General features: G+C 39.6%; 60 protein-coding genes. All 60 read right to left on the bottom strand.

Annotation, left to right across the window (positions count from 1 at the left end; all coding sequences use genetic code 11):
* Positions 1-9: 9 nt before the first annotated feature.
* The 60 genes from KKH91_07925 to rpsC all read right to left on the bottom strand — a co-directional run bounded on the left by KKH91_07925 (position 10) and on the right by rpsC (position 43,380).
* On the bottom strand, positions 10-432 hold the full coding sequence (locus KKH91_07925; GenBank protein MBU0952731.1) for a thiamine-phosphate pyrophosphorylase: 423 nt from the start codon (positions 430-432) through the stop codon (positions 10-12).
* The gene (locus KKH91_07920; GenBank protein ID MBU0952730.1) at positions 422-895 is read right to left on the bottom strand and encodes an adenylyltransferase/cytidyltransferase family protein; all 474 of its coding nucleotides are present in this window, start codon (positions 893-895) and stop codon (positions 422-424) included. The genes KKH91_07925 and KKH91_07920 overlap by 11 nt, the downstream gene beginning before the upstream one ends.
* Positions 892-1,464: a D-sedoheptulose 7-phosphate isomerase gene (locus tag KKH91_07915; protein ID MBU0952729.1), complete on the bottom strand. Its 573-nt coding sequence runs from the start codon at positions 1,462-1,464 to the stop codon at positions 892-894. The genes KKH91_07920 and KKH91_07915 overlap by 4 nt, the downstream gene beginning before the upstream one ends.
* A gap of 7 nt (positions 1,465-1,471) precedes the next feature.
* Entirely contained in the window at positions 1,472-2,824 is a 1,353-nt protein-coding gene (gene accC, locus KKH91_07910; GenBank protein MBU0952728.1) for an acetyl-CoA carboxylase biotin carboxylase subunit, read from the bottom strand.
* A 36-nt stretch (positions 2,825-2,860) separates the two neighbouring features.
* Entirely contained in the window at positions 2,861-3,313 is a 453-nt protein-coding gene (accB, locus tag KKH91_07905) for an acetyl-CoA carboxylase biotin carboxyl carrier protein (protein MBU0952727.1), read from the bottom strand.
* A gap of 21 nt (positions 3,314-3,334) precedes the next feature.
* Complete coding sequence (efp, locus tag KKH91_07900) at positions 3,335-3,895, bottom strand: elongation factor P (protein MBU0952726.1); 561 nt, start codon at positions 3,893-3,895, stop codon at positions 3,335-3,337.
* The gene (locus tag KKH91_07895) at positions 3,892-4,938 is read right to left on the bottom strand and encodes a Xaa-Pro peptidase family protein (protein MBU0952725.1); all 1,047 of its coding nucleotides are present in this window, start codon (positions 4,936-4,938) and stop codon (positions 3,892-3,894) included. The genes efp and KKH91_07895 overlap by 4 nt, the downstream gene beginning before the upstream one ends.
* The gene (locus KKH91_07890) at positions 4,904-5,425 is read right to left on the bottom strand and encodes a shikimate kinase (protein ID MBU0952724.1); all 522 of its coding nucleotides are present in this window, start codon (positions 5,423-5,425) and stop codon (positions 4,904-4,906) included. The genes KKH91_07895 and KKH91_07890 overlap by 35 nt, the downstream gene beginning before the upstream one ends.
* A complete protein-coding gene (locus KKH91_07885; GenBank protein MBU0952723.1) occupies positions 5,422-5,562 on the bottom strand; it encodes a hypothetical protein in 141 nt (46 codons plus the stop codon). Before KKH91_07885 ends, KKH91_07890 begins: the two co-directional genes overlap by 4 nt.
* A 4-nt stretch (positions 5,563-5,566) precedes the next feature.
* Complete coding sequence (gene aroC / locus KKH91_07880) at positions 5,567-6,724, bottom strand: chorismate synthase (protein ID MBU0952722.1); 1,158 nt, start codon at positions 6,722-6,724, stop codon at positions 5,567-5,569.
* 6 nt (positions 6,725-6,730) lie between these two features.
* Positions 6,731-8,116 carry a DNA repair protein RadA gene (gene radA / locus KKH91_07875; GenBank protein ID MBU0952721.1) on the bottom strand — a complete coding sequence of 462 codons (1,386 nt, stop codon included), beginning with the start codon at positions 8,114-8,116 and terminating at the stop codon, positions 6,731-6,733.
* Positions 8,113-9,474: an MCE family protein gene (locus KKH91_07870; GenBank protein ID MBU0952720.1), complete on the bottom strand. Its 1,362-nt coding sequence runs from the start codon at positions 9,472-9,474 to the stop codon at positions 8,113-8,115. Before KKH91_07870 ends, radA begins: the two co-directional genes overlap by 4 nt.
* 22 nt (positions 9,475-9,496) lie before the next feature.
* Positions 9,497-10,252: an ABC transporter ATP-binding protein gene (locus KKH91_07865; protein ID MBU0952719.1), complete on the bottom strand. Its 756-nt coding sequence runs from the start codon at positions 10,250-10,252 to the stop codon at positions 9,497-9,499.
* Positions 10,253-10,255: 3 nt separating this feature from the next.
* Positions 10,256-11,035, bottom strand: coding sequence for an ABC transporter permease (locus KKH91_07860; GenBank protein MBU0952718.1), 780 nt, complete (start codon positions 11,033-11,035; stop codon positions 10,256-10,258).
* Positions 11,025-12,179, bottom strand: a complete 1,155-nt coding sequence (gene alr / locus KKH91_07855) for an alanine racemase (protein ID MBU0952717.1) — start codon at positions 12,177-12,179, stop codon at positions 11,025-11,027. The genes KKH91_07860 and alr overlap by 11 nt, the downstream gene beginning before the upstream one ends.
* Positions 12,163-13,512: a replicative DNA helicase gene (dnaB, locus tag KKH91_07850; protein MBU0952716.1), complete on the bottom strand. Its 1,350-nt coding sequence runs from the start codon at positions 13,510-13,512 to the stop codon at positions 12,163-12,165. Before dnaB ends, alr begins: the two co-directional genes overlap by 17 nt.
* A 3-nt stretch (positions 13,513-13,515) precedes the next feature.
* Positions 13,516-13,995, bottom strand: a complete 480-nt coding sequence (gene rplI, locus KKH91_07845; protein ID MBU0952715.1) for a 50S ribosomal protein L9 — start codon at positions 13,993-13,995, stop codon at positions 13,516-13,518.
* Positions 13,996-14,041: 46 nt separating this feature from the next.
* Positions 14,042-14,317, bottom strand: coding sequence for a 30S ribosomal protein S18 (rpsR, locus tag KKH91_07840; protein ID MBU0952714.1), 276 nt, complete (start codon positions 14,315-14,317; stop codon positions 14,042-14,044).
* A gap of 15 nt (positions 14,318-14,332) precedes the next feature.
* Positions 14,333-14,791: a single-stranded DNA-binding protein gene (locus KKH91_07835; protein MBU0952713.1), complete on the bottom strand. Its 459-nt coding sequence runs from the start codon at positions 14,789-14,791 to the stop codon at positions 14,333-14,335.
* Positions 14,757-15,146, bottom strand: coding sequence for a 30S ribosomal protein S6 (rpsF, locus tag KKH91_07830; GenBank protein ID MBU0952712.1), 390 nt, complete (start codon positions 15,144-15,146; stop codon positions 14,757-14,759). Before rpsF ends, KKH91_07835 begins: the two co-directional genes overlap by 35 nt.
* A 141-nt stretch (positions 15,147-15,287) precedes the next feature.
* Positions 15,288-16,094 carry a molybdate ABC transporter substrate-binding protein gene (gene modA / locus KKH91_07825; protein MBU0952711.1) on the bottom strand — a complete coding sequence of 269 codons (807 nt, stop codon included), beginning with the start codon at positions 16,092-16,094 and terminating at the stop codon, positions 15,288-15,290.
* Positions 16,091-16,867: a molybdate ABC transporter substrate-binding protein gene (gene modA / locus KKH91_07820; protein MBU0952710.1), complete on the bottom strand. Its 777-nt coding sequence runs from the start codon at positions 16,865-16,867 to the stop codon at positions 16,091-16,093. Before modA (KKH91_07820) ends, modA (KKH91_07825) begins: the two co-directional genes overlap by 4 nt.
* A 50-nt stretch (positions 16,868-16,917) precedes the next feature.
* A complete protein-coding gene (locus KKH91_07815) occupies positions 16,918-17,646 on the bottom strand; it encodes an ATP-binding cassette domain-containing protein (GenBank protein MBU0952709.1) in 729 nt (242 codons plus the stop codon).
* A complete protein-coding gene (locus KKH91_07810; protein MBU0952708.1) occupies positions 17,643-18,428 on the bottom strand; it encodes an ABC transporter permease in 786 nt (261 codons plus the stop codon). Before KKH91_07810 ends, KKH91_07815 begins: the two co-directional genes overlap by 4 nt.
* Before the next feature lie 9 nt (positions 18,429-18,437).
* On the bottom strand, positions 18,438-19,136 hold the full coding sequence (locus KKH91_07805) for a zf-HC2 domain-containing protein (GenBank protein MBU0952707.1): 699 nt from the start codon (positions 19,134-19,136) through the stop codon (positions 18,438-18,440).
* An 11-nt stretch (positions 19,137-19,147) separates the two neighbouring features.
* Positions 19,148-19,678: an RNA polymerase sigma factor gene (locus KKH91_07800; GenBank protein MBU0952706.1), complete on the bottom strand. Its 531-nt coding sequence runs from the start codon at positions 19,676-19,678 to the stop codon at positions 19,148-19,150.
* Positions 19,679-19,715: 37 nt separating this feature from the next.
* Positions 19,716-20,792, bottom strand: a complete 1,077-nt coding sequence (gene ychF, locus KKH91_07795) for a redox-regulated ATPase YchF (GenBank protein ID MBU0952705.1) — start codon at positions 20,790-20,792, stop codon at positions 19,716-19,718.
* Entirely contained in the window at positions 20,792-21,898 is a 1,107-nt protein-coding gene (gene proB / locus KKH91_07790; protein MBU0952704.1) for a glutamate 5-kinase, read from the bottom strand. Before proB ends, ychF begins: the two co-directional genes overlap by 1 nt.
* Positions 21,899-21,907: 9 nt before the next feature.
* Entirely contained in the window at positions 21,908-23,233 is a 1,326-nt protein-coding gene (gene obgE, locus KKH91_07785) for a GTPase ObgE (protein ID MBU0952703.1), read from the bottom strand.
* Between the two features lie 23 nt (positions 23,234-23,256).
* Positions 23,257-23,520: a 50S ribosomal protein L27 gene (rpmA, locus tag KKH91_07780; protein ID MBU0952702.1), complete on the bottom strand. Its 264-nt coding sequence runs from the start codon at positions 23,518-23,520 to the stop codon at positions 23,257-23,259.
* 1 nt (position 23,521) lies between these two features.
* Positions 23,522-23,836, bottom strand: a complete 315-nt coding sequence (gene rplU / locus KKH91_07775) for a 50S ribosomal protein L21 (protein ID MBU0952701.1) — start codon at positions 23,834-23,836, stop codon at positions 23,522-23,524.
* Between the two features lie 65 nt (positions 23,837-23,901).
* A complete protein-coding gene (locus tag KKH91_07770; protein ID MBU0952700.1) occupies positions 23,902-26,358 on the bottom strand; it encodes a TIGR03960 family B12-binding radical SAM protein in 2,457 nt (818 codons plus the stop codon).
* Positions 26,359-26,372: 14 nt separating this feature from the next.
* Positions 26,373-27,695, bottom strand: coding sequence for a rod shape-determining protein RodA (rodA, locus tag KKH91_07765; protein ID MBU0952699.1), 1,323 nt, complete (start codon positions 27,693-27,695; stop codon positions 26,373-26,375).
* Between the two features lie 3 nt (positions 27,696-27,698).
* Positions 27,699-29,492, bottom strand: coding sequence for a penicillin-binding protein 2 (gene mrdA, locus KKH91_07760; GenBank protein ID MBU0952698.1), 1,794 nt, complete (start codon positions 29,490-29,492; stop codon positions 27,699-27,701).
* A complete protein-coding gene (mreD, locus tag KKH91_07755) occupies positions 29,465-29,971 on the bottom strand; it encodes a rod shape-determining protein MreD (GenBank protein MBU0952697.1) in 507 nt (168 codons plus the stop codon). Before mreD ends, mrdA begins: the two co-directional genes overlap by 28 nt.
* Positions 29,968-30,771 carry a rod shape-determining protein MreC gene (mreC, locus tag KKH91_07750; protein ID MBU0952696.1) on the bottom strand — a complete coding sequence of 268 codons (804 nt, stop codon included), beginning with the start codon at positions 30,769-30,771 and terminating at the stop codon, positions 29,968-29,970. The genes mreD and mreC overlap by 4 nt, the downstream gene beginning before the upstream one ends.
* Positions 30,768-31,799, bottom strand: coding sequence for a rod shape-determining protein (locus tag KKH91_07745; protein MBU0952695.1), 1,032 nt, complete (start codon positions 31,797-31,799; stop codon positions 30,768-30,770). Before KKH91_07745 ends, mreC begins: the two co-directional genes overlap by 4 nt.
* A gap of 12 nt (positions 31,800-31,811) precedes the next feature.
* Complete coding sequence (rplQ, locus tag KKH91_07740; protein ID MBU0952694.1) at positions 31,812-32,138, bottom strand: 50S ribosomal protein L17; 327 nt, start codon at positions 32,136-32,138, stop codon at positions 31,812-31,814.
* A 1-nt stretch (position 32,139) separates the two neighbouring features.
* Entirely contained in the window at positions 32,140-33,111 is a 972-nt protein-coding gene (locus tag KKH91_07735) for a DNA-directed RNA polymerase subunit alpha (protein MBU0952693.1), read from the bottom strand.
* A gap of 61 nt (positions 33,112-33,172) precedes the next feature.
* Positions 33,173-33,793, bottom strand: a complete 621-nt coding sequence (rpsD, locus tag KKH91_07730) for a 30S ribosomal protein S4 (GenBank protein ID MBU0952692.1) — start codon at positions 33,791-33,793, stop codon at positions 33,173-33,175.
* 83 nt (positions 33,794-33,876) lie between these two features.
* Positions 33,877-34,257: a 30S ribosomal protein S11 gene (gene rpsK / locus KKH91_07725; GenBank protein ID MBU0952691.1), complete on the bottom strand. Its 381-nt coding sequence runs from the start codon at positions 34,255-34,257 to the stop codon at positions 33,877-33,879.
* A 7-nt stretch (positions 34,258-34,264) separates the two neighbouring features.
* Entirely contained in the window at positions 34,265-34,669 is a 405-nt protein-coding gene (gene rpsM / locus KKH91_07720; GenBank protein ID MBU0952690.1) for a 30S ribosomal protein S13, read from the bottom strand.
* Positions 34,670-34,679: 10 nt separating this feature from the next.
* On the bottom strand, positions 34,680-34,793 hold the full coding sequence (gene rpmJ / locus KKH91_07715; protein MBU0952689.1) for a 50S ribosomal protein L36: 114 nt from the start codon (positions 34,791-34,793) through the stop codon (positions 34,680-34,682).
* On the bottom strand, positions 34,790-35,008 hold the full coding sequence (gene infA / locus KKH91_07710; GenBank protein ID MBU0952688.1) for a translation initiation factor IF-1: 219 nt from the start codon (positions 35,006-35,008) through the stop codon (positions 34,790-34,792). Before infA ends, rpmJ begins: the two co-directional genes overlap by 4 nt.
* Before the next feature lie 8 nt (positions 35,009-35,016).
* Complete coding sequence (gene map / locus KKH91_07705) at positions 35,017-35,781, bottom strand: type I methionyl aminopeptidase (GenBank protein MBU0952687.1); 765 nt, start codon at positions 35,779-35,781, stop codon at positions 35,017-35,019.
* On the bottom strand, positions 35,782-36,432 hold the full coding sequence (locus tag KKH91_07700; GenBank protein MBU0952686.1) for an adenylate kinase: 651 nt from the start codon (positions 36,430-36,432) through the stop codon (positions 35,782-35,784).
* Positions 36,432-37,760 (bottom strand): preprotein translocase subunit SecY, encoded by a 1,329-nt coding sequence (gene secY, locus KKH91_07695; GenBank protein ID MBU0952685.1) that lies wholly within the window; start codon positions 37,758-37,760, stop codon positions 36,432-36,434. The genes KKH91_07700 and secY overlap by 1 nt, the downstream gene beginning before the upstream one ends.
* Positions 37,761-38,231, bottom strand: a complete 471-nt coding sequence (gene rplO, locus KKH91_07690; GenBank protein MBU0952684.1) for a 50S ribosomal protein L15 — start codon at positions 38,229-38,231, stop codon at positions 37,761-37,763.
* The gene (rpsE, locus tag KKH91_07685) at positions 38,218-38,724 is read right to left on the bottom strand and encodes a 30S ribosomal protein S5 (protein MBU0952683.1); all 507 of its coding nucleotides are present in this window, start codon (positions 38,722-38,724) and stop codon (positions 38,218-38,220) included. Before rpsE ends, rplO begins: the two co-directional genes overlap by 14 nt.
* A 23-nt stretch (positions 38,725-38,747) precedes the next feature.
* Positions 38,748-39,110 carry a 50S ribosomal protein L18 gene (gene rplR / locus KKH91_07680; GenBank protein MBU0952682.1) on the bottom strand — a complete coding sequence of 121 codons (363 nt, stop codon included), beginning with the start codon at positions 39,108-39,110 and terminating at the stop codon, positions 38,748-38,750.
* Positions 39,111-39,129: 19 nt separating this feature from the next.
* Complete coding sequence (gene rplF / locus KKH91_07675) at positions 39,130-39,714, bottom strand: 50S ribosomal protein L6 (GenBank protein ID MBU0952681.1); 585 nt, start codon at positions 39,712-39,714, stop codon at positions 39,130-39,132.
* Between the two features lie 13 nt (positions 39,715-39,727).
* Entirely contained in the window at positions 39,728-40,123 is a 396-nt protein-coding gene (gene rpsH, locus KKH91_07670; protein MBU0952680.1) for a 30S ribosomal protein S8, read from the bottom strand.
* Positions 40,124-40,160: 37 nt separating this feature from the next.
* Entirely contained in the window at positions 40,161-40,346 is a 186-nt protein-coding gene (locus tag KKH91_07665; protein ID MBU0952679.1) for a type Z 30S ribosomal protein S14, read from the bottom strand.
* 27 nt (positions 40,347-40,373) lie between these two features.
* Positions 40,374-40,940 (bottom strand): 50S ribosomal protein L5, encoded by a 567-nt coding sequence (gene rplE, locus KKH91_07660; GenBank protein ID MBU0952678.1) that lies wholly within the window; start codon positions 40,938-40,940, stop codon positions 40,374-40,376.
* Positions 40,941-40,964: 24 nt separating this feature from the next.
* Complete coding sequence (gene rplX, locus KKH91_07655) at positions 40,965-41,276, bottom strand: 50S ribosomal protein L24 (protein ID MBU0952677.1); 312 nt, start codon at positions 41,274-41,276, stop codon at positions 40,965-40,967.
* A 10-nt stretch (positions 41,277-41,286) separates the two neighbouring features.
* Positions 41,287-41,655 carry a 50S ribosomal protein L14 gene (gene rplN, locus KKH91_07650; GenBank protein MBU0952676.1) on the bottom strand — a complete coding sequence of 123 codons (369 nt, stop codon included), beginning with the start codon at positions 41,653-41,655 and terminating at the stop codon, positions 41,287-41,289.
* Positions 41,652-41,924, bottom strand: a complete 273-nt coding sequence (rpsQ, locus tag KKH91_07645) for a 30S ribosomal protein S17 (protein ID MBU0952675.1) — start codon at positions 41,922-41,924, stop codon at positions 41,652-41,654. The genes rplN and rpsQ overlap by 4 nt, the downstream gene beginning before the upstream one ends.
* A gap of 11 nt (positions 41,925-41,935) precedes the next feature.
* Positions 41,936-42,139 carry a 50S ribosomal protein L29 gene (gene rpmC, locus KKH91_07640; GenBank protein MBU0952674.1) on the bottom strand — a complete coding sequence of 68 codons (204 nt, stop codon included), beginning with the start codon at positions 42,137-42,139 and terminating at the stop codon, positions 41,936-41,938.
* A gap of 60 nt (positions 42,140-42,199) precedes the next feature.
* Positions 42,200-42,610: a 50S ribosomal protein L16 gene (rplP, locus tag KKH91_07635; GenBank protein ID MBU0952673.1), complete on the bottom strand. Its 411-nt coding sequence runs from the start codon at positions 42,608-42,610 to the stop codon at positions 42,200-42,202.
* 17 nt (positions 42,611-42,627) lie between these two features.
* Positions 42,628-43,380 carry a 30S ribosomal protein S3 gene (rpsC, locus tag KKH91_07630; protein ID MBU0952672.1) on the bottom strand — a complete coding sequence of 251 codons (753 nt, stop codon included), beginning with the start codon at positions 43,378-43,380 and terminating at the stop codon, positions 42,628-42,630.
* Between the last annotated feature and the right edge of the window lie 51 nt (positions 43,381-43,431).

The following is a 43,431-nucleotide window of genomic DNA, read 5'->3' as shown; positions in this document are numbered from 1 at the left end:
ACTGCGGTATTACTTTTTGCCAGGTCGATTAAAGTCACAGCTTTTTTTCTCCAATGTGTATAATTTAAACCTGATTTTCTTAAATTCGGATCCTGCAGATGCTGAAAAAAGCTTCGAGTATTCTTCAAGCACCCGGAGAGCCTGCTCAATCCTTTTAAAGTTGGCCGCAAGCAGGGCTTTTAAATTATTCCTCCCCTGTTCAGCCATCTTTCTGCCGGAATCCTGCTGGCTATCGCGTGATAAAATTAGATCAGGGTATGCTTTTTGCGTTATTTTGTTAAGTTTATGCCTTAAAACTCTTAAAACCGCGAATATTTTTTTATCGTTATAAATAAACCTGTAAGTGTCTTCAATTACTCTTATGCCTTCACTGGCACGGTTTAAATTCGCATCAAGGAGCCTGTATACGCCAGCCCTGCGATTATTTACCATAAACGTCTGTAATTTTATTAATAATATTCGTAGTCGAAGAATCTTTGACTACCGGAACTCTTGCTACTTTTTCTGCATACTGCCAACCAACGACTTCTTTTACCGTATAATGCCCGCCCTTGACTAAAACATCGGGATGAATTTCTTTAACGAGTTGAATTACGGATCTTTCATTAAAAATGGTTACATAATCAACATATTGAATGCTTGCTATAATCTCGGCACGATATTTATCGTGAACAATAGGCCTTTTGGGGCCCTTGAGCTCTTTTATCGATTTATCAGAATTGACACCGACTATGAGGACATCTCCCAAAGTTTTTGCTTTTTCAAATATTCTGATATGCCCGGCATGCAAAAGATCAAAACAACCGTTAGTGAAAACTACCTTTTTATTCCGTTTTTTTATTTTTTTTACAATAGCTAATATTTCTTTTCTGCTTTTTATTTTGTTGTTTTTCACGTTTTAAACAATTCTTCTTCCACGAGTTTTGAAATAATATGAATAATTAAAACATGCCCTTCCTGGATCCTTGCGGTATTTTCTGAAGGCACGCAGATACATAAATCCGCAATATTTTTTATTCTGCCCCCAAAACGGCCGGTCCAGCCGATTGTCAGGGCTTTTTGTTTTTTGGCCTGCTCAATAGCCGATAAAACGTTCTGGGAATTACCGCTTGTAGAAATACCGATTACTACATCCCCGGCTTTTACAATTGATTCAACCTGCTTGGCAAAAATCTGGTCAAACCCGTAATCATTTCCAATTGCAGTAATCGCGGATGAATTAGTGGTTAAAGCCACGCAATCAAGGCTTTTTCTGTTTTGTTCAAATCTTACTACCAATTCCGCAGCCAGGTGCTGTGAATCTGCCGCGCTGCCGCCGTTACCGAATACAATGACTTTTTTATTTTTTTTATATGCGCTAAGGACAGCTTCCGTTACCTTTACGATAACTTCAAGATTTTCCTTGAGCAGTTTTTCTTTAACTTCGAGGCTGTCCCGAACAATTTTTGCTACTCTGCTTTTCATTTTCTTATTATAAATTCCCGTAAATATGTTTTAAAATAAAATCAGTCTGAAAATCCCCTTTACGGAAGTAATCGTTTTTCATAATTTTTTTATGAAGAGGGGCCGTGGTTTTGATGCCTGTAACCTTGAACTCAGTGAGGGCTCTTTCCATCCTGCTGATGGCTTCCTTGCGGTTATATCCGTAAGTAATAAGTTTTGCAATAAGGCTGTCATAGAACGACGGAATCAGGTATCCTTCATAAATATGCGTATCCAGGCGCACCCCGGGCCCGCCCGGAAGTATTAATCCGCTTACTCTGCCTGGTGACGGCATAAAATCTTTGTCCGGGTCTTCGGCATTTATGCGGCATTCAATGGCATGGCCGCAAACCTTTATTTTATCCGAATCAAGTTTCAGTTCTTCGCCTGCTGCAAGTTTAATCTGCAGCTTTACCAGGTCAACTCCTGAAACTATTTCAGTTATTGGATGCTCAACCTGGATTCTGGTGTTCATTTCAAGGAAATAAAAATTACTCTTTTTGTCAACCAGGAACTCTATCGTGCCCACCGTGCAATATTTCACGGCTTTCGCCGCTTTAACCGCCTGCTTTCCCATTTTTTTTCTAAGGTCTTTATCAACAAAAGGCGAAGGGCTTTCTTCAACAAGTTTCTGGTGCCTGCGCTGAATTGAGCAGTCCCTTTCCGGAAAATAGCAGGTATTGCCTTTGTTATCAGCGGCTATCTGAAACTCTATATGCCTGGGCTGTTCAATTAATTTTTCAAGATATACTTTATCATCTCCGAAAGCCGCCTTTGCTTCTGTCTTGGCAGTAGAGATTGCGGTCTGCAAAGATTCCTTTGAAGGTACGGTGCGCATTCCTCTGCCTCCGCCTCCCATTGCGGCCTTGATTATAAGCGGATAACCAATTTTTTCGGCTATCTTATCCAGTCCCGGATCGTCCAAGCTTATGGGTTCGGTGGTTCCGGGAACTACATTTATGCCGTTTTTAATCATGATTTTACGGGCTTCGATTTTATCGCCCATCTTCTGAATTGATTCTTTTGAAGGGCCGATAAATTTCAATCCGCAGGATTCACAAACATCCGCAAAATAAGTGTTTTCGGACAAAAAACCGTAACCGGGGTGTATAGCGTCGCACCCGGAAATAGTTGCCGCAGAAATTATGTTAGGGATATTAAGATAACTTTCTATTGCCGGGCCCGGCCCGATACAAATAGACTGATCAGCCAATTTTACATGCATGGAATCTTTGTCAACTTCTGAATTAACCGCCACCGTAAGAATTCCAAGTTCCCTGCAAGCTCTTATAACTCTGACTGCTATTTCTCCGCGATTTGCAATTAATACTTTCTTAAACATGATTTGTTTCCTTTTGAATACCCATTTTTTTTAATTTTATTTGTTTTCCGGGTCAATCTGGAAAAGTTCCTGGCCATATTCAACGGGCTGGCCGTTTTCCACGAAAATCTTTACTATTTTGCCTTTTACCGACGAAACCACATCCTTCATTATTTTCATTGCTTCAATTAAAGCAATCTTTTGCCCGGGTATAATGTGATTTCCCTCCATAACAAGCGGAGGGTAATCAGGGGATTGGGCCCTTAAAAAAGTCCCCACCATCGGTGATTTTATCGTTAACAATTTATTTTCTTTCACTTCCTGTGTTTTTGCAGCATTGCCTGAGCGGGATACTGCCTCGGCTTTTGACTCTTCTGCCTGAGCCGTCGGAAACGATTCCCCTTCATGCCTTTTCAGGGAAATTCTCATATCGTCAGATTCCCACTGAAGTTCTTCAATGTCAGTGTCTTTAAGAATTTCTATGAATTTTTTTATTTCCTGAGTACTCATTTATAACTCCTCCGTGCTGCTTTAACTGACTCTTTCCAAATATTCGCCTGTGCGCGTATCAACCCTGATTGTGTCACCCTCGTTAATAAAAAGAGGCACAAAAATTTCAGCGCCGGTTTCTACGGTTGCAGGCTTAGTCACATTTGATACAGTGTCGCCTTTTACACCGGGAACTGTTGATGTAACCCTGAGTTCTATATTCATCGGCAAATCAATCCCCAGGAAACCTCCGTCTATATACAAACCTTCGACTTCCATGTTTTCTTTTAAAAATTTTGCCGTATCGCCTATTTGTTCTTTAGAAATTGCAATGTCCTCAAAAGTATCGGAATCCATAAAATGAAAATTCTTTCCGTCGTTATACTGATATTGCTTTTTCTTGTGTTCTATTTCAACTTCACGGAATTTCACGCCTGATTTGAATGTGTGTTCAATAATTGAACCTGAACGGATATTGCGCATTTTGGTACGCATTACGGCCCCGCCCTTGCCCGGTTTATGATGCTGAAACCAGATGATGGTGTAAATTTGCCCATCCCACTCGAATGTTACCCCATTTTTAAAATCCGAAGTATCGATCACTTTGCACCTCTTGTTAGTATTTCGCGCCCATTTTCAGTCACAAGAACAGTATCTTCCATTCTCGCGCCGAAATTATTTTTAATGTAAATACCCGGCTCAACTGTTATTACCATTCCGGGTTTGAGAATTGCATTGCCTGTAGAATTTACCGAGGGTAACTCATGCACTTCCAGCCCCACTCCATGGCCGGTACCATGAGTAAATTCTTTGCCAAACCCTTCTTTGTTTATTAAAAACCTGGCTTTTTTGTCAACAAAACTTGCCTTTATTCCGGGTTTTACTGCCGCTATTGCTTCATTATGCGCAAGCTTTACTAAATTGTAAACCTTGTCGCATAATTCCGGTATTTTACCTAAAATAACTGTTCTTGTCAAATCTGAACAGTACCCTTTTAACCTGGCACCCAGGTCTATAATTAACAAATCATTATTTTTAATGGCGTATTCAGAGTTTATATGGTGAGGATACCCCGAATTGATGCCTCCAGCTACTATCGGTGTAAAAGCTGCGCCCGTTCCGTTTTTATACAGCAATTCCATAATCCTGTCAGCTATATAAATCTCTGTCATTCCTGGCTTAATTTCTTTCCTAATTTCGTTAAAAACATTAACAGCGCTATTGCAGGATTTCTTTATTAGTAAAATCTCATTTTCAGTTTTTATTTCTCGCAATGATTCAAAAAAAACGGAAACATATTTAACTTTTTTTATAGCTTTTTGCAGTTTATCCCCTAATCCTAAGGACATTTTTTTGGGATCAATGGTCAATACCTTAATTTTCTCTGTTTTTAATATTGTTTTCAGTGTTTCAATGAACTTTCTGCTTTTAACCGCTTCGAATCCGGGCAATAAATCAGAAACTTGTTGATAGAGCATTTCAGAAGTTATAATGGTAGCTTTTTTTGCTGTTACAACAATCCAATACCCGCCCTGCAGGTCAATACCGGTCAGGTAAAATAAATCCATCGGATCACAAACCAGGAAACATTCAATTTTCCGGGCCTTGAGCTTATTTTGTATACTTTTTAGTTTTATTTCTGGCATATTCTGAGATTTTTTCTACGATTTCATCGACGGTAAGTTTATCGGTGTTGACTGAAATGTTGCAGCGCGCGTAAAACGGCCTGCGGAATTCGAGCAAACTGGTTATTTCTGCCATGGGGTCCGGCTTATTAAGCAAAGGGCGGTCAGTGTTGCCTTTGATTCTTTCAAAAATAACTTCCGGGCTAGCTGTAAGATTGACAACTATTGAGTTTTTTTCAAATATTTTCATATTTTCAGCTTTTTGCACAATTCCACCGCCGGTAGCAATTACGCAATTATTTTTTTTTGAAGCAAATCTTGCGGCCCGGGTTTCCACGTCCCTGAAAAACGGCTCGCCTCGTTTATCAAAAATCTCGGCAATTTTCATTCCGATTTCGTGTTCAATAATTTCGTCGGTGTCCACATACTGCCAGCCCAGCTTCTCTGCCAGCTTTTTCCCAACCGTAGACTTTCCCGTGGCCATGAAGCCGGTAAGGACTATGTTCATTTGTTCCCCAAAATAATTGCATCTGTCGGCTTCATGTCCAGCCTGTGTGTTTTCGCTCTGCTCAACCACCCGTTCATAGTTTGTTGTTCCTGTTCGTCGCAACACGAACCCATAAATCCAGTTAAAACGATATTCATTTTGCTAGAAATTCCTTAATTGCTTTTTATAGTTTTCGAAGTTGGTTTTGGTTTCGGGGATGGAATCGCCGCCGAATTTTTCTAAGAGCGTGTTAGCTATTTCAAAAGCCGCCATGGATTCTGCCACCACCGCGCATGCAGGAACCGCGCAGACATCTGAACGCACAATTTCCGCCTTTACTATTTTTTTGCTGGCAATATCTATAGACTTTAAAGGTTTCATAAGCGTAGGAATCGGCTTCATTACAGCGGTTAAAACGATATCTTCGCCATTAGTCATCCCGCCGTCAATACCGCCAGAATTATTTGTCTTATGAAAGAAATTTTTATTACTGTAGCCTATTTCATCATGCGCCTGGGACCCAAGCAATTTGGAGAAACCAAACCCGCTGCCAAGCTCAACACCTTTCACTGCCTGGATAGACATCAGCGCAAGCGCTAACCTGCCATCCAAACGTTTGTCCCACTGAATATAATTGCCCAGCCCGGGAATTAAATTTTTTACAACAACTTTAAACTTCCCGCCAAGGGTATCACCTTTGGATTTTGCGTTATCAATAAGCTTTATCATCTTCTTTTCTGCATTTATATCCGCGCACCTTAAAGGGGATCCTTCGATTGCCGAATATCTTTTTTCAATTTCAGAAAGTTTTCCCATTGAAACGATCCCTCCGATTTCTTCAACTACCGAGAAGAATTTAATTCCAAACTCTAAAAGAAACTTTTTACAAACTGAACCGACAGCAACCCTGGAAGCAGTTTCCCTGGCGCTAGCGCGCTCTTTTATATCCCTGACATCTTCAAGGTTAAATTTCAACACGCCCGGTAAATCCGAATGGCCGGGCCTGGGTTTTGTGATAAAAACATTTTTACTTCTATCTTCCTGGTTCAGCGACATTACTTTTTCCCAATTTTTCCAATCCCGATTTTCTATCTGAAGAGAAATTGGGGTTCCTGTGGTTTTACCCCAGCGGACACCGCTCAATATTTGGGCTTCATCGCTTTCAATTTTCATGCGATCGCCCCTGCCATAACCTTTTTGCCTGCGTTCAAGTTCAGAATTGATATATTCCTGCGTGATTTTCAGCCCTGCCGGAAGCCCTTCAAGAATTGATGTAAGACATTTCCCGTGCGATTCACCTGCAGTCATAAACCTTAACATGTTTTTTTACCTCAACTTTTCAATTACTTGCGCTAATTTATCAACCGCCAATATTTCAATATTTTTCTTTTTTTCTATCCCGCGGTCATTTGATTTTGGAATATATATTTTTTTAAACCCTAATTTTTCTGCCTCGTTAATTCTTTCCTGAACAAAACTTACTCCTCTGACTTCGCCTGAAAGCCCAACTTCTCCCACAAAAACAGAATCCGACGGTACCTGAACGTTTGTGAGTGCGCTGTAAATAGCGCAGCAGACCGCCAAATCGACTGACGGCTCCTTGATTTTTACACCGCCTGCCACGTTTGCATAAACATCGGTATTTCCAAGGCTTAGCCCGATCCTATTTTCCAAAATTGCAATAAGTACAATCATCCGGTTAAAATCAATACCCGTAGCCATCCTGCGCGGCAATCCAAAATCCGTCCTGGTAACAAGCGCCTGGATTTCCAGTAAAATCGGCCTGGTACCTTCTATAACCGCAGTTATAATGGAACCGGAACTATCCTTTGACCTTTCGCTTAAAAAAATTGCCGAAGGATTCGAAACTTCCTGAAGGCCGTCAGGCCTCATTTCAAAAACACCTATTTCAGATGTAGGGCCAAACCTGTTTTTATATGACCTTAAAATCCGGTAAGTATGATGCTTTTCGGCTTCAAAATACAGCACCGTATCTACAATGTGCTCTAGCACCCTGGGCCCTGCAATGTCGCCTTCTTTTGTCACATGCCCCAGCAAAAAAACAGTAATGTTTTTTCCTTTTGCCAAATGCAGTAATTCCGCAGTGCATTCCCTGATCTGGCCTACGGAGCCCGAAGCTCCGGATAAATCCTGCCTGTAAGTTGTTTGAATAGAGTCTATTACCAGAACGTCAGGAGAAATTTTATTTACCTGCTCAATTATACTTTCAAGATTTGTTTCCGACATAAAAAAAAGCGAAGAATCCTTGCTTTTCTTTATCCCTAATCTTTCAGCGCGGTTTTTTATCTGTTCCAGCGATTCTTCACCTGAAACATAAAAAACTTTGACAGCTTTATCATTAGAGCTTACCAATTTATTGGCGGCTTGAAGCATCAAGGTGGATTTACCGATACCGGGCGCTCCGCCCAATAGAATAAGCGAAGATGGCATAATACCGCCGCCAAGAATTCTGTCAAACTCTTTTATTCCTGTTGAGATTCTGTCGGTTTGCGAAACTGAAATTTTATCCAGTTCCAATACATCCGATGAAAAGTTTGTTAACCTGCGGGCGGTTTGATCCGCGTTTTTGAAAGAGGTTTCTTCAACTAAAGAATTCCATTGATTGCATTCAGGGCATTTGCCAAGCCATTTCTGAGAACTATAACCGCAGCTTTGACAAACAAAGGCTGTCTGTGCTTTTTGTTTTTTCATTTACCAACCAAGCCGATAAGACCGAGCAGATAGGACAAGTCTTCGTCTTCAAGGACTAAATTGACCGAAGTATGCACATCGCTTTTCTCGTTTATATCTTCAATTGCACTGCCTAAAGCAAGCCACTTGGCTGGCTTTACCTTTGCACCGGCGTTTATTCTGGGTTTTTTAACACCACTTGCCGTTACCCTGGCAAAATCATAGGATTCTATAAAAACATCCAACCTGTTCCACGGGTTCCACATCCACATAGGTTTTATCGAAAGCCCGAGTCCGCCGCTGGACCTTAAAATACCCGCATAGACAGTCGCAAATTTCTGATCACCCAGCTTTAAATCTTTACCGATATTTAAATCCAGCGTATTGACTTTTTCTCCAGATATGGCAGCTGGGTCGCCTGCATTTGATACCCCAAGGAAATAATATTTATCCGGATTGGGCCTTATCTGTATGCCGATATCGCTTTTATATTCTTTGTCAATTGCGCTATACCTTAGCTCGTAATCCCAGTACGACCGAAACAGTGTAAACCTGGAAATTGTTTTTTTGGCCTCATTGCTGGCAACCTTGAGAGATTCTACGGTACTCTTTAAATCATTGCCCATTTGTTCGTCAGCCAATAGCCTTCCGATGGTGGTTTCTCCGTTTGTTACCTTAGTAAGTATATTATCCAGCTTTTCAGTTGATGATTTGACATTTTTTACAATAAGCTTGATATCCGTTTTTTCATCGCCGGTTATTTCAGCGAGGTCCTGAGACAGCTTTTTCGCCTGCCGGGAAAATTCTTCAAGGTTGTCTACAATATTCGCCAGTTTTTTTTCATCAAGCTGGCGGTTTAATTTTTCGCTGATTTCTTTTGCATTTTTCAATAGCTCATTAAGGTTTTTCCCCAGGCTCCCGTCACTTACGATCTCGCCCAGCGATTTCGTAAGTTTTCCCACGCCTCCCAGCCCGTCTGAAAGCATCTTGTCCAGAGACATGAGGTCTTTTCCTTCAATGAAATCTCCGTTTTTAAATAACGGCGCGTCATCCGAACCCAGCGTAAGTTCAATATATTTCACGCCTAAAATACCGGTTGACTGGATACTTGCGGCGGCATCGTTATGGATTTTCACATTATCCTTTATCCATACGGTAACTTTTACCTTTTTATCATAAAGCGTAATTGATTCGACTTTACCTGCTTTGACCCCGGAAATACGAACCCAGGCTTTGTCCATAAGATTTGAAACATCGTTGAAAGTTATATTAAGCCTATAGCCTTTTGCAAGAGTAACGCTCTGAATAGTCATTATTGTTACGGCAATCGCTATAATGCCCAAAAGAATGAATAAGCCTAATTGCGTTTCTTTTCTCATGTTATAAGCCTCCGAGTTTGTTCTAATATTCTTTTAGTTTCAATTTTATCGGCCCTTTGCTTGAACCGCTTATAAACTGCTGAACGTAAGGATCTGATGTATTTTTGATTTCATCGGGTGTTCCTGTTGCTATTATTCTGCCTTCAAACAGCATTGCAACCCGGGATGAAACCTTATACACTGATTTAAGGTCATGTGTGACAATGATAGATGTCATTTTAAGACTTTTTTGTAAATATAGCATGAGATCGTTAATTACGTCTGAAAATATCGGGTCCAGTCCTGTTGTAGGCTCGTCATAAAGCATGTATTTAGGATCTCTTGCGATAGCGCGGGCTAAGGCAACTCTTTTTTTCATACCGCCCGATAATTCAGAAGGCCGCACATCTTCAATACCGCTTAATCCTACGCGATCAAGGCACTCAGACACTTTTCTCCGTAATAAATTCTCCGACAGTCCCTGATGCCTTAATCCAAAGGCAACATTCTCGCCTGCTGAAAGAGAATCAAATAAAGCGCCGTCCTGGAACAAAAACCCGATCTTTTTTTGAACCTCATGAAGTTCATGCTCTTCTACGCCGCCAAGATTGACTCCGTCAACTTCCACAATTCCCTTTTCAGCGAGAAACAAACCGACAATATGCCTCAGCAGTACGGTTTTTCCGGAACCGGATCCGCCGATTATGGTCAATGTTTCGCCGGCGTGGACTTCAAGATTTACGCCGCGCAAAACATAATTACTATTAAAATGCTTGTGAACATCAACAATTTTTATCATGCTTTAACCTATTTTTAAAGCAACAAGCAGCGCGGAAAGGAAATAATCAATAACAATAATCAAAACCAGCGTAGTGACAACCGCCTGTGTTGTTGCTCTTCCCACTCCTTCAGCCCCGCCTTTTGTTCCGAATCCCTTATAAATTGAAACGAATGCAATGATTCCGGCAAAAAATATTGATTTAATGAATCCATGGAAAAAATCATCCAATTTAACATAATCCAGCGTGTCAGACCAATAAACTGTCGAGGAAATGTCCAGTTTATACCTAGCAACAACATATCCTCCTAATATGCTGAAAATATTTGATATTGCGGTAAGTATCGGAATCATTGTAATGCAGGCAAGAAACCTGGGAACTGCCAGGTATTTTACAGGATTTGTACCGAGCGTATAGAGAGCATCTATCTGCTCGGTAACCTTCATGGTTCCAAGCTCCGCCGTAATTGCCGCGCCGACTCTTCCGGTAATAACGGTAGCGGTTAATACAGGGCCCAATTCTTTTATGATAGAAAAACACACTATCGTACCGACATATAAAGGTTCGTTGAAAACATACATGCCGGAATACCCTGCCTGAAGGGCCAGTACCATGCCGACAGAAAAAGCTGTAAGCATTGCTACTGGCAAAGACCTGAACCCTATGCTGACCATCTGATAAATTACCAGCTTGGCTTCAAAAGGTTTAAGGAAACATGAATAAACTATCTTGTAAATAAGAACGAAACTTTTTGCCAACCCGTCTAAAATAGCTATAAATTTTCCTTCAATTTTATTTAACATAAATTCTCGGCACGCGCTGATTGATGTTGCATACTATTTCATAGTCTATAGTTCCGCATTTTTCAGCTATATTATCAGCGGTTATTTTCAATCCATTCTCTGATGAACCTATTAATATTACTTCGTCTCCTGCCTGGGCACCTGGCACATCTGTTACATCTGCCATCGTGAGATCCATTGTAACCCTTCCGACAACCGGGGCTTTGTGATTATTTATTATAACACTGCCGCAATTCGATAATTTTCTGTTATAGCCGTCGCCATAACCTGCCGGAAAGGTTGCTATGAGAGAATTACGCCTGGCGGTAAAAGTACAGCCGTAACTTATTGACTTTCCTATAGGGACTTTTTTTATAAAAACAATTTTAGTTTTCCAGGATAACGCGGGCTGCAGCTTTATAAATTTTTCAACCCCTTTAAAAGGCATTAAACCATATAATGCAATTCCGGGCCTTACAAGAGAAAAATGAGAAGAAGGATATTTTATCAGCGCAGCCGAATTTGCGGCATGAAAAAGAACATTTTTTATACCTGCATCATTAACCGATTTTATTGCCCTTTTAAATTCATTTATCTGCTCCAGGGTATAATCAACATTGCAGTCTGCGCTGGCGAAGTGCGTGAACACGCCTTCCATTTTCAAATTCTTGTATTCTTTCAGTTTATCTATAAAACGGGAAACATCTGACGGTAAAATACCGATCCTGCCCATGCCGGTGTCTATCTTTAAATGAAATTTCACCGGCTTTGCCGGTGAAGCTTTTAATGAAGAATTTGACAGGAATTCAAGGCTTTCAAAACTGACTATTGTTGGCGTGAGGTTAAACTGTATCGATTCTTTTAAATAATTACGGGGATAAAATTCTCCGAGCAGTAAAATCGGTTTGGTAATACCATTTTCCCTCAGTGTGATTCCTTCTTCATTAGAAGCAACTCCAAAACCCCATACAGAATTGTCTTTTAATAAAGATTTTGCTATCTCCGCAGCTCCGTGGCCGTACCCATTATCTTTTATGATAGCGATAATTTTTGTTTTACTGCCAATTAATTTTGATATCTCTTTTACGTTTCCTTTTATTTTGTTAATGTCAATTTCTACCCAATTGGGCCTGGAAAATTTCATATTTTTAAGAAGATTTATCAAGTCTTTCGAATCTCGTATATTCCTTAAAAAATCTCATTTCTACTTCACCCGTAGGGCCGTTACGCTGTTTCGCTATCATTATATTTGCTTTGCCTTCATCATCAGGAGATTTGCTATAAACCTCCTTTCTATATATGAACATGACTACATCCGCATCCTGTTCAAGCGCGCCGGATTCCCTCAAATCGGAAAGCTGCGGCACGCCTTCCCTGCCTCTCTCTTCCGGTTTTCTTGATAACTGGGAAAGCGCAATAACAGGGACGTTCAGCTCTCTTGCCAAACCTTTTAATGAACGTGAAATTTCGGATATTTCCTGCTGCCTGGAATCGGTCCTGCCTGAACCGCGCATCATTTGGATATAATCTATTACTATTAAAGATAATTTTTTATTTTCTGTCGCAAGTTCAGTGGCAAGCCTTCTGGCGCGGGTACGGATTTCCAGGGGAGAAATGCTTGTGGTATCGTCGATATAAATAGGCGCATTATAAACCTTCTCTGCTGCAGATGTAATAACTGCCCAGGATTTTTTCGGTAAAATACCCCTGCGGACTTCGTGCGAATTTACCCAGGCTTCGGAACAAATAAGCCTAAATATCAGCTCTTCTTTTGAAGTTTCAATTGAGAAAATACCCACAGGCAGATTATCTTTTATGGCGACATTTGCCGCTATGTTCATGGCAAAAGATGTTTTTCCCATTGAAGGGCGCGCAGCGACTATTACAAGGTTTGAGGGCTGCAGGCCGGCCGTTCTTTCATCAAGTTCAGCAAAACCGGTTTTTAGCCCCGGCTGGGCGGTTTTATCAGACATAAGCGTTTCAATTCTTGTAAGAATGGATTGAACAGTCGCTTTTACCTGAGTGAAACCCTGCCCTTCTTTTGTCTGGGCGATGGCAAAAATCATTTCTTCGGCCCGGTCAATTAAAGTCCGGGGCTCGTCAGAAGCTTTATACCCGGCTTCAGCTATTTGTGTGCCGGCCTGAATAAGCTGCCTTAATATTGCTTTGTTCAGCACAATATTTGCGTAGTGTTCAACATTTGCCGCAGTGGAAACAGTATTTATCAGGGTCGCTATGTAAGAAGCCCCGCCTATTTCTTCGAGCAGCCTTTCCCTTTTCAATTCTTCAATGATTGAAACGGTGTCTACCGGGAGATTTTCCATATAGAATCTTTTTATAATTTTGAAGATTTTTCTATGCGTATCCCGGTAAAAATGGATCTCATCCACTATTTCAAGCGCTTTTGCGATAGCTTCCTTTTCGATAATCATCGAACCCAGGATAGCCATTTCCGCTTCGACAGAATTTGGCGGCACCTTATCTAACATTTCCGGCATGGTTTATTTTCCTTCTTTTTTCTCGACAACCCAAACTTTAAGTTTAACAGTTTCTGATATTTCATCTGAGAATTTTTTTGATTTAAGTTTTATTTCAACAGAATAAAGGCCGGTTTCTTTTATCGGGTCCTCGAAAACGATATCTTTTTTGTTGATATCATGGCCCAGGTCTTTCTTAATCTGTTCAACTATGTCATCCTTGGTTACGCTTCCGAAAAGCTTGCCGCCTTCCCCAGTTTTTACGCCGATATTTATTGAAGCTTTGCTGAGTTTTTCAGCAAATTCCTTCAAGGTTCCTTTTTCCACGCCCTTTTGTTTCTCTATAACTTCTTTTGCGCGTTGGACCACTGCCAAATTTTTGTCATTGGCTAATAACGCTAAAGCGTTCGGCAGTAAATAATTTCTCGCATGCCCGGGGCTGACTTCTTTTATATCGCCTATTTTACCAACTCCGCTGATATTTTGTTTCAAAATGACTTTCATTTAACAAACACCTCCATAAAGTTTTAACTATCAGTTCAACCGCTGGTCAATATATGTTCGCGAATGGAAGGATAGCAATAACTCTTGCCCTTTTGATTGCATCCGTCAATATTCTCTGGTGTTTTGAGCATACACCCGTTATTCTGCCGGCAAGAATTTTTCCTCTTTCAGTGATGAAATTTCTTAACAAATTTGCGTCCTTGTAATCAATGTCTATATACTCAGCGCAAAATCTGCAGACCTTACGCCTTGAAATCATCATTTTTCTGGGCCTTTTGCCTTTAAAATCCTTGCTGTCTCTTTTTCCTTTTATAAAAGCCATTGTCCTCTCCTCTTTTTAAAATGGTATTTCTTCTTCTCCGGCAGTTTCTTCCGGTACTTCCGCAACAGGCTTGTTTAAGCCCGCAGATTTTTCTTCCGATGCGCCTTCTTCTGAAGCGTCATCTCCCATGACCTGTAAAAACTGAACTTTTTGGGCTTCAATTTCCAGTGATGAACGTTTTTGGCCTGATTTATCTTCCCAGGAACGGTTTTTTAAACGGCCGGTCACAAATACCGGGCTTCCTTTTTTCAAGCGTTCATTGCAGCGGACTGCAGCATCGCGCCACACAACAACAGGAATAAAGTTAACCTCTTTCTGCCATTCGCCGGTAGCATCTTTGTAGCTTCTGTTAACCGCTGCATCAAAACGGCAAACACCCTGCCCTTTCTGCGTATATCTTAAAACAGGGTCTGCCGCCAATCTTCCTACGATGGTAACACTATTCTGTTCTGGCAACCTTATTTTCTGGGGCATTTCTGGAGTCCTCCTTTTTAATTGCCCGGAGAGAGTCTTTTGGTTTGCGCAAGGGTTTCTTCTTCATCCTGGATTCTTTTCTTACCGAAATGAAACGGATGATTTCTTCCGTAATTTTGTAGAAGGTCTCCACTTTGTTTACGGCTTCGCTGGGCGCGGTAAAATCAAAGAATACATAAATCCCTTCCTGACAACCGGAAATGGGATATGCCAACCTTCTTTTTCCCCATTCGTTTACGGCATTGATAGTCCCTGTGGACTCTGTGATGATTGATTTGACTTTTTCAGTCAGGCTTGCAACTTTGTCGCTTGGCAGGTCGGGTTTGCAGATAAAAATAGTCTCATATTGACTCATTTGGTCCTCCTTTTTGGATTAAAGCCCTCATATTTCTTTGCTATGGAGCAAAGGGAGACTGTTACAGTTTTATAGGGTCTTATTTTGTTTGATAATTCTACTTGTTTAGGAGAGATTTGTCAAGAAAAAAACCAGAGATTTTTATTGTATAGAAAAACCTTTTTGTTTAAAAATTTCCTGGCCTTTAGGGGAGCAGACAAAATCAATAAACTGCTTGGCTTCGGGCTTTTTTTCGGAAAAACTCAATAATACAACAGTTACAGCTACTTTATCCATGCGAACTTTCTCAAAAGTTGCCGAAGTGATTGCATCTATTTCATATTTCTTTTCAATTTTTGCTATTTCTATTTCGTTGGAATAAATTGCCGCTACAGCATCCCACATTACAGCCGCATCAATAGTGCCTAATTTCAAAGCATTACCAAGATCTCCGCTGGACCTGGTATTTAAAACCACATTTTTTTGAACCGCTTCTTCTAAACCGGCCTTTTTCAGCATTGCGCTGACAATCTGCCCGCAGGTTGAATATTTTGAATCCGGTAAACCTAACCTGATTCCCTGTTTATCCAAATCAGAAAAAGAGTGTATTCCCTTGGGATTACCTTTCCTTACCGCAATTATCGGATACAAATAAGCTATAGTTTTTGTTTCATCAGCGGTTTTCTTTTTCATAGTTAAAGTTGAAAAAGGTTCGTGGCTGACGTATAAATCCCCCATCTTCGATTGTTCAGCCTGAATAAGGATAGTCCCTGAATCGCCAAACGTAAAAACAACCTTCTCTCCTTTTTCTTTTTCATAAAGCTTTGCAATTTCTTCCATCGGCGGCCTCATCGAACTCCCGCAATAAACAAACAGCGAAGCCTGGTTTTCTTTCTCTGAAACCTTTGTGCATGAAACCACAGCCAGCATTGCTGCAAAAGATGTCAATATAATTATTTTTGCTTTCATTTCGGTTCCTCCGTTACATATTTATTTTTCTTGAAAACTTTTTGGCCTTCAGGTGAAACCATAAAATCAATAAATTTCTGAGCCAATTCTTTATTCTGCGAAAAAGGCAGGATGCCTGCCGGAATAATAGAAATTACATTATTTTTTTTCTGAATTTTAACAATATAACCATCATCCGGATACATCGCCGCAACCGCGTCCCAAACAATGGCCGCATCTATGGTTTTTAATTTAACTGCATTTCCTAATTCGTTTACTGTAAGGCTAGTGTAGACGATATTCTTTTTAATCTTGCCTGATATTTTGTTTATATCGAATATTCTCTGTGTTACAGGTCCGATTTCACAGGCTTCAAAATTTCCAATACCGATTTTCATCCCGTCTTTCGTTAAATCTTTGAGTTTTGATATTTTCTTAGGATTGCCTTTCTGTGTTAAAATGACCGGAACAAAATATGCAACCCTTTTCATAGTGTCTTTAGAGACGTATCCTTTCTTTATTGCCTGCTCAAAAAAGAACATACCGCCCGGGAGATATATATCTCCCCTTTTTGTAGTGTCTATCTGGCCCAAAAGCAAGCCTGACCCGCTGTAAACAGTATTTATATTTATGTTTTCCTTTTTATTGAAAATTTCTACCAGTTCCGCAACAGGCGTCCTTATTCCCGCCCCGCAATAAAGAGTTATTCCTGTTTCCTGCCCGTATAGCCCTGCAACCCCGATCAAAACCGTAAAAATCGCTGCCACCGACAAAAACATTCTATTTTTTTTCATAATTATCCCCCTCACACCCAGCCAAATTCTATAAACTCTGCCGCTTTATTTTAACATTTTTCTTTTTTAAAAAAACCTGCAACTACTTCATTCGCGGGTTTTTTGATCAACTCATTTAGCGGTCCTGACTGGACTATCTTTCCGTTATCAAAAAAACAAACCCTTTGAGCTACCATTAAAACCTCGTCTATATTATGGCATACATGCAGGATTGTCACGCCAGTTTCTTTCTGAATTTTTAAAAATTCCTGACAGCACTTCATTTTGGTTGGCTCGTCCAATGCGCTGACCGGTTCATCAAGCAGAAGCATCCCTGGCTCGATAATCAGAGCGCGCCCTAAAGCAACTTTCTGTTTTTCCCCGCCGCTTAAACCTTTGGGATAATTTTCAAGCAGTTTGGAAATTCCCAGTAAATCCGCCATTCTGCCGACTTTCTCCCTTATCACCTCTTTGTTTATTTTTCTGATTTCAAGCCCGAAGGAAATATTTTGTTTTACTTTCATTTTTGGAAAAAGGGCGTAGTCCTGCGGCACATAACCGATATTTCTTTCCCTGGGCGGAAGGCCGGCCACATCCCTGTCACCAATAAATATTTCACCGCTTTTTAATTTTCTTAAACCGCACAGACAATCAAGAAACAGTGTTTTTCCCGCGCCATTTTTGCCGAGGAGAACCATGTAATCCCCGGAATTCACGGAAAGGTTTATATCTTTTAAACTAAAAGAGCCTATTTCAAAATTCAGCCCTTGTACTTTAAGAAGAATTCTTTTATCATTCATTTAGATTTCTCGTTCCCGAATTTTTTAAATAATACCAAACTCGCCAATGCGATTGTGATCATTAGCAAACTTACTGTCAAAGCCACTTCCAGTCTACCGACTGACACTTCAAGGAAAATCGTTGAAGGAAGAACCTCGGTTTTAAAACGGGTTATCCCGCAGAATACAACAACCGGCCCGAATAATCCGAAAGATACTGCCCAGCCCAGCACTCCTCCCGCTATTATGCCATTTCTCGCATTGGGAATTGTTATTTTAAAAAACGCTCCTGCATCTGAGCATCCCAGGGTTTTCGCTACATCTTCAGCCCTGTAGTCAATGGTATCAAAAGTACTTCTGACTGTTCTTATGACATAAGCGCAGGCAACTATTGTCTGGCATAAAACTATACCTTTTGAAGTATAAACAAAAGCCAGGCCGCTCTTTTCAATAAACCTGCCTACCGGCGTCTGGAAAAATATCAGCAAACTTAAACCTATAACAACATAAGGCAGAAAAACCGGTATATCAACGATTGTATCAACAATTGCTTTCCCGGAAAACTTATACCTTGACAGCGCATAAGCGCATGGAACCCCGAAAACTAAAGCAAAAAATATCGAGATGGTTGAAGAAATAACGCTCAATTTCAAGGCATACATTATTTCCTGCGAATGGAAAACTTCTCTAATAGCCGCCATATTTACATAACTTATATCTGCTATAATAAGCGATAATACGACGATAGGGTAAAAAAACATAAATCCGTAAATGGCTGTGCTAAATAATTTATCTTTTTTCATTTTCGATATTTAACTTTGAAATGTTACAGTTATTACCAAATCGCGCTGTCCCGGGCCGTAAGAGGCAGGATTTTTAAAAATATATTTATATTTATTTTTACTCTCAACTACTTTCCTGCATACCTTAACGTCATCTGAATAAAGAACCGCTTTCACGCCGCCTCTGTTAAATTTGGTAAAAACAACAAACTGCTCGGGAGAAATGGCGGAAGAATTGATATTCAGGTGTTTATCTTTAATGGAAGCATATCCTTTATCCCTGGCTGTTTTCTCTTTTGACAATAAAACTTCATGGCCGGGATACTTTACGCCTATTTTATCCCAGCACCCGCAAACAATCGTTTCACTTGCAAGGCAAATATCCGTTATGTAATTATTCCTGTATTTTTGATGGGGTATTTTTAGAAAAAACACCGCAAGTACCGCTGCTAAAGCAAGGGCCGCAGAAGGAATTGCAAATCTTATATAGCTGGTCTTCTTTTCCGACATCCTTCTTTCAACTTCTTGCTCGATATTTTCCATAATATTGTCCGGCAATTTAACGCCGGGCAAAGAACTCAGCATACTTTTTACTTTTAACAGGCTTTGGTAATCTTCATTACAGGCAGGACAACCCTGCAAATGAATATTGACTTCATTCCTTATAGCTTCATCAAGTTCGTTTGCCAGACACCCGGCTAAATACTTTTGTATTTTTTTGCAATTCATATATTTCCTGCCTATAAATTTGCTTCAAGTAATTTTCTTAATATTTTCCTGGCCCGGTGCAAATCTATCCAAACCTTATTTATCGAGCAATCCATAATTTTGCTGATTTGCCCGCAGGAAATATTTTCAATATCTGAAAGAACCAGGACCATTCGGTATTGAGGTTTGAGTTTGTTTAATGCATCCTGAATATTTTTCCCATTTTCCTTTTTTTCAAGCAAATTTTCGGGCTGTCCAGCCCCGTCCGTAATCGTTTCGCTTAAGGGTATCGTATCCCAAACGGGTGAATCCAAAGAAACAACCCTGATCTTCGGAGATTTTCTTATAAAATCAATATACCTATTGCGAATCATTTTATAAAGAAGGGAATCTATCGGCCCTTCAATATTGTAATTGTTTTTTTTGCAGGCAACTATCAGTTTTACAAATACTTCCTGGGTTAAATCCTGGGCATCCGAATAATTACCGCAGAACCTATAGGCTATATTAAAAACTTTCCCGATATGTGCTTTTACTGTTGCTTCACTTACATTGGCTTTCATATAAATAACGTAAAATTCCTGAAATACTTACACCTTCCTAAAATTTAATATAAACTATATCCCCGTCTTTTACCTGGTAATCCTTCCCTTCTATGCGGGCCAGCCCTTTTTCACGGAGAGCTTTTTCGCTGCCAAGTTCTGCCAGGTCTTTAAAGGAGTAGACCTCTGCGCGCACAAATCTTTTTTCCATATCCGTATGTATCTTACCTGCCGCTGATTTAACATTTGTACCTGCCGGGATTGACCAGGCACGAATTTCCGTGCCAACAACCGTATAAAATTGGATAAGCTTGAGTAAATCATTCGATTTTTTTATAAGAACGTTAATTTTTGATTCAACACCTAATTCCTTGGCAAAATTTTCTCTTTCTTCTTCCGGCAGCTGGCTAAGTTCAGATTCAATCTGCGCGTTTATTTCTACTGAATCGCTGTTTTTAGTGTTTTTAACAAAATCCTTCGCTTTTTTTAATGCTTCAGCTGATGTTTTTTCATTAATATTGAAAACGTAGAGTAGCTGCTTATTGGTCAGAAAATTGTATTCAGAAATGCTTTTTGAATCAATATTGCATTCTTTTAAAGCGGTTTTTACGGTTTTATTTTGGTCCAGGTAGTTTTTTAAAGTTACGAGTATTTCGCCTTTTATCTTTGCTTCTTTATTTCCGGAATTCATCAATCCCGCCAATTTTTCTTTCGCTGAAATTGCCAATTCCAAATCAGAAAGAATCAATTCCGTTTCAATTACGCCTATTTCTTGTTCAGGATCGCACTTTTCTATCGTATTCACGACATTTTCAGCGTCAAAAAGCCGGACCACCTGAATTATTGAGTCAACTCCCCTTATATGAGATAAAAACTTGTTTCCCAGCCCCTCTCCTACACTTGCTCCTTTAACCAGTCCTGCTATATCAACAAATTTCACAGTAGTTGGAGTAAGTTTCTGGGGATTGAACAGCTCGCCAAGTTTTTTGAGTCGCTCATCAGGTAAAGGGACTATGCCTACGTTTGGTTCTATTGTTGTAAAAGGAAAGTTTTCAGCAGGAACATTGAGGCGCGAAAGCGAGTTAAAGAGAGTTGATTTTCCTACATTTGGAAGGCCTATTATGCCTATTTCCATTATAAAACTACCAGATTATCTTTATGAATAACTTCTTCATAGTCGGATTTGCCGAGTATTCTAAATATTTCCGAAGATTTTTTTCCTTTGATTTTTGCCAGGTCCTGCGATGAAAACCAGACCAGCCCCCGGGCAACTTCTTTTCCATCAGTTCCGGTTACGCTTACATTATCGCCCAGGTTAAAATTACCTTCAATTGAAACTACACCCGAAGACAATAAGCTTTTATTGCGTTTAGTTATAGCTTCAGCGGCGCCTGAATCTATTATAATACCGCCTTTAACCTTGGCGCCGAAAGCAATCCATCTCTTGCGCGAATCAATTATTTTGTCATTGGAAAGAAATTTTGTACCGATTACTTTTCCTGAAACTATTTGCTGCAGACAGCCTGCAACGCAGCCATTGGCAATTATTGTTTCAACTCCGCTTTTTGTTGCTATTTTTGCGGCTTTAATTTTTGAAGCCATGCCGCCGCTTGAAAAATCCGACCCCCGGGAAGCCCGGGCATAGCATTCTATTTCATCGGTAATCTTCTTCACTTCATGTATAAAACTGGCGTTCTTGTTTCTGTTAGGGTCTTCCGTGCAAAGCCCGTCAACATCGGTGAGAATGATAAGCATATCTGCCTCTGCTTTTACTGCTACCAGGGCAGACAAAGTATCATTTTCACCGAATTTAATTTCTTCAGCCGAGATCGTATCATTTTCATTAATTACTGGTACTGCTCCCAACTTTAGAAGAGTAAATATGGTATTCCGGGCGTTAATATACCTTTGTCTGTTATCAAAATCTTCCCAGGTCAAAAGCAGCTGCGCTATAGTAATATTATGTTCGTTAAAATGTTCTTCATAGATATTCATTAATAAAGGCTGGCCGATAGCCGCAGCAGCCTGTTTCTCTGGCAGATCAACAGGCCTTTTTTTCAGCTTTAACCTGCTTACACCACAGGCTATAGCGCCCGAGGTAACCAATATGACTTGATTGCCGTCTTCATATATTTTTGCAATATCGCGGACAATCCGTTTCACCTGGGCCGTATCTATTGAGCCATCTTTTTTGGTTAATAGATTTGTGCCTACTTTTACGACGATGCGCTTATTGCTCATATTATTATTTTATAAAATATCTGACTGATATTCAAATTCCCACGCGCCGATTTTAACTAAATCCTTGTCTTTAATTCCCTGTTTTTTCAGAGCTTTATCCACACCCATCTTTTTGAATATATTTACTAACCTGCGGACAGATTCTTCCTGGCCGAAATTTGTCATGCTGACAAACTTCTCAACCTTTTTCCCGGATACGACAAAAACATGCCCGCCGCTTTGTTTTTGAACGGAAAAATCCGGATGGAATGTATATTTTTTTATGCTTTCAGCAACATCACCATCAGTTTCTTTAATAATTTCCGCAGGAAAACTCTTTAATTGCGTTATTATTTCGTCAAGCAGGCCGTTTACGCCTTCACCGCTTACAGCTGATATCGAAAACACATTCTTATTAATGCTTTTATTTTTTTTCTTTTTTATTTCTTCAGTAAGTTTCTTAACCAATATTGCGCGTTCTTTTTTGTCATTGATTAAATCAAGTTTATTCAATGCAACGAGCATGGGTTTATTGATAAGTTTCTTTGAGTACCTGGCAAGTTCTTTATTTATCAAAACCAGGCTTTTCCAGCAAGGTTTGTTTTCGTAACCGTAAGCATCTACAAGATGAACAAGCATCCTGGTGCGTTCAATATGCCTTAAAAAACCTATTCCAAGCCCTTTACCCTGGCTGGCATTTTCGATTAACCCGGGAATATCTGCTACAACGAATGACCTGCCTTTATGCTTGCAAACTCCTAAATTCGGAGATAAGGTTGTGAAAGGATAATCAGCAATCTTAGGCCGGGCAGAGGTGATCCTGCTTAGTAGTGTTGATTTCCCTGCATTAGGGCATCCTATAAACCCTACATCGGCAATCAATTTCAATTCTAACTCTATGGTAAGCTTTTCTCCCGGTTCGCCTTTTTCGGAAATTCGCGGAGCTGTAATCCTGTGAGTTTTAAAACTTGCGTTTCCCCTTCCGCCCCTTCCGCCTTTAGCAACCAGCGCTTTATCGCCGTCATTTACAAGGTCTGCGATGAATTCTTTGCTCGATTCTTCCAATTTAGATACGACCGTGCCGCGGGGGACTTTTATATACATATCTTCCGCGCCTCTGCCGTACTTGTCGCTTCCCTGGCCGTGTTCACCCCTTTCAGCAGTGTAATGGGGCCTGAAAGAAAAATCAAGAAGAGTGGTCATGTCTTTGTCTGCCACAAGATAGACATTCCCTCCCGACCCGCCGTTGCCGCCGTTGGGGCCGCCGAAAGGAATGAATTTTTCCCTGCGAAAACTCAAGCACCCGTCGCCGCCGCGACCTGCTTCAACAAAAATTTTTACTTTATCAATAAACATAATTTAGGCTTACTTAGTAGGAATTAAAGATTTGTTGTTGTAGAGATTGGATAAACGCTGGCCAGTTTTTTTCCACCGCGGGCCCATTCGAACTTCACAACGCCGGCTATTTTTGAAAAGATTGTATGGTCTGATCCTAAACCGGTATTTTTACCCGGAAAGATTTTCGTTCCTCTTTGCCTGACAATTATTTTCCCTGCTGCTACTACCTGGCCTGTTACCGCTTTTGTACCTAATCTTTTGCCGGCTGAATCTCTTCCATTAACCGCGTGTTTTCCTTTTGCCATTTTAATCCACCTGTATTTTCTTTATTTTGAGCCCGGTCAAATATTCTCTATGCCCTCTGGTTTTTTTGTAACCTTTTTTCCTGCGTCTTTTAAAAGCAATAATCCTGGGGCCGCGGGTCTGATCAACAACCTCGGCTATAACCTTTGCATTCTTTATTATTGGATTTCCGAAAACAGATTCATTTTCTTTTTTTACCATCAAAACATTCTCAAGGGTAATTTCCGCGCCAAGTTTGCTGGAAATTTTATCCACCAAAATCTCTTCCCCTTCAGAAACCTTATATTGCCTGCTGCCTATAAGAACCATCGCGTACATGCTCGTCTCCCCTTTATTCCATTAATACTACCTTCCGGTTATCATATCAAATTGTTAATTTGATGTCAAATAAATCTCTCCAGCGTGCCGTCGTTTTTTTCTAAATATATATCCTTCCGGTTTACGCTGATTCCGTTTATTTGTTCCTGATTCAAATTAAAAACATGTTCCATAATTTTCTCGGGTTTTATATTTTTTTTAGGCCCGGCCCTTAAAAATAACCTGAGCGCATTATTGTTCAATTCAAATTTATAAATTAAGGGCCTTGCGTCCAGGGTAATTGTTTTACCCTTTTTAAGTATGTCAATATTGATGCAGCTTTTAGCCATATTTTCCTGAATCAAATTGTTTATTTTGGTGGTATCGCCTATTTCCGGAATTCCTCTTATTTCATATTCAATCAGGTTTACAATAGAATCAATTGAACCCTGGGAAACCAGCATTTGCTTTATTTCGATAAGCATAAAATCTTCAGGCAGCTGGCGCATAATTTTCTCAGCCAGGCTTTTAATTTCTATGCTTTGCCTTAATTCAATATCAACAAATTCAGAACTGCTCTCATAGCCTACGGTTATAGCCGGCCCGAATGACATATTCATTTGGGGGTGAAATCCCTCCGAATAATTTACAGGCAGCTCTGACCTTCTGATGACCTTCCTTACCAATTCTATCTGTTCCAGGTGAGAAAGGTATTTCAGTTTATTTTTTCTTCCAAATCTTAACCTGTAATTTATTCTTTGCCTTTTTATATCGGTATTTTTCCACGGGAACTGCCGGGCGAAATCACCCTGCGGCTCTTTAATAACTGCTTCGGCCGGAACTGTTTCCTCCAAAGGTTTTTTCGCAAGTTCAATGCTTTTTTTATATTCTTTTAGCAGATACTCCCTGTCTCTTCCTGCCGATATATGACTCCAGGGTAATTCATCAGTTTCATTTCTTGGCCCAAGGTAATGACTTTTATCAATTGAGTGCTCAATAAACGAATTTTCCCAAATATCATTTCTAAAATATTCGTGCCAATGGTCAAACCTGGCACCCTTTTCCCAGGCTGATATCAATGCAGACGAAAGTTTACTGTCACCGCGGGCAAATACTCCTTCCAGCCTGGACATATTTATATTATGACCTTTAACACTGGCCTTCAATCTTCTGGTTAACACATTTTTTTTCTCCTGGAGTGAATCGGTATTTTCCATCCCTGCCCACTGAAATGGCGAATGAGGCTTAGGGACAAAAGGAGAGATTGTAATATTGTAATTTATTCTGGGCGTCAGTCTGACCAGTTTATTTACCATATTGATAATTGCCTCTATATCCTCATTTTGTTCCCCGGGCAGGCCTATCATGAAATATAGCTTGACTAATTTCCATCCATATTTGCCGGCTTCGAGCATGGTATTATAAACATCTTCGTCTGAAATTTCCTTGCCGATTACGTTACGCAGTCTTTGTGAACCTGCCTCTATTGCAAAGGTTAGATTTGCCCTTTTGGGATAGATTAGAAATGGAAATAATTTTACCGAACGCGAATTGCATCTCAACGACGGTATGCTCAGAGAAACATTTTCATTGAGGCAGTATTCATTGACTTTTTTTATTAGTTCATCAATTTCCGGGTAACTGCTGACCGAAAGGCTTGATAATGACAATTCATCGTAACCGGTATTTTTTATTCCCTTGTCCAGCAACTGCATTATCTTTTCCTGCGAACGGTCTCTCCAGGGATGATAAATATTTGTTGCCTGGCAAAACCTGCACCCATGCACACAGCCCCTGCTTATTTCTATATTAAGCCTGTCATGGACAGTTTGCATATAAGGCACGATAGGTTTCACCGGATAGAATGACTTTTCGATATTTACAGTTCTCTTTTCAATTTTATAATCAGATAAGGTTTTATGCAGTACCGGCACGTAAACACCGGGTATTTTTGCCAATTCAACAAGAATTTCTGTCTTTGATCTTTGGTCTTTGGCCTTTAGCTCTTTAATTTTGTCTAATATCTCCCCGATTACTTCTTCTCCGTCACCTATAACGAATAAATCAAAAAAGTCGGACATAGGCTCGGGATTATAACATACCGGCCCTCCTGCTATCAATAGCGGAAAATTGCTGTTTCCTCTCTCGATACTTTTGAACGGGATGCCTGCACATTTAAGCATCGTAAGGACATTTGTAAAGCAAAGTTCATATTGTAGAGAAAAACCGACTATGTCAAAATCTTTCAGGGGCTGCTGGGTTTCAATAGAAAAAAGAGGCAGGTTCCTTGAAATAAGCAGTTCTTCTAAATCTTTGTCAGGGCAATAGCATCTTTGCGCCGCGGCGTCCGGCCTGCTGTTTACAATTTGATATAAAATTTCCAACCCTAAATTTGATGCACCCAATTCATAAAGGTCAGGAAAACAGAAGCAGACATTTACATCAGCGTGGTTTTTATGAATAGAATTCCATTCGGAATTAATATACCTTGACGGCCTTTTTATCAATTTTAAAACTTCTTTAATTTCGTGAATTTCATTCATATTTTTGGTGATTTTTAGTAAACAAAACGGCGCAGATAGATTGAAAAAAGAATGCCGATTGCTATAAGGGATGAAACAAGACAGGATCCACCATAAGAAACAAAAAGTAAAGGCAGACCCGTAATAGGCATCAGGCCTACTACCATTCCAATATTAATTATTCCATAAAACCCGAACATCGTAGCTATCCCTGCACTTACAAAAGACCCATACCGGTCCCTGCTTTGGTATGATACATTGACCATCCGCCAGACAAGTATCCCATAAATAATAATTATAAAAAATGAGGAGATAAAACCCATTTCTTCCGAAAGAAGCGAAAATATAAAATCAGTGTGTTGCGCAGGAACAAAACCTAATTGCGCCTGCGTCCCGGAAAACAAACCTTTTCCAAAAAACCTGCCGCTGCCTACTGCAATCTTGGACTGGCTAATATTATAACCTGCGCCCAGCGTATCAACTCCGGGATTAATGAATACAACAAGCCTTTTCCTCTGGTATTCCTTGATACTTTTTCCTACCAGGTACGAAGACCCTGTTCCGGCAAGAGCGATTAAAAAAATACATACAAAATAGAAAAAAGGAATAAATATTTTCCATTTTTTCAAAAACCACCACAAGAAGAAAATAAAAAATCCTATAATGATAAGGAAAACAGCTAATTCCCAATGATAATCGAGTATTCTCATCAAAACAGAAGTTTTACTGATTGAAGGAGCCAATAATGTTTTTAAAAGAGGAAAACTGACGGTTACAAAACCGTAAAAGACAAAAGCGGACAAATGCAAAAACCTCGCGCCGGCATAATACAGCATACCTAAAAATATCGGGAAATAAACCAGGGTTCCTGAAAAATCAGGTTCTAACAATATTAGCCCTACATTTATAAACAACATTACAAAAGGTAAAAAAAGTTTATTTAATTGTTTTATATCCCATGAATGCCTATCAAGGTACCCTGCAAGAGAAACTATAAACAATAATTTAGTCAATTCTGTCGGTTGAAAAGCGAAATATTTGAAATCAATCCAAGCTCTAGACCCTTTAAAAACCGTACCAAAAACCAAAACACTTAAAAGCAGGAAAATTGTAACATAGTAGATGTACTTATAATACAATTTGTAAATACGGTAATCTATGCCGGCAAACAGGAACAAAAAAACAATTCCTATTATAAAAGCAGCTATTTGTTTACTAACATAGGCCCAGGGATTCCCTGTTCTCAGTGTTGCAGAGTAAATAAGGAGTATTCCCAATACAGACAGGAATAGCACAATCGAGACAATCAGCCAATCAATATTCTTTAAACTCTTTAACAAAATGCTTTGCTTTTCCATTGGTTAATTGGCGCTCCGAAGGTCTTTTTCAATGTATCTTTGTTTTAATTTAGCAAATATCCTGCCTGCGATAGGAGCGGCAATTGATCCGCCCTTCCCTCCATGCTCTACTAAAACTGCAACTGCCAATTCAGGTTTTTCCACCGGTGCAAACGCTCCAAACCAGGCATGTGTAGCGCCTCTTGGATTTTCCGCGGTACCTGTTTTACCTGCTATATTCATGCCTTCTACCTGTGCGCCGTACCCGGTCCCTTGAGCGACAACATTTGTTAATGCTTTTATTAAATCATCCCAGACGGCATCTTTAAGTTCCACTTCAGATAGTTTTTCGGTCGTATGCTCAAACGCGACGGAACCGTCGTTCGACATCACTTTTTCCACCAGATAGGGTTTCCAGATTCTTCCCCTATTTGCAACAGTAGAAATCATACTGGCAAGCTGCAGGGGCGTAACTGTTATATACCCCTGCCCGATGGCAATATTTACCGTATCACCCGGTAACCAGCCATATTTAAATTTTTTTGTGCGCCATTCTTCTTTAGGAATAAATCCGCTTTTTTCTGAAGGCATGTCAATACCCAACTTACTGCCTAAATTGAACTTCTCAGCATAATCAATTATGGGCCCAATTCCTTCTTTTAATCCTATGTTATAAAAGTAAACACCGCAGGAATTTTGAACTCCTGAAAAAAACGACATATTTTTGTGGCCTTTCTTTTCCCAACATTTAAAGGTTTTTTTTCCAATCGTAAAATACCCGGGACAAAAATATGTCTCGTCAAGAGTAATAATGTTTTCGTTTAAAGCTGCCGCTGAAGTAATAATTTTAAATACTGACCCGGGGGCATATTCGCCCTGGACAGCCCTGTTAAAAGTCGGCAACTTTTTATCCGTAAAATATTTTAGCCTTTCTTTCGAATTGCCCACAAACAGGTTTGGGTCAAAACCTGGCTGCGAAACTAATATTCTTACTGCACCGTTAGACGGGTCAATTCCAACCACGGCTCCGGCACAGCCGGTCTTTAAAAGTTCATCTTCTGCTACTTTTTGAAGTTCCAGGTCAATGGTCAGATGAATATCTTTGCCGGGGACAGGCTCGATTCTACTAGAAATACCCAACTGCCTGCCGCTTGCATTTGATTCTATAACCCATCCGCCGTCTTCACCGCGTAAGTACTCATCATATTGTTTCTCGAGGCCATTTTTTCCGATTATATCGCCCTGCTTATAACCATAGGACGTCATGCTTTCAAGTTCAGGCTGGCTTACTTCGCCGATATAGCCAATCATATTGCTGAACATTTCATTATAGGGATAAAATCTTCTCATTTCAGTTACAACAGATATATCTTTCAGGTTTATTTTTTGTTCGAGAAGCCTGAACATAGTATTTCTGTCAATATCTTCAGCAAGTGAAACAACCCTGCTATTATTGTATCCTTCTATTATTTTATCTTTTGTTCCCGGCAGGATTCTTTCTATTGTTTTTTCCGTTGTATTCTGGAAAGATCTGTTGTTTTTTTTTGAAAACGGATAAAACAATACGAGGGTGACGGGTTTGTTTTCACAAAGACGTTTTCCATAACGGTCGTATATAATTCCCCTTGGCGCTCTTTCCAAAAATAAATGACTGCTATTTTGCTCTGACACTTTCAAATAGTAATTTCCTCTTATTATTTGAAAATAAAAGAACCTTAATCCAATAAAAGAAAAAATTACTAATATTGTAAAAAATATTCTGTTTAATCTTGCCAGGAATTTTTCCTGGACTATATTAGATTCGCCTTCCCAGACCATTTTTTTATTTTTTTAACCCAAAACTCCAGAATTGTAAATTCAAAAGGCACGATTATGCAACTATAAATAACCGTCCAGAACAAACCTGTAATATTAAGGGCGGTCGAATAAGGAATAAATATCAAAGAAACAAACCTCGCTATTAAAATACAGGCAATCAAAACAATGGAATTAATCAATACCTGTACCTTGATTTTAGATTCGTCCAGCTTGTGGCTGTATTTTCCTACTGAAAATCCTATGAAAGTAAAAAGAAAAGCTCTCAAACCGAATATCTGCAAGCTAAAAATATCGAGAATTAAACCGGCAACGAATCCGTAAAATTCACCAAAAACTACGCCCTCTTTTAAAGAAAAATAGACAACGCTTATTAAAACCAGCTCAGGTACTGTTCCGAATAACGGAAAATACATTGAAAAAATGCTTTGTATAATAAGAGTTGAAACTAATGTAAAAAAAATAAAAAATAAATAAATCATTTTGTCAGCAAATAAACTACCCCTATTTTATTCCAGCTGATCATTGGCTTAATTAATACCTCTTTGTAATATATGTTATCTTGTATAGGTATTTCATATACCTGCCCAACCGGTATTCCCGGTGGGAACACTTTTCCTATGCCGCTGGTTATGATTTTGTCCCCTATCTTGATATCTGAATCAGGCAAGAGGTAATCAAGGACCAAATTAGCCTTTTCCTGTCCTTTTATAAGTGCAGTTTCCTGGGTACGCAGATTTTTTACAGGGACATAGGAAACTGAATCTGTGAGCATTAGCACTTTTGCCGTAGTGTTTTCTACCTGGGCTGTCCGTCCTATAAGGTTTACCTCGTCCTTAAAATAAATTATTACCGGCATATCAGGCTTTATTCCTGAATTTTTGCCTTTATCAATTATTAATGTCCTAAACCAGTTTGACGGGTCTCTGGAAATTACTCTCGCAGCTATAATTTTGTATTCTACTTTACCTGAAAGGCTTAATGAGCTGCAAAGGTTTGCATTTTCTCTTAGAATGGAATCGTACTGCGTTTCAACAAATTTTAATTTGTTAATTTCTTCTTTAAGCCTGCGGTTTTCCTGGTGAATATTCACAAATGAAACGATATTCTCGCCCAGCTCTCTTTGCCTATCAATAATTTTTAAAGCTATCTCCGGAGCTGGTGCCAGTAAATAATTAAAGAAAACCTTTAACGCGTCAACTTTTGAATTTAAATCAAAGAAAATCAGCAAAATGCTAATTCCGAGAAGGAAGGTTAATACAATGGTAGGTTGATGTTTCACTGTATTAGAGTTTTATGCACTCTTTTCAGGTTATCAAGTTCTTCGAGGTATTTACCGGTCCCATAAACAACGCAGGTTAAAGGATCCTTTGCTGTTTTTACAGGCAGTTCTGTTTCTTTGGAAAGAAGTTCGCTCATACCCCGAAGCAGAGCACCGCCTCCTGAAAGTATTATGCCTCTATCTACAAGATCTGCTGAAAGCTCTGCCGGTGTTTCTTCTAGGGTTGATTTAACTAATTCAGTTATGGTCCTCATAGGTTCAGAGAGCGCCTGACGCACTTCTTCGGATGTAACCTTAATCGTTTTTGGCAACCCTGCGACCTGGTCACGCCCCTTAACTTCAATAGAAAGCTCTTCTTCCAGCGGGAACACGGAACCGATTTTTATTTTAACGTTTTCTGCGGTATTTTCCCCTACCAGAAGGTTATATTTTTTACGGAAATACTGAACGATTGCTTCATTCATTTCGTCGCCTGCCACGCCGATAGATTTTGCAATTACCATTCCGCCCAAAGAAAGCACTGCAATTTCTGTTGTACCGCCGCCAATATCTACAATCATATTGCCTTGAGGTTCCTGAACGGGAATTTCAGCTCCAATAGCTGCGGCAAGAGGTTCTTCAATGAGAAAAACTTCCCGGGCTCCCGCCTGAATTGCTGATTCCCTTACGGCGCGCCTTTCAACTTCCGTTATACCTGACGGAACACCTATTACTATTCTCGGGTGAAGCAGGCTTTGCCTGTTATGGACTTTTTTAATGAAATAACGGATCATGGTTTCAGTTACTTCAAAATCGGCAATTACACCATTGCGCAGAGGACGCACGGCAACAATATTCGCGGGAGTTTTGCCAAGCATACGCTTGGCTTCGGTCCCGATGGCTACAATAGTTTTTGTATTTTTTTCGATTGCTACTACGGAAGGCTCTCTTAAAACTATTCCCTGCCCTTTTACATAGACTAGTATACTTGAAGTACCCAGGTCAATACCCATATCATTGGAAAATAGGCTGAACAGGAAATTAAACATAGTTGAAATCTTTTATTGCACTAGTTTTATCACGACTATAGAAGCTGCATCACCTACGCGGTTTCCTAATTTTATTATTCTTAAATAACCGCCTTTGCGGTCTGCATACCTGGGCACGAGCACTTCATTCATTTTTTTCAAAGCCTGCCTGTCATGAATTTCGCTTGCAACTTTCCTGATAGAAGCCAGATTTTTTTGTTTAGCACAGGTAATCAACTTTTCTGCATAAGGCCTTAGAAGCCTGGCTTTTTGAATTGTAGTGTTAATTTTTTCATGCAGAATCAAAGAAGTCGTAAGGCTGCTTAGCAGGGCTTTTTTTCCAGAAGAGGTCGTAAGCATTTTATTTACTCTCCGTAGTCATTCCAAGTTTTAAGTTTTGCTCCGATAATTTTTCTTTTATTTCATCCATAGATCTTTTTCCCATGTTACGAAGGCTTGCTATCTCTTCCTCGTTTTTTTCAACCAGCTCTTTCAAGATTTTTATCTGGGCTGACTTCAGGCAGTTAATAGGCCTGGATGATAAACCAAGTATTTCAACCGGCTGGTTGAGTAATTCCGCCATTTTTTCTTTTTGAATAAATTCAGTATGTGAAACAGGTTTTTCTTCCTCTCTTTTTTCCGGTTTAAGAAAAATATTCAAGCTGTCTCTTAATATTTTAGCGGAATAAGCCAAAACATCTGCCGGAAGGATGCTTCCATCAGTCCAGATTTCTATAATAAGCCTGTCATAATCCGTTCTATGTCCGACACGGGCATTTTCCACTTCGTAGTTCACTTTTATAACCGGCGAAAAAAGAGCATCCACGGGAATAACGTCAACCGAATGGGATGATTTTTTGTTTTGCTCGGCAAAAGCGTAACCCCTGCCCCGGGTTACTTCCATCTCAATTTCGAGCAACCCACCCGGCTCACTAGTAGCAATTTCCTGGTCAGCATTAATGATTTCTATATTCGGGTTCCCCTTTATATCTTTCGCCGTGACAATTTTTTCGCCTTTGACGGTAAGAACAAGCGTTTCAGGCCCTGAAGAATACATTTTGAGCCTTATTTTCTTTAAATTAAGAAGGATCTGCATGACATCTTCTTTGATGTTTTTTATCGTGTCATATTCGTGCCTTACTATGAAGTTGCCTGTCCCGCGAATTTTACAGTTTGTGATGGCAGCCCCTTCCAGGCTCGAAAGGAGTATACGCCTTAACGAATTGCCGATTGTATGCCCATAGCCAGGTTCAAATGGCTCAGCAATAAATTTCCCATATGTATCAACTTGTTTTTCTGTGCTCAATTGCTGAGAAAAAACTAATTCTGTCATTTTTAGGACCCTCCGGTTTGCTCAGGCCCATATGCCTGAGCAATAATTCCAGCTTTATTTTTTATCTTGAATATAATTCTACTATCAAAGTTTCATCGACAGGATAAGAAATGTCCTGGCGGGTGGGCAGAGAAACTACTTCTCCCGAGAAATTTTCCTTATTGACAGTAAGCCATGTCGGCGCTTTGGTATAATTGCCAAACCATCTCTTTAATGCCGCATTCTCCTTCAGTTTATCATTCAATACTATTTTATCGCCTATTCTTACCCTGTAGGCAGGAACTCTCAAATTCCGGTTATTAACTTTAATATTTCCGTGCGAAACCAACTGCCTGGCGCCTATAATTGACTGCGCAAACCCCATCCTTCTCACGACATTATCTAACCTGGTTTCAAGAAGATAGAGCAGATTAGGCCCTGGTGAACCGGCCATTTTTTTAGCTTGTTTATAATAATTGTGAAACTGCGTTTCGTTCAGGAAAGCAGAAAACCTTGTTTTTTGCTTTTCTCTTAATCGTTTTCCATACTCGCTCTGTTTTGAAGGGAAACGTGAAGTTTTTCCTCCTGCTTTTTTTTTGCGTTTGTCAAGAGTACATTTAATATCGCACCTTTCACCTTTTAAAAACAGTTTCTCGTTTACTCTGCGGCATAATTTACATACTGAACCTAAGTAACGACCCATAATCTCCTCTTTTTGACAGTTATAAGTTTTTTGTTAATATTACTCCAAAACCTATCGGTAGTGGTTTTGGAGTTTCGTCCGACTCAAACTCTTCTAGACTTCGGCGGCCTGCATCCATTATGCGGTATAGGCGTTATGTCTTTTATCGTAGAAATGGATAATCCCGCTGCTTGCAGCGCTCTGATGGCAACTTCTCTGCCCGGCCCGGGTCCTTTAACATAAACTGAAGCCTGTTTAACACCCATTTCAACTGCTTTTTTAGCAGCGTTGCCTGCGGCTATCTGAGCGGCATAAGGAGTGCCTTTTTTCGTACCTTTAAAACCGCTTGAACCGGCAGTTTCCCAAATTAAGGTATTGCCTTTTTCGTCAGTAATCGTAACAATCGTGTTATTAAATGAAGAATGGATATAAACCCTGCAAAAAATACCTACAACTCTTTTCTTTAAATTCGTTTTAGTTGCCATTTTCCCCTTATTTTGCCGGAGCTGGTGCAGCTTTAGCCTTAACTGCTTTTACACTGCCTACAGTTTTCCTCTTTCCTCTGCGGGTTCTTGCGTTCGTTTTCGTTCTCTGCCCACGTACAGGTAAATTTCTTCTATGCCTCATTCCCCTGTAACTGCCGATATCAACAAGGCGTTTAATATTTGCTGATATTTCGCGGCGCAGGTCACCTTCGACCTTATAATTTGTTGAGATTTCAGCGCTTATTTTTCCTGCTTCTTCTTCTGTCAAATCTTTAACACGGGTAGTCGGATTAATTTGTACAGTTTCTAAAACCCTGTCAGCCAACACTTTTCCGATACCAAAAATGTATCTAAGAGCAACGTCAACTCTTTTTTCTTTCGGCAAATCTACTCCAGCTATACGAGCTGCCATTAACTCCTCCTTAGCCCTGTCTTTGTTTGTGCCTTACATCTGAACAAATAATTCTTACAATTCTTTTTCTTTTTATGATTTTACATTTTTGACAAATTTTTTTTATCGATGATTTTACTTTCATTTTTTTCTGTACGTAATTCTTCCCCTTGTTAGGTCGTAGGGAGAAAGTTCTACCGTTACCTTATCTCCCGGCAATATTTTGATATAATGCATCCTCATTTTGCCGCATAAATGAGCAAGTATCACATGACCCGATTCTATTTTTACTTTGAACATTGCATTCGGCAATGTTTCGAATACTTCGCCCTCAACCTGTATTTTATCTTCTTTCATAATTTCAATTTTTAATCTAAAATTGGGTTCAACTGCGTAAGGAGTTCAGGACCATTCTCGGTAATTGCAATCATATGCTCGTAATGGGCGCAATATTTCTTGTCAATCATAACAACAGTCCAATTATCCTTTAAAATCTGAATCTCCCAACTGCCCAATGCAATCATGGGTTCAGCTGCTATAACTAAACCCGGCTGAAGCCTGGGGCCGGTGTTATGTTTCCCGAAGTTGGGTACTTCCGGTTTTTCATGAAGCATCCGGCCTATTCCATGCCCTACAAAATCCCTGATTACAGAATAGCCTCTGCTTTCAATATAGTCCTGAACTCCTGCAGAGATATCACCAAGCATATACTCAGGCCGGGCATATTTTAAAACTGCTTCAAAACTTCCGTAAGAAGCCTTCAGTAAATCCTTTATTTCGTTGCTGATATTACCTACGGGCACGGTTTCCGCCACATCTCCGAAAAAACCTTTGTGTTTTATCCCGATGTCAACTTTGACTATATCCCCGTCTTTAATGGATTTTGTCTTTCTGGGTATTCCATGAACGAGTTCTTCGTTCACTGAAACACAAATAGATCCCGGAAACCCTCTATAACCTTTAAAAGCTGGCACAACATGGAAAAGATCAAAATTTCTATCAGCTATTTCTTCCAAATCTTTTGTAGTGACTCCCGGCTTTAATCCCTTTTTTACTTCAGCCAGTATTTCACTGACAATCCTGCCGCATTCTCTCAAAATATCAAGTTCAGCTTTGGTTTTTAATTCTATCAATTAGTTTATTTTATTAAGCGCTCTTTTTATATCTTTAAATATTTTTTCAATTTTTTTATCGGCTTGAATTGTGAATAATTTTTTTTGTTTTTTATAATAATTTACTATTGGACAAGTTTCAACTTTGTATATCTTCAGTCTTCTTTTAACAGTCTGAGGAGTATCATCAATTCTCTGCACAAGTTTGACTTTACAAACATCACAAAGGCTATCTGCTTTAGGGGGCTGCGAAATCATATTATAACCCCTGTTGCATGAAGGGCACAACCACCTGGCAGTAAGCCTTTTTAAACTTTCAGCTGAACTTAAGTTAAGAAATAATACTGCGTCTATTTTTTTACTTTTTTCTTGAAAATACCTGTCTAATATTTTTGCCTGGAATAGATTTCTTGGAAAACCATCAGAGATAAAACCTTTTCTGCAATCAGATTTTTCTACTCTCCTTTTGAACATGTCAATAACTATATCATCAGGAACCAGGGCTCCCTTATTGACAAATTTTCTAATTTCCCTGGATATTTTCGTATTCTTTTTGAGTGTTCCCCTGAATAAATCACCAGTTGATACATGAGGTATTTTATATTCTTTTATAATGTTTGCAGCTTGGGTTCCCTTTCCGGAACCCGGCGCACCTAAAAGGATTATGTTCATTATTTTATATTAAACCATCTGCCTTTAATTCTTCCCTGCTTCATAAATCCTTCATAATGGCGCATGATCATCTGTGACTCTATCTGTCCTATTGTGTCAAGAGAAACGCCTACAACAATTAACAATGCCGTGCCTCCGAAGAAAAATGGTGCATTAAATGCTGATCTTAAAATATCAGGCATAATAGCGATTAAAACAACAAATATCGCACCGCTAAGAGTTATTCGTTCGATTATTCTTTGTATGTGTTTTGCTGTGGCTTCGCCGGGCCTGATCCCCGGTATGAATCCGCCCCATTTTTTCATGTTTTCTGCCATATCCGTAGGATTCATCTGAATAGAGTTGTAAAAATAACAAAAGAAAATTATTAAAAGAGCATAAACTATCTCGTAGAGCCATGAACCTCTCTGCCAGAATTCCATCAATTTTTGTGCCCATGGGTTATTCGACATAAATTGAAGAACTGTAAGGGGCGCTGATAAAACTGAAATAGCGAAAATGACAGCAATAACACCAGCCTGGTCTACTTTCAAAGGAAGAAACGTGCTTGCCCCTCCCAACATTTTTCTACCAACAATTCTCTTCGCATATTGGACCGGTATTTTCCTTTGAGCGGTTTCAACCCATATTACAATACCAATAACTAATAAAACGAAAACAAGCAGAACTATCGCCTTTAAAAGACTCAATTCTTCTATCCTGAACATTCTTATGAAATCTTTGATGGCAGCGGGCAAGCGGTCTACAATGCCAGCGAATATCATCAATGAAATTCCATTGCCTATCCCGAATTGCGTAATTTGTTCACCTAACCACATAACAAGCATAGTTCCAGTCACTAATGTTAAAACAGTGAGTGCATAAAAAGCGAATGTCGGGTTATCTACTATCGTTAAGTCACCTGGTGTTGGCATTTTTGAAATCATCATTGTGAGTCCGAAACCCTGAACCAGTGCAAGTACTACGGTGGCATACCTGGTTATTTGCGTTATTTTTTTCCTGCCATGTTCGCCTTCTTTTGCTAACCGGTCAACCCAGGGTAAAACATGAGCTCCTTGAAGAAGAGACATTATAATCGAGGCATTAATATAGGGCATTATCCCGAGGGAAAATATAGAAAGATTACTCATTGCACCACCAGAAAACATATCCATAAAACCCAATAATGAATTACTATGCGCATCAAACAAAGAACGCAAAGCATCAGGATTAATACCCGATACAGGAACAGCTGCGCCTGCCCGGTAAGCAATGATTATCCCCAAAGTTATCAGGATTTTTCTTTTTAACTCAGGAATTTTAAAAATATCTGTAAAAGATTTTAACATTTAACCAGCTTGTTTTGCGGATATACCGATTTCTTCATAAGTCCCGCCTGCAGCTTTAATTTTTTCTGCGGCAGTCCTGGAAAACTTATGCGCTTTTATTCTGAAGGATTTCTTTATTTCACCGTCACCAAGTATTTTTACGCCAAGGGCCATATTATCTATCAACCCTTTCTCATATAACAACTCCGGTGTAATTTCCGTGCCCGTTTCAAAAATATTTTCAAGCGTATCAACATTTACCAAATAATATTCTATTTTAAATTTCTGATTCGTAAAACCTCTTTTAGGAATACGCCTTAGAAGAGGCATCTGTCCGCCTTCAAACCAGGGAGCTTTTGTCCCGCCTGAACGTGACCTTTGCCCCTTCATCCCGCGGGTAGAACTCGCCCCGTGCCCGCTTGCCCTTCCGTGCCCCAAAATTTTCTTTTTATGCCTCGAGCCTTTTGCCGGCTTTAAGTTATGTAGTTTCATGTTTTTTTAGTATCTGCCTTATCTGGTCTTCAGTTTTTAATCTCATCAACGCGTCCATAGTTGCTTTAGCGACGTTAATCGGGTTTGTCGAGCCCAAACATTTGCTTAAAATGTCCTGTATACCTACTGCTTCCATCATAGCTCTTACGCTTCCGCCTGCAATAACACCGGTTCCGATCGAAGCTGGTTTCAGCAGGACTCTTGATGCACCGCACCTTCCTATTATTTCATGAGGAATGGTGGTATTAACAAGAGATACTTTTGTCATTTGTTTTTTTGCCCTGTTTGTTGCTTTGGAAATAGCTTCGCGGACTTCCTTTGCTTTTCCCAAACCAAGGGAAACATTTCCTCTTTGGTCGCCGACTACTACAATAGCATTGAATGAAAACCTTTTTCCTCCTTTTACGACTTTTGATACTCTGTTTACTGCTATTACTGTTTCTACAAGAGGATTGCCTTCATTACTTACTGATTTTTTTGTTTGTTCAGCCATAGGTCCCTTTCGTTTTTCAGGTATTAAAATTTTAAACCGGCTGTACGGGCAGACTCAGCCAGAGCTTTTATTCTACCGTGGTATTTTCTACCAGATCTGTCAAAAACGATTTTGTTAATATTTTTTTCGAGCAATTTTTTTGCCAGCAATTCACCGACTTTTTTTGCCTGGTCTATTTTTTTAACTTTTTCAAGTTTGCCTTTAAGTTCCAGTGAAGTTGTAGAAGCCATTGCTAAAGTCTTTCCACCGTCGTCATCAATAGCCTGGGCATAAATATGCTTAAGGCTCCTGAAAACAGTTATCCGGGGACAGCCCAAAGTTCCGCTGATTTTATTTCTTATTTTTTGCTTATTCAGTATTAATTTTTCATCTCTTGATATTGTCATAGTTTTTTCCTAAAATTTTTTACTTTTTAGCTCCCCCGCCACCGCCGGCAGCACCTGTACCTACGCCTACAGCTGATTTACCCGCTTTTTTAGCTACATGCTCTCCCACGTATCTTATTCCTGTTCCTTTATAGGGTTCAGGCGGCCTGATCCTTCTTATTCTTGCGGCTGTTTCACCAACAAGCTGTTTTTCATAACCTATAACCGAAACAATGATTCCTTTTGAATCAACGGTAATCTTAATGCCTTCAGGTATTTTAAATTTTACAAGATGGCTGAAACCCAACCTTAAAACAAGTTCCTGGCCGATAATTTGACCGTTGTAACCAACTCCCCTGATTTCAAGATCCTTATTAAACCCTTTGGTAACGCCTGTTATTGCATTTCTCATCAACGACCAAACCAGGCCCTGGGACATACGGTCTATACGTTTATCACTGCTGCGGCTTATAGAAACCTTATTATCTTCAGCTTTTACCTCGATGTTATGTACATACTTTTGCGTTATTTTACCTAAAGGCCCGGTTACTGTAAAAACATGGTCTTTAAGCTCAACTTTGACTTTTTCCGGTATAACTATGGGTTTTTTTGCCAGTCGACTCATATATTTCGCTCCATTACCAAACCGTGCAGATGATTTCCCCGCCTAGGTGTTTTTTTCTTGCGTCCCTGTCGGTCATTAATCCTTTAGACGTAGAAACGATAGAGATTCCTAACCCGCGGTAAATCTTTGGTATTTCGTTCCATTTTCTATAAACTCTTAATCCGGGTTTTGATTTGCGTTTTATTTCAGTAATAGTCCTTTCTTTGTTCTGGCCGTATTCGAAATAAATTCTTAACAACCCCTGTTTATAATTCTCAATTTTTTTGTAGGAGGCAATATACCCTTCTTCTTTGAGAATCTTGCATATTTCCTCCTTAATCTTTGAAGAAGGCGCATCAATTTTTTCAAGATATTTAATTTGAGCGTTGTTTATCATTGCTATCATATCTGCAATCAAATCACTGGACATTTTATTTCCTCTCTAAGTGGCTTTTTACCTTTCTATCTCACCAACTGGATTTAGTAACACCTGGTATCTCGCCTTTATGTGCTAGCCTGCGGAAACAAATTCTGCATAATCCAAAATCACTTAAAAACCCTCTGGGCCTTCCGCAAATCCTGCATATATTACGGAACCTAGTGCTGAATTTTTGCGGTTTACGCATTTTTACCATTGAAGCAATTGTCGCCATAATAAAATCCGTCCATTTCCTTTTTTATTACTTTTTTTCCTGTTTCTTAAAAGGCATTCCTAATAAAATTAACAGGTTCTTTGATTCATCGTCATTTTCTGCAGTTGTAACAAATGTAATATTCATACCTCGGGCTTTGTCGGATTTATCAATTTCAACTTCAGGAAAAATATATTGTTCCTTGAGCCCCAGATTGTAATTTCCCTGCCCGTCAAAACCTTTTAATTCAAGGCCGTGAAAATCCCTGATGCGCGGAATTGAAACAGTTATAAACCTGTCTATAAATTCATACATCTTATCTCCGCGCAATGTAACTCTGGTTCCGACAGGCATTCCTTTACGTAATTTGAAATTAGATATTGATTTTTTCGCCCGTCGAATCTGGGGTTTCTGGCCTGTTATAGTAGCAAGCTCTGCAATCGCCAGATCTACCACCTTTACGTTTTCCCTGGCTTCTGACAGACCTATATTAATGACAATTTTCTCAATCCTGGGTACCTGCAACCGGTTTTTAAAATCATATTTTTCCATCATTCCCGGAATAACTTTTTCTAAATAAAATTTTTTAAGTCTTGGTTCGTGTTTTGAGCTCATATTACATTCCTTTGTCCAACATTATTAAACTATCATTTCACCGCATTTCCTGCAGATTCGAACTTTTTTACCATCCGATAAAAAATCATTTTTTGCCCTGGTCGGTTGGTCGCATTTAGGGCAAACCAGCATCAGGTTTGATATCGCTACCGGCATCTCAACTTCACTTACTCCTCCCGGATCGGTTTGAGAAGGCTTTTTATGCTTTTTTACAATATTAATTTTTGAGACAACCGCTCTATTTTCTTCAGGCATTGTTCTCAAAACTTCGCCTCTTTTGCTTTTATCTTTACCCGCAATTACAACAACTTTATCTTTTTTCTTTAAGAATGCCACGAAATTCCTCCTATACCACTTCCGGAGCCAAAGAAATAATCTTCAAAAAATTCTTTTCTCTTAATTCACGGGCTACCGGCCCGAATATTCTAGTTCCTTTAGGGTCGCCATTTTCATCGATAATAACACATGCATTATCGTCAAATTTGATATAAGAACCGTCTTTTCTTTTGTGCTCTTTGGCAACGCGAGAAACCACGGCTTTAACAACAGTGCTTTTTTTAACATTAGCTGTCGGCAAAGCATCTTTCACAGTGCCTACTATAATATCCCCGATAAAACCATACCTGCGTCCGGTTCCGCCCAAAATCCTGATGCACATTAACTTTTTTGCACCGGTGTTATCCATAACAGTCAACATTGTACGTTCTTGTATCACTTTAAAGATCCCTCACTTTTTGTATTTAAAATCTTTGCGATCCGCCATCTTTTTAGTTTTGAAAGCGGCCTGGTTTCAATTATTTCGACAATATCGCCTTCATGAGTTTCATTTTTTTCATCGTGAGCGTGAAATTTTTTCGGAATTCTCAAGACTTTTTCATACTTGCTATGGCGGACCGTGCGGATTACTTTTACCACCCGGGTTTTGTCCATTTTATCGGACACTACTACTCCTGTAACTGTTTTTCTTGTTGGCTGATTTTCCATGGCTATCCTTTTTATGCTTTATTAAATTTCTGTTTAAGAAGCGTTTTCATGCGCGCTATATCTTTGCGCATTTCTCTTATTTCAAGAGGATTTTTCAAGGGTGCTGATTTGTGCTGGACTTTAATTCTATAATACTTTAACATTTTATTGTCCAGCTGTAAAGTCAACTCAGGTAAAGTCAAATCCTTTAATTCATTCCATTGTTTTGTTTTCATTTCTTCCTTCTTAATTCCGCATGCCACGCGCTTAGAAGCGTATGCGGTATATTCCTCTTGCTATTCTGCTCTGTGAACGTATTTCGTTCTTATGGAAAATTTGTGAGTTACTAAACGGATAGCTTCCCGGGCATCTGCTTCGTTTATTCCTTCAAGTTCAACTATTATTCTGCCGGGCCTTACCACGGCTACCCAATGATCTGGATCGCCTTTGCCTTTTCCCTGCCTGGTTTCAGCAGGCTTTTTTGTGACTGGTTTATCCGGGAATATTCTTAACCAAACCTTTCCGCCCTGTTTTAATGAACGAGCTAAAGATAACCTGCACGCTTCAATCTGCCTGGCAGTTACCCAACCGCCTTCAAGGGCCTTCAAACCGTATTTACCAAAAGCTATTTCAGAACCTCTGGTAGACAAGCCTTTAATTCTTCCTCTTTGTTGTTTTCTGAACTTTACTCGTGATGGCATTAACATCGTTTCTTACCTCAAAATTATTCTGTTTCAGTTCCTTCTACCGGGGCTATCAAGTCGTCAATCGGTTTCTGGTCCGTAAGGCTTTCAATCCTGTCTCTTTCGACCAGCTTTGCTTCTTTTTCTTTAAGAAACTCTTTATCAGTTTTTCTATAAAATTCTTTTTTAAAGATCCAGGCTTTTACGCCGATCTTTCCTTTTTTGATCATTGCTTCGGAGAAACCGTAATCAATATCAGCCCTGAATGTATGTAACGGTATGCGGCCTTCCCTTATCCATTCAGACCTGGCTATTTCTGCTCCGCCTAGCCTGCCGCCAACCATAATTTTAATTCCCAAGGCTCCGGATGACATTGTTTTCTCAATCGCGCGTTTCATCGCACGCCTATAATTAATGTTTTTTTCCAGCTGTAATGCAACTGCTTCCGACACTAATTGCGCGTCTAAAGCCGGCTCTTTTATTTCCATGACGTTAATAAAAGTCTTTTTGCTAGATATTATTTCTAGATCATGCCTTAAATTTTCAATTTCCTGGCCTTTTCGTCCTATAACTATACCAGGCCTGGCCGTATATATGTTAATTCTCAGGTATTTCCCTACACGTTCGATAACAACTTTCGAAATGCCGGCCATTCTAAGCTTATTTTTTATATACTGCCTGATTTTGTAATCCTCTTCTATCAGCGCCGGCTGTTCACGCAAATTAAACCATTTTGACGTCCAGTCTTCGATATAACCTAATCTGTTTGCTTTTGGTGATACTTTTTGTCCCATTTAAATCCGTCCTTTACATTTTATTAAATTTTTTTGTCTGCGACAATTATT

The organism is Elusimicrobiota bacterium (assembly GCA_018816525.1).
Taxonomy (GTDB): Bacteria; Elusimicrobiota; Endomicrobiia; order CG1-02-37-114; family XYA2-FULL-39-19; genus OXYB2-FULL-48-7.
The sequence above is the reverse complement of the archived record's forward strand: the minus strand, read 5'-3'. Positions and strand labels throughout refer to the sequence as shown.

Excerpts from the sequence above, each read along its gene's own strand:
- KKH91_07925 (MBU0952731.1), bottom strand. The coding sequence starts at position 432 with ATGGTAAATAATCGCAGGGCTGGCGTATACAGGCTCCTTGATGCGAAT.
- KKH91_07915 (MBU0952729.1), bottom strand. The coding sequence starts at position 1,464 with ATGAAAAGCAGAGTAGCAAAAATTGTTCGGGACAGCCTCGAAGTTAAA.
- accC (MBU0952728.1), bottom strand. The coding sequence starts at position 2,824 with ATGTTTAAGAAAGTATTAATTGCAAATCGCGGAGAAATAGCAGTCAGA.
- accB (MBU0952727.1), bottom strand. The coding sequence starts at position 3,313 with ATGAGTACTCAGGAAATAAAAAAATTCATAGAAATTCTTAAAGACACT.
- KKH91_07895 (MBU0952725.1), bottom strand. The coding sequence starts at position 4,938 with ATGCCAGAAATAAAACTAAAAAGTATACAAAATAAGCTCAAGGCCCGG.
- KKH91_07890 (MBU0952724.1), bottom strand. The coding sequence starts at position 5,425 with ATGAACATAGTCCTTACCGGCTTCATGGCCACGGGAAAGTCTACGGTT.
- KKH91_07885 (MBU0952723.1), bottom strand. The coding sequence starts at position 5,562 with ATGAATATCGTTTTAACTGGATTTATGGGTTCGTGTTGCGACGAACAG.
- aroC (MBU0952722.1), bottom strand. The coding sequence starts at position 6,724 with ATGTTAAGGTTTATGACTGCAGGTGAATCGCACGGGAAATGTCTTACA.
- radA (MBU0952721.1), bottom strand. The coding sequence starts at position 8,116 with ATGAAAAAACAAAAAGCACAGACAGCCTTTGTTTGTCAAAGCTGCGGT.
- KKH91_07870 (MBU0952720.1), bottom strand. The coding sequence starts at position 9,474 with ATGAGAAAAGAAACGCAATTAGGCTTATTCATTCTTTTGGGCATTATA.
- KKH91_07865 (MBU0952719.1), bottom strand. The coding sequence starts at position 10,252 with ATGATAAAAATTGTTGATGTTCACAAGCATTTTAATAGTAATTATGTT.
- KKH91_07860 (MBU0952718.1), bottom strand. The coding sequence starts at position 11,035 with ATGTTAAATAAAATTGAAGGAAAATTTATAGCTATTTTAGACGGGTTG.
- dnaB (MBU0952716.1), bottom strand. The coding sequence starts at position 13,512 with ATGCCGGAAATGTTAGATAAGGTGCCGCCAAATTCTGTCGAAGCGGAA.
- rplI (MBU0952715.1), bottom strand. The coding sequence starts at position 13,995 with ATGAAAGTCATTTTGAAACAAAATATCAGCGGAGTTGGTAAAATAGGC.
- rpsR (MBU0952714.1), bottom strand. The coding sequence starts at position 14,317 with ATGGCTTTTATAAAAGGAAAAAGAGACAGCAAGGATTTTAAAGGCAAA.
- KKH91_07835 (MBU0952713.1), bottom strand. The coding sequence starts at position 14,791 with ATGCCCCAGAAAATAAGGTTGCCAGAACAGAATAGTGTTACCATCGTA.
- rpsF (MBU0952712.1), bottom strand. The coding sequence starts at position 15,146 with ATGAGTCAATATGAGACTATTTTTATCTGCAAACCCGACCTGCCAAGC.
- modA (MBU0952711.1), bottom strand. The coding sequence starts at position 16,094 with ATGAAAGCAAAAATAATTATATTGACATCTTTTGCAGCAATGCTGGCT.
- modA (MBU0952710.1), bottom strand. The coding sequence starts at position 16,867 with ATGAAAAAAAATAGAATGTTTTTGTCGGTGGCAGCGATTTTTACGGTT.
- KKH91_07815 (MBU0952709.1), bottom strand. The coding sequence starts at position 17,646 with ATGAATGATAAAAGAATTCTTCTTAAAGTACAAGGGCTGAATTTTGAA.
- KKH91_07810 (MBU0952708.1), bottom strand. The coding sequence starts at position 18,428 with ATGAAAAAAGATAAATTATTTAGCACAGCCATTTACGGATTTATGTTT.
- KKH91_07805 (MBU0952707.1), bottom strand. The coding sequence starts at position 19,136 with ATGAATTGCAAAAAAATACAAAAGTATTTAGCCGGGTGTCTGGCAAAC.
- KKH91_07800 (MBU0952706.1), bottom strand. The coding sequence starts at position 19,678 with ATGAAAGCCAATGTAAGTGAAGCAACAGTAAAAGCACATATCGGGAAA.
- ychF (MBU0952705.1), bottom strand. The coding sequence starts at position 20,792 with ATGGAAATAGGCATAATAGGCCTTCCAAATGTAGGAAAATCAACTCTC.
- proB (MBU0952704.1), bottom strand. The coding sequence starts at position 21,898 with ATGAGCAATAAGCGCATCGTCGTAAAAGTAGGCACAAATCTATTAACC.
- obgE (MBU0952703.1), bottom strand. The coding sequence starts at position 23,233 with ATGTTTATTGATAAAGTAAAAATTTTTGTTGAAGCAGGTCGCGGCGGC.
- rpmA (MBU0952702.1), bottom strand. The coding sequence starts at position 23,520 with ATGGCAAAAGGAAAACACGCGGTTAATGGAAGAGATTCAGCCGGCAAA.
- rplU (MBU0952701.1), bottom strand. The coding sequence starts at position 23,836 with ATGTACGCGATGGTTCTTATAGGCAGCAGGCAATATAAGGTTTCTGAA.
- KKH91_07770 (MBU0952700.1), bottom strand. The coding sequence starts at position 26,358 with ATGAATGAAATTCACGAAATTAAAGAAGTTTTAAAATTGATAAAAAGG.
- rodA (MBU0952699.1), bottom strand. The coding sequence starts at position 27,695 with ATGGAAAAGCAAAGCATTTTGTTAAAGAGTTTAAAGAATATTGATTGG.
- mrdA (MBU0952698.1), bottom strand. The coding sequence starts at position 29,492 with ATGGTCTGGGAAGGCGAATCTAATATAGTCCAGGAAAAATTCCTGGCA.
- mreD (MBU0952697.1), bottom strand. The coding sequence starts at position 29,971 with ATGATTTATTTATTTTTTATTTTTTTTACATTAGTTTCAACTCTTATT.
- KKH91_07745 (MBU0952695.1), bottom strand. The coding sequence starts at position 31,799 with ATGTTTAATTTCCTGTTCAGCCTATTTTCCAATGATATGGGTATTGAC.
- rplQ (MBU0952694.1), bottom strand. The coding sequence starts at position 32,138 with ATGCTTACGACCTCTTCTGGAAAAAAAGCCCTGCTAAGCAGCCTTACG.
- KKH91_07735 (MBU0952693.1), bottom strand. The coding sequence starts at position 33,111 with ATGACAGAATTAGTTTTTTCTCAGCAATTGAGCACAGAAAAACAAGTT.
- rpsD (MBU0952692.1), bottom strand. The coding sequence starts at position 33,793 with ATGGGTCGTTACTTAGGTTCAGTATGTAAATTATGCCGCAGAGTAAAC.
- rpsK (MBU0952691.1), bottom strand. The coding sequence starts at position 34,257 with ATGGCAACTAAAACGAATTTAAAGAAAAGAGTTGTAGGTATTTTTTGC.
- rpsM (MBU0952690.1), bottom strand. The coding sequence starts at position 34,669 with ATGGCAGCTCGTATAGCTGGAGTAGATTTGCCGAAAGAAAAAAGAGTT.
- rpmJ (MBU0952689.1), bottom strand. The coding sequence starts at position 34,793 with ATGAAAGTAAAATCATCGATAAAAAAAATTTGTCAAAAATGTAAAATC.
- KKH91_07700 (MBU0952686.1), bottom strand. The coding sequence starts at position 36,432 with ATGAACATAATCCTTTTAGGTGCGCCGGGTTCCGGAAAGGGAACCCAA.
- secY (MBU0952685.1), bottom strand. The coding sequence starts at position 37,760 with ATGTTAAAATCTTTTACAGATATTTTTAAAATTCCTGAGTTAAAAAGA.
- rplO (MBU0952684.1), bottom strand. The coding sequence starts at position 38,231 with ATGAAACTACATAACTTAAAGCCGGCAAAAGGCTCGAGGCATAAAAAG.
- rpsE (MBU0952683.1), bottom strand. The coding sequence starts at position 38,724 with ATGGCTGAACAAACAAAAAAATCAGTAAGTAATGAAGGCAATCCTCTT.
- rplR (MBU0952682.1), bottom strand. The coding sequence starts at position 39,110 with ATGACAATATCAAGAGATGAAAAATTAATACTGAATAAGCAAAAAATA.
- rplF (MBU0952681.1), bottom strand. The coding sequence starts at position 39,714 with ATGAGTCGACTGGCAAAAAAACCCATAGTTATACCGGAAAAAGTCAAA.
- rpsH (MBU0952680.1), bottom strand. The coding sequence starts at position 40,123 with ATGTCCAGTGATTTGATTGCAGATATGATAGCAATGATAAACAACGCT.
- KKH91_07665 (MBU0952679.1), bottom strand. The coding sequence starts at position 40,346 with ATGGCGACAATTGCTTCAATGGTAAAAATGCGTAAACCGCAAAAATTC.
- rplE (MBU0952678.1), bottom strand. The coding sequence starts at position 40,940 with ATGAGCTCAAAACACGAACCAAGACTTAAAAAATTTTATTTAGAAAAA.
- rpsQ (MBU0952675.1), bottom strand. The coding sequence starts at position 41,924 with ATGGAAAATCAGCCAACAAGAAAAACAGTTACAGGAGTAGTAGTGTCC.
- rpmC (MBU0952674.1), bottom strand. The coding sequence starts at position 42,139 with ATGAAAACAAAACAATGGAATGAATTAAAGGATTTGACTTTACCTGAG.
- rplP (MBU0952673.1), bottom strand. The coding sequence starts at position 42,610 with ATGTTAATGCCATCACGAGTAAAGTTCAGAAAACAACAAAGAGGAAGA.
- rpsC (MBU0952672.1), bottom strand. The coding sequence starts at position 43,380 with ATGGGACAAAAAGTATCACCAAAAGCAAACAGATTAGGTTATATCGAA.